56 protein-coding genes, 1 tRNA gene and 1 rRNA gene (1 of these 58 running past the window's edge) are annotated in these 57,671 nt (G+C 38.1%); 35 read left to right on the top strand and 23 right to left on the bottom strand.

Going from position 1 to position 57,671, the window contains the following annotated elements:
- Nucleotides 1-786, top strand: the 3' end of a protein-coding gene (locus tag DSM106972_RS27375) for an MBL fold metallo-hydrolase (protein ID WP_127083660.1). Its footprint begins 891 nt before the window's first position; 786 of the gene's 1,677 nt are visible here — the last part of the coding sequence; the start codon falls outside the window, past its left edge; its stop codon occupies nt 784-786.
- A gap of 130 nt (nt 787-916) precedes the next feature.
- On the opposite strand, the gene DSM106972_RS54995 is transcribed toward DSM106972_RS27375, so the two are convergent.
- The 6 genes from DSM106972_RS54995 to DSM106972_RS27355 all read right to left on the bottom strand — a co-directional run bounded on the left by DSM106972_RS54995 (nt 917) and on the right by DSM106972_RS27355 (nt 3,962).
- On the bottom strand, nt 917-1,042 hold the full coding sequence (locus DSM106972_RS54995; protein WP_267901163.1) for a hypothetical protein: 126 nt from the start codon (nt 1,040-1,042) through the stop codon (nt 917-919).
- 25 nt (nt 1,043-1,067) lie between these two features.
- Nucleotides 1,068-1,382 (bottom strand): DUF6679 family protein, encoded by a 315-nt coding sequence (locus tag DSM106972_RS27370; protein ID WP_019492311.1) that lies wholly within the window; start codon nt 1,380-1,382, stop codon nt 1,068-1,070.
- A 144-nt stretch (nt 1,383-1,526) separates the two neighbouring features.
- Nucleotides 1,527-1,700 (bottom strand): hypothetical protein, encoded by a 174-nt coding sequence (locus DSM106972_RS52275; RefSeq protein ID WP_170213605.1) that lies wholly within the window; start codon nt 1,698-1,700, stop codon nt 1,527-1,529.
- Between the two features lie 245 nt (nt 1,701-1,945).
- Nucleotides 1,946-2,155, bottom strand: a complete 210-nt coding sequence (locus DSM106972_RS27365) for a hypothetical protein (RefSeq protein WP_127083659.1) — start codon at nt 2,153-2,155, stop codon at nt 1,946-1,948.
- Nucleotides 2,156-2,424: 269 nt separating this feature from the next.
- The gene (locus tag DSM106972_RS27360) at nt 2,425-3,219 is read right to left on the bottom strand and encodes a Nif3-like dinuclear metal center hexameric protein (protein WP_127083658.1); all 795 of its coding nucleotides are present in this window, start codon (nt 3,217-3,219) and stop codon (nt 2,425-2,427) included.
- Complete coding sequence (locus tag DSM106972_RS27355; RefSeq protein WP_127083657.1) at nt 3,216-3,962, bottom strand: hypothetical protein; 747 nt, start codon at nt 3,960-3,962, stop codon at nt 3,216-3,218. Before DSM106972_RS27355 ends, DSM106972_RS27360 begins: the two co-directional genes overlap by 4 nt.
- Nucleotides 3,963-4,195: 233 nt before the next feature.
- Between DSM106972_RS27355 and miaE the strand changes: the two genes are divergently transcribed.
- The 4 genes from miaE to DSM106972_RS27335 all read left to right on the top strand — a co-directional run bounded on the left by miaE (nt 4,196) and on the right by DSM106972_RS27335 (nt 6,502).
- Complete coding sequence (gene miaE, locus DSM106972_RS27350) at nt 4,196-4,789, top strand: MiaE family protein (protein ID WP_127083656.1); 594 nt, start codon at nt 4,196-4,198, stop codon at nt 4,787-4,789.
- Between the two features lie 14 nt (nt 4,790-4,803).
- On the top strand, nt 4,804-5,295 hold the full coding sequence (locus tag DSM106972_RS27345) for a GNAT family N-acetyltransferase (protein WP_127083655.1): 492 nt from the start codon (nt 4,804-4,806) through the stop codon (nt 5,293-5,295).
- A 12-nt stretch (nt 5,296-5,307) separates the two neighbouring features.
- The gene (locus DSM106972_RS27340) at nt 5,308-5,967 is read left to right on the top strand and encodes a ComF family protein (protein ID WP_127083853.1); all 660 of its coding nucleotides are present in this window, start codon (nt 5,308-5,310) and stop codon (nt 5,965-5,967) included.
- Nucleotides 5,968-6,085: 118 nt separating this feature from the next.
- A complete protein-coding gene (locus tag DSM106972_RS27335) occupies nt 6,086-6,502 on the top strand; it encodes a PPC domain-containing protein (RefSeq protein WP_411675340.1) in 417 nt (138 codons plus the stop codon).
- Here the strand turns inward: DSM106972_RS27335 and cobS are convergent.
- Nucleotides 6,495-7,271, bottom strand: coding sequence for an adenosylcobinamide-GDP ribazoletransferase (gene cobS / locus DSM106972_RS27330; RefSeq protein ID WP_127083653.1), 777 nt, complete (start codon nt 7,269-7,271; stop codon nt 6,495-6,497). The two genes, DSM106972_RS27335 and cobS, sit on opposite strands and share 8 nt — an antisense overlap.
- A gap of 388 nt (nt 7,272-7,659) precedes the next feature.
- Between cobS and DSM106972_RS27325 the strand changes: the two genes are divergently transcribed.
- From DSM106972_RS27325 to psbM, 5 genes are all read left to right on the top strand, one after another.
- Nucleotides 7,660-8,112, top strand: a complete 453-nt coding sequence (locus DSM106972_RS27325; protein WP_127083652.1) for a hypothetical protein — start codon at nt 7,660-7,662, stop codon at nt 8,110-8,112.
- A gap of 104 nt (nt 8,113-8,216) precedes the next feature.
- Nucleotides 8,217-9,353: a tRNA guanosine(34) transglycosylase Tgt gene (tgt, locus tag DSM106972_RS27320; protein WP_127083651.1), complete on the top strand. Its 1,137-nt coding sequence runs from the start codon at nt 8,217-8,219 to the stop codon at nt 9,351-9,353.
- Between the two features lie 208 nt (nt 9,354-9,561).
- Nucleotides 9,562-9,699: a photosystem II reaction center protein K gene (locus DSM106972_RS27315; protein ID WP_019492323.1), complete on the top strand. Its 138-nt coding sequence runs from the start codon at nt 9,562-9,564 to the stop codon at nt 9,697-9,699.
- Nucleotides 9,700-9,853: 154 nt separating this feature from the next.
- On the top strand, nt 9,854-10,153 hold the full coding sequence (locus DSM106972_RS27310) for a 2Fe-2S iron-sulfur cluster-binding protein (RefSeq protein ID WP_127083650.1): 300 nt from the start codon (nt 9,854-9,856) through the stop codon (nt 10,151-10,153).
- A 97-nt stretch (nt 10,154-10,250) separates the two neighbouring features.
- Nucleotides 10,251-10,370, top strand: a complete 120-nt coding sequence (gene psbM / locus DSM106972_RS27305) for a photosystem II reaction center protein PsbM (protein ID WP_073618807.1) — start codon at nt 10,251-10,253, stop codon at nt 10,368-10,370.
- Nucleotides 10,371-10,415: 45 nt separating this feature from the next.
- Here psbM and DSM106972_RS27300 read toward each other — a convergent pair whose 3' ends face one another.
- Complete coding sequence (locus DSM106972_RS27300) at nt 10,416-11,303, bottom strand: universal stress protein (RefSeq protein WP_127083649.1); 888 nt, start codon at nt 11,301-11,303, stop codon at nt 10,416-10,418.
- Nucleotides 11,304-11,897: 594 nt separating this feature from the next.
- On the opposite strand from DSM106972_RS27300, the gene DSM106972_RS27295 reads away from it, so the two are divergent.
- On the top strand, nt 11,898-12,086 hold the full coding sequence (locus DSM106972_RS27295; protein ID WP_127083648.1) for a hypothetical protein: 189 nt from the start codon (nt 11,898-11,900) through the stop codon (nt 12,084-12,086).
- Here the strand turns inward: DSM106972_RS27295 and DSM106972_RS27290 are convergent.
- Nucleotides 12,083-14,188, bottom strand: a complete 2,106-nt coding sequence (locus DSM106972_RS27290; protein ID WP_127083647.1) for a M3 family metallopeptidase — start codon at nt 14,186-14,188, stop codon at nt 12,083-12,085. The two genes, DSM106972_RS27295 and DSM106972_RS27290, sit on opposite strands and share 4 nt — an antisense overlap.
- A 177-nt stretch (nt 14,189-14,365) precedes the next feature.
- On the opposite strand from DSM106972_RS27290, the gene DSM106972_RS27285 reads away from it, so the two are divergent.
- Nucleotides 14,366-14,626, top strand: coding sequence for a PadR family transcriptional regulator (locus DSM106972_RS27285; RefSeq protein ID WP_158632883.1), 261 nt, complete (start codon nt 14,366-14,368; stop codon nt 14,624-14,626).
- Nucleotides 14,627-14,708: 82 nt separating this feature from the next.
- Here DSM106972_RS27285 and DSM106972_RS27280 read toward each other — a convergent pair whose 3' ends face one another.
- Entirely contained in the window at nt 14,709-15,560 is an 852-nt protein-coding gene (locus DSM106972_RS27280; RefSeq protein ID WP_127083645.1) for an N-formylglutamate amidohydrolase, read from the bottom strand.
- Nucleotides 15,561-15,626: 66 nt separating this feature from the next.
- Between DSM106972_RS27280 and DSM106972_RS27275 the strand changes: the two genes are divergently transcribed.
- Nucleotides 15,627-15,839, top strand: a complete 213-nt coding sequence (locus DSM106972_RS27275; RefSeq protein ID WP_233787021.1) for a hypothetical protein — start codon at nt 15,627-15,629, stop codon at nt 15,837-15,839.
- Between the two features lie 83 nt (nt 15,840-15,922).
- Here the strand turns inward: DSM106972_RS27275 and DSM106972_RS27270 are convergent, their stop codons facing one another.
- Nucleotides 15,923-17,050 carry a CapA family protein gene (locus DSM106972_RS27270; protein ID WP_127083643.1) on the bottom strand — a complete coding sequence of 376 codons (1,128 nt, stop codon included), beginning with the start codon at nt 17,048-17,050 and terminating at the stop codon, nt 15,923-15,925.
- A 315-nt stretch (nt 17,051-17,365) separates the two neighbouring features.
- Nucleotides 17,366-18,649 (bottom strand): AAA-like domain-containing protein, encoded by a 1,284-nt coding sequence (locus DSM106972_RS27265; protein WP_127083642.1) that lies wholly within the window; start codon nt 18,647-18,649, stop codon nt 17,366-17,368.
- Nucleotides 18,650-19,038: 389 nt separating this feature from the next.
- Between DSM106972_RS27265 and DSM106972_RS52715 the strand changes: the two genes are divergently transcribed.
- From DSM106972_RS52715 to DSM106972_RS27230, 7 genes are all read left to right on the top strand, one after another.
- On the top strand, nt 19,039-19,416 hold the full coding sequence (locus tag DSM106972_RS52715; protein ID WP_233787020.1) for a hypothetical protein: 378 nt from the start codon (nt 19,039-19,041) through the stop codon (nt 19,414-19,416).
- Nucleotides 19,409-19,654, top strand: a complete 246-nt coding sequence (locus DSM106972_RS27255) for a DUF2283 domain-containing protein (RefSeq protein WP_127083641.1) — start codon at nt 19,409-19,411, stop codon at nt 19,652-19,654. Before DSM106972_RS52715 ends, DSM106972_RS27255 begins: the two co-directional genes overlap by 8 nt.
- Nucleotides 19,655-19,977: 323 nt before the next feature.
- A complete protein-coding gene (locus tag DSM106972_RS27250; RefSeq protein ID WP_127083640.1) occupies nt 19,978-23,688 on the top strand; it encodes a WD40 repeat domain-containing protein in 3,711 nt (1,236 codons plus the stop codon).
- Between the two features lie 285 nt (nt 23,689-23,973).
- Nucleotides 23,974-24,774: a Uma2 family endonuclease gene (locus tag DSM106972_RS27245; protein WP_127083639.1), complete on the top strand. Its 801-nt coding sequence runs from the start codon at nt 23,974-23,976 to the stop codon at nt 24,772-24,774.
- 378 nt (nt 24,775-25,152) lie between these two features.
- The gene (locus tag DSM106972_RS27240) at nt 25,153-27,414 is read left to right on the top strand and encodes a VIT domain-containing protein (protein ID WP_127083638.1); all 2,262 of its coding nucleotides are present in this window, start codon (nt 25,153-25,155) and stop codon (nt 27,412-27,414) included.
- A 108-nt stretch (nt 27,415-27,522) separates the two neighbouring features.
- The gene (locus DSM106972_RS27235; RefSeq protein ID WP_127083637.1) at nt 27,523-27,972 is read left to right on the top strand and encodes an SRPBCC family protein; all 450 of its coding nucleotides are present in this window, start codon (nt 27,523-27,525) and stop codon (nt 27,970-27,972) included.
- 223 nt (nt 27,973-28,195) lie between these two features.
- Nucleotides 28,196-28,909, top strand: coding sequence for a hypothetical protein (locus tag DSM106972_RS27230; RefSeq protein WP_233787019.1), 714 nt, complete (start codon nt 28,196-28,198; stop codon nt 28,907-28,909).
- A 99-nt stretch (nt 28,910-29,008) separates the two neighbouring features.
- Here DSM106972_RS27230 and DSM106972_RS27225 read toward each other — a convergent pair whose 3' ends face one another.
- Nucleotides 29,009-29,830, bottom strand: coding sequence for an SDR family NAD(P)-dependent oxidoreductase (locus tag DSM106972_RS27225; protein WP_127083636.1), 822 nt, complete (start codon nt 29,828-29,830; stop codon nt 29,009-29,011).
- Nucleotides 29,831-30,230: 400 nt separating this feature from the next.
- Between DSM106972_RS27225 and crtW the strand changes: the two genes are divergently transcribed.
- On the top strand, nt 30,231-31,130 hold the full coding sequence (gene crtW, locus DSM106972_RS27220) for a beta-carotene ketolase CrtW (RefSeq protein WP_233787920.1): 900 nt from the start codon (nt 30,231-30,233) through the stop codon (nt 31,128-31,130).
- On the opposite strand, the gene DSM106972_RS27215 is transcribed toward crtW, so the two are convergent.
- The 4 genes from DSM106972_RS27215 to DSM106972_RS27200 all read right to left on the bottom strand — a co-directional run bounded on the left by DSM106972_RS27215 (nt 31,042) and on the right by DSM106972_RS27200 (nt 34,471).
- The gene (locus tag DSM106972_RS27215) at nt 31,042-31,710 is read right to left on the bottom strand and encodes a hypothetical protein (RefSeq protein WP_127083634.1); all 669 of its coding nucleotides are present in this window, start codon (nt 31,708-31,710) and stop codon (nt 31,042-31,044) included. The two genes, crtW and DSM106972_RS27215, sit on opposite strands and share 89 nt — an antisense overlap.
- Nucleotides 31,711-31,727: 17 nt before the next feature.
- Nucleotides 31,728-32,411, bottom strand: a complete 684-nt coding sequence (locus DSM106972_RS27210; protein ID WP_127083633.1) for a DUF2834 domain-containing protein — start codon at nt 32,409-32,411, stop codon at nt 31,728-31,730.
- 85 nt (nt 32,412-32,496) lie between these two features.
- Nucleotides 32,497-33,576: a heat-inducible transcriptional repressor HrcA gene (hrcA, locus tag DSM106972_RS27205; protein ID WP_127083632.1), complete on the bottom strand. Its 1,080-nt coding sequence runs from the start codon at nt 33,574-33,576 to the stop codon at nt 32,497-32,499.
- Between the two features lie 526 nt (nt 33,577-34,102).
- On the bottom strand, nt 34,103-34,471 hold the full coding sequence (locus tag DSM106972_RS27200; protein ID WP_127083631.1) for a rhodanese-like domain-containing protein: 369 nt from the start codon (nt 34,469-34,471) through the stop codon (nt 34,103-34,105).
- A 159-nt stretch (nt 34,472-34,630) separates the two neighbouring features.
- On the opposite strand from DSM106972_RS27200, the gene DSM106972_RS27195 reads away from it, so the two are divergent.
- Nucleotides 34,631-36,256, top strand: a complete 1,626-nt coding sequence (locus DSM106972_RS27195; RefSeq protein ID WP_127083630.1) for a DUF3352 domain-containing protein — start codon at nt 34,631-34,633, stop codon at nt 36,254-36,256.
- A 163-nt stretch (nt 36,257-36,419) separates the two neighbouring features.
- On the top strand, nt 36,420-36,950 hold the full coding sequence (locus DSM106972_RS27190) for a hypothetical protein (RefSeq protein ID WP_233787018.1): 531 nt from the start codon (nt 36,420-36,422) through the stop codon (nt 36,948-36,950).
- Between the two features lie 35 nt (nt 36,951-36,985).
- Here DSM106972_RS27190 and DSM106972_RS27185 read toward each other — a convergent pair whose 3' ends face one another.
- A complete protein-coding gene (locus DSM106972_RS27185; protein ID WP_127083629.1) occupies nt 36,986-38,992 on the bottom strand; it encodes a tetratricopeptide repeat protein in 2,007 nt (668 codons plus the stop codon).
- Between the two features lie 322 nt (nt 38,993-39,314).
- Between DSM106972_RS27185 and pruA the strand changes: the two genes are divergently transcribed.
- From pruA to DSM106972_RS27170, 3 genes are all read left to right on the top strand, one after another.
- Complete coding sequence (gene pruA / locus DSM106972_RS27180) at nt 39,315-42,293, top strand: L-glutamate gamma-semialdehyde dehydrogenase (protein WP_127083628.1); 2,979 nt, start codon at nt 39,315-39,317, stop codon at nt 42,291-42,293.
- Between the two features lie 134 nt (nt 42,294-42,427).
- Complete coding sequence (locus DSM106972_RS27175) at nt 42,428-42,862, top strand: GNAT family N-acetyltransferase (RefSeq protein WP_127083627.1); 435 nt, start codon at nt 42,428-42,430, stop codon at nt 42,860-42,862.
- A gap of 44 nt (nt 42,863-42,906) precedes the next feature.
- A complete protein-coding gene (locus tag DSM106972_RS27170; RefSeq protein WP_127083626.1) occupies nt 42,907-45,447 on the top strand; it encodes a glycosyltransferase family 39 protein in 2,541 nt (846 codons plus the stop codon).
- 31 nt (nt 45,448-45,478) lie between these two features.
- On the opposite strand, the gene DSM106972_RS27165 is transcribed toward DSM106972_RS27170, so the two are convergent.
- Entirely contained in the window at nt 45,479-47,467 is a 1,989-nt protein-coding gene (locus DSM106972_RS27165; RefSeq protein ID WP_127083625.1) for a response regulator, read from the bottom strand.
- Nucleotides 47,468-47,802: 335 nt separating this feature from the next.
- Between DSM106972_RS27165 and DSM106972_RS27160 the strand changes: the two genes are divergently transcribed.
- The gene (locus DSM106972_RS27160) at nt 47,803-48,732 is read left to right on the top strand and encodes a cobalamin-binding protein (RefSeq protein ID WP_127083624.1); all 930 of its coding nucleotides are present in this window, start codon (nt 47,803-47,805) and stop codon (nt 48,730-48,732) included.
- A gap of 84 nt (nt 48,733-48,816) precedes the next feature.
- Here the strand turns inward: DSM106972_RS27160 and DSM106972_RS27155 are convergent, their stop codons facing one another.
- The 3 genes from DSM106972_RS27155 to DSM106972_RS27145 form a co-directional block, all read right to left on the bottom strand.
- On the bottom strand, nt 48,817-49,125 hold the full coding sequence (locus tag DSM106972_RS27155) for a protealysin inhibitor emfourin (protein WP_019492345.1): 309 nt from the start codon (nt 49,123-49,125) through the stop codon (nt 48,817-48,819).
- A 107-nt stretch (nt 49,126-49,232) separates the two neighbouring features.
- Nucleotides 49,233-50,324: a M4 family metallopeptidase gene (locus DSM106972_RS27150; protein WP_127083623.1), complete on the bottom strand. Its 1,092-nt coding sequence runs from the start codon at nt 50,322-50,324 to the stop codon at nt 49,233-49,235.
- A gap of 135 nt (nt 50,325-50,459) precedes the next feature.
- Nucleotides 50,460-51,941, bottom strand: a complete 1,482-nt coding sequence (locus DSM106972_RS27145) for an EAL domain-containing protein (RefSeq protein ID WP_127083622.1) — start codon at nt 51,939-51,941, stop codon at nt 50,460-50,462.
- A 277-nt stretch (nt 51,942-52,218) separates the two neighbouring features.
- Here DSM106972_RS27145 and DSM106972_RS51560 point away from each other — a divergent pair, with 277 nt between their 5' ends.
- Nucleotides 52,219-52,362 carry a hypothetical protein gene (locus DSM106972_RS51560; RefSeq protein WP_158632882.1) on the top strand — a complete coding sequence of 48 codons (144 nt, stop codon included), beginning with the start codon at nt 52,219-52,221 and terminating at the stop codon, nt 52,360-52,362.
- A gap of 365 nt (nt 52,363-52,727) precedes the next feature.
- Here DSM106972_RS51560 and DSM106972_RS27140 read toward each other — a convergent pair.
- A tRNA-Ser gene (locus DSM106972_RS27140) sits at nt 52,728-52,814 on the bottom strand.
- A 104-nt stretch (nt 52,815-52,918) separates the two neighbouring features.
- Between DSM106972_RS27140 and DSM106972_RS27135 the strand changes: the two genes are divergently transcribed.
- The 7 genes from DSM106972_RS27135 to DSM106972_RS27105 form a co-directional block, all read left to right on the top strand.
- A complete protein-coding gene (locus DSM106972_RS27135; protein ID WP_019492348.1) occupies nt 52,919-53,287 on the top strand; it encodes a 2Fe-2S iron-sulfur cluster-binding protein in 369 nt (122 codons plus the stop codon).
- Nucleotides 53,288-53,292: 5 nt separating this feature from the next.
- Nucleotides 53,293-53,817: a thermonuclease family protein gene (locus DSM106972_RS27130; RefSeq protein WP_411675338.1), complete on the top strand. Its 525-nt coding sequence runs from the start codon at nt 53,293-53,295 to the stop codon at nt 53,815-53,817.
- Between the two features lie 2 nt (nt 53,818-53,819).
- Nucleotides 53,820-54,629, top strand: coding sequence for an inositol monophosphatase family protein (locus DSM106972_RS27125; protein WP_127083621.1), 810 nt, complete (start codon nt 53,820-53,822; stop codon nt 54,627-54,629).
- 86 nt (nt 54,630-54,715) lie between these two features.
- Nucleotides 54,716-55,666 (top strand): J domain-containing protein, encoded by a 951-nt coding sequence (locus tag DSM106972_RS27120; protein ID WP_127083620.1) that lies wholly within the window; start codon nt 54,716-54,718, stop codon nt 55,664-55,666.
- 3 nt (nt 55,667-55,669) lie between these two features.
- Nucleotides 55,670-56,875 (top strand): ATP phosphoribosyltransferase regulatory subunit, encoded by a 1,206-nt coding sequence (locus tag DSM106972_RS27115; RefSeq protein WP_127083619.1) that lies wholly within the window; start codon nt 55,670-55,672, stop codon nt 56,873-56,875.
- An 86-nt stretch (nt 56,876-56,961) separates the two neighbouring features.
- Nucleotides 56,962-57,186 (top strand): ferredoxin family protein, encoded by a 225-nt coding sequence (locus DSM106972_RS27110; protein ID WP_019492353.1) that lies wholly within the window; start codon nt 56,962-56,964, stop codon nt 57,184-57,186.
- A gap of 414 nt (nt 57,187-57,600) precedes the next feature.
- A 16S ribosomal RNA gene (locus DSM106972_RS27105) occupies nt 57,601-57,671 on the top strand; the annotation flags it as partial.

Here is a 57,671-nt window from a genome sequence, read left to right as displayed (position 1 = left end):
CAACCGTTATTTTGGGATGAACGAGTTCGTCCACGAGTACGACGTTTACATCCTCAGTCACGTTCAATTGTCGGAAAATCTTCTTGTATTGTTCTAACTGATTCTCTTCAAGTTGATATTAACGAGTATTGTCAGCTTGACACAGGCCCTTGGTTAATTTTGGCGCCTGAAAAAGTTGACATAAAAATTAACTCTCTTTTATCACGATTAGTGCAGGTCGAAAGTTATCTTCTTGCTCAACACAGCGATGGACCAGGTACCACTCAATTAATTCACAACCTCCGACCGCAACACGTAATATTCGTTCATGGTTCACCCACTTATCTTGCTGATTTAACAAGTCTTGAAGAATTACAAAATCGTTATCACGTACATTCACCCGCAATTGGTGTATTAGTTGAGCTACCAATTGGTGATACCTTTTTACAGCCAGCCCCTCCAGAAACGAATTATGAAGGTGAACTTACAGAGTTAGGGCATGTCGTATCTATTACATTACCAGAGTCTATTGCCGCTGACCCACGTTGGCGCCAATTTGCTGACACAGGATTAATTGAAGCTCGTTGGCAAGGTGAAGAATTAGTATTAAGAGGATTGTCGCAACGCGAATTACTGAGTCAAAATAGTGATAAATTTATTTGGCATGACGTTGACTGTTGTGGAACTTGCCGACATCAACGAGGTGGACGCTGCTGGAACCCCACTTCTCCTTTATTTAATTTTAGAGTGACGCTCGAAGGGTACTGTCCCGCTTTTGAAAGTTTAAATAAAGAACGCTCAGATTAAAGAAACCGGGCTTCTTATCAAAATTTTCTTAGAACACGCTATTTATCTTGTAGAAGCCCGGTTTCTAAATTTTAGAATCAATAAGATAACCCCTCTTTACAATATCTTTACAAAGACACGTAAAAAGGGGTTAGCGCTGTGATTGCGAGGTTTGTGCTGCTTGCGAAAGCAAAAAACTTTTTAGAGAGAGAAGCTTCTTAACTTTTTGGGCAAATGTACTATCATGGCGCCTATGCTTTTTACGACGATAATTCATATAAAACATTTATAGGCGCCGTGAGTTATGTTTCAGGATTCGAGTCGGTGTAATTGTTGCGAATACGTTCAGCTTCGGGACAGTCTTCTGTCAAAAGTGGCTCAACATTACCGCGCGGTACAGAAGCCAATTTTTGCGTTACAGCACCAATACTTTCAAGCCGAACCATTTCTTCCCATGAACAAACTTCGTCTTCTTCGTCTGTTTCATATCGGAGAGTCACTAAATCTCCTTCAATGTCTAAAATGCGGGCACGCTCTATCCAGCGTTGCTGGTCTCGCAAGAAAACACAAACCTCACGCCCATCGCAGCACAATTGATAAATCTTGCGGTGTAGCATCTACTGCTTCTGCCTTTGTTAACGAAGTTAATTTTTTATTGAAAATTCGGGTATTAACCCCGTAGATAGCACCATTTGAAAGTCCGAATTATGACATATCAAAAGGTCTTTTACCTGACCAAAGTCTAAGTAGCTCGTTTCTCTTTAAACCGGGTCAAGAGTTAGAATATCTACCTCGTAGAAATCGTATAAGTCAGGATTTTTCCTTACCAGATTGACCATTACTGGCGAGTCCTTACTTGCGTAACGTAATATATTATACTCTAAAACAAGAGCGAGTTGCGGTTGCGTGAGTTGCCGACTGGTATTTTTTGACATCGTTGGGAACTCAGGGGACTATGCTTGAGTAAAACCCCTATGAATATGATCTTAGCTCATTAATAGGCTGTCCTGAATGATATTTGGCAACATAAATACAACAGTTATTACAGTTCGAGGTTTTTTTGTTAAAGAAGCGTGAAGAATAGGGAGTAAATATAAGCAATTAGATGAATATACCAAGATGATTATAGAAAATTCAGATATATCTGGTGTATCGGAGCGGTTTCCCGCTATCTGTACGATTATCTGTACTGGGCAATCAGTTCAAATAAAAGGTTTGAGGATGCTTCTCGCTTTACATGACCTGCCTGTAAAGCATCACATAATGTCACCAAAGCTTTTAAGTCTTCTGATTGATAGCTTCTAGTTGCTAACACCTGATGGATAAGACCTTCGGACTCAACACTTAAATATCCTGTCTGAAAAGCAGACTCAATTAAGGCGCGAATCATAATTGACACAGCACTTCGGTAGTTTGATACTTCTACTGTGGAATATTTTTAGCCGTTCTCAACTGATATGAGTCAGTTAACGCTGGTGATTCAATTAGATAATTTAGTGTGATTAAAATCACATACATTTCCGTAACGTGATATATGGCTACAAGCATTACCAATTAGTTTTTATATTGTATTACACTAACCAATTTTAAAATTTAATATGTACTAAATATAACTTCATTTTAAGTAATATTGTTTAGAAAGGTTTGGAATATTGCTCATTAATAGAACAGCCGAAAGTCCTCATCCATTTGACTCAAAAGCGATGTAACACCATTGCTACTAAACTTTTGCGCTAATTTGCTGCAAGCTGGGCGCTCGGTGGCATAATGCCCAGCGTCGATTAAAATGACTTTATAATCGCGGCTTTCTTGAAAAGCGTGAAACTTACAGTCAGAAGTTAAATAAACCTCGGCGCCACACCGTGCAACATCCTTTATATAACTGGCGCCGGAACCCCCCAAAACCGCGACCCGTTCAACAAGATACTCTAAATTAGCAGGGGAGTACATTAAATTTGGCGGTTCAAGACTAGTCCGAATCTTTCCTAATAAATCTTTCAAAGCCATATTTGGTACTAGAGTACCAACACGTCCATATCCTAAACCATTTTGAGTAGGCACTATAGGAGTAGTATCTTTCAATTCGAGAATTTGCGCCAAAACATCAGCAGTACCATCTTCAACTTGGTCAAAGTTGGTATGTGCCGAATAAATACCTATATTATTGATAAACGCTAACCGCACCATCTCACCAATTGGGTCGGAAACAGATAGAGACTTGGGTGGGTGAAAAATTAAAGGGTGGTGGGCAAATATTAAATTGATATTCGTGCCTGCATTACGAAGCGCAATAGCTTCTTGCATTACAGCTAAAGTTGGCGTCAAACACACGAGTACTGTCGCTGTTTTGTGTAACACCCCTGGTTCAACTTGCCAACCACAATTATCCCACTTTTCCTGCCAAGCTGGATTTGCCCAAGCTTCAAACCAATTGATTAATTCAGAAATTTTCATTTTTGTGTGCGATTAAATAATGTCAACGAGACCTGTTCCCGTAGCTGGTCGAATGGTTTATCCCATATAGTTGTAGCATTCCAATTCCATGCAGATACTGGTATCAGTTGATATTCAGCAAGGTACGTAAGTAATTTGTATTCGTCTTTAGGGTCGCGCGAAAAACAAAAAGGATTACGATAGCTACGTGTAGAAATGTGGTGGTAGCGTTCGTCATCTATACTAATTTTATGTAATAATTCTTTACCTTTATTATGTAAACAATCTAGAAAAGTTAAACTAAAGGGTTGAATATTAGCTCGGTTTACAGGGTCTTTTTGTACCCAGCGTGCCCAATCAAATCCATAGATAAAATCATGTAAGTATGGGAAACGTATTTCGCTTGAACATCCACACATGGACATTAACTCTACAACTTTATTGCCAAATACTTCTAAATATCTTATTGCCCCTTCTTTCGCGCTCACCGCTTGCTCGAACATACTATACACAATAAAATCATAATCCCAAAAAATATTTTCTGGGAAATTACATACTTGTGCGTGGATAATTCTTTCTACGGTAGTAAATAAACATTGTACAAGCTGAGTATCATCTGTTCTTTCTGCTATAATATTTCCGATATCTCGAAAACTCGTAATTATATTTTTATGTGGATTTAATGACAATGGTGTAATTTTATGCTGAATAATTATTTGGTCAATAGCTTGAAAGCGAGATGATACTAAAGGTAGTTTCGTCATATTTAAAACAGCATTATCAGCTTAATATTTGTACTAATTATCTGCACTTGTTTAAATAATTATCATAATGTCAAAATAAACAAAACTATATAAACATTTTTTGAAATATATTTCTAAATCTTAAGAAACCGAGAAACCGGGTTTCTACCCATTCATTGTCGCAGACAAATCTTTGCTTTTATTACAATATTGTAAAAGAAACCCGGTTTCTAACGCCAAAATAGGTTTTCATAATGATTCCATTACCAACCATCAACGCTTTAAAGCAACCAACGAGTTCAGCTTGGATAGAACAAGCTCTCGCAAACCTCGATACAATTTTGCTCGACCACTCCCACTGCGAGCGTAAAGCTGCTGGTGTGGCGTTAAATTTTATGTTCCGCTACCCATCTAATACCAAAATGGTAAGGGAGCTAACCAAAATAGCTCAAGAAGAACTTGAACACTTTGAGCTAGTCAACCAATGGCTCGAACGTCGTAATATAGCTTTGGCGCCTTTGCCACCACCACCATATGGAGCAGGTTTAAAAGCACAAGTTCGTCCCCAAGAACCACATAGATTTTTAGATTCATTACTCGTTACAGGTTTAATCGAAGCGCGTAGTCACGAGCGTTTAGGGTTATTAGCAGCACATTGCCCTGAACCTGAGTTAGCCAAGTTTTACAAAGGTTTAATGGCATCGGAAGCGCGACACTTTGGCATGTACTGGGTACTCGCCGATACTTACTTCGACCGTAAAGATGTAATGCAGCGACTAGATGAGTTAGCTGTAGTTGAGAGTGAGCTACTAGCAACTTTACACCCAGAACCAAGAATTCATAGTTAGTCATTATTGCCTACATGAACCAATATTACAAAGATTATTTAATTCGCTCCTGGGAAAAACATCATCGTATTCCCGCATCCGAAGTTATTCGGTGTGTACTTGCAGAATATGGTTTAGGTTGGGAACCAGATGGCGCCGATAAAGATGTACTACAAATTGAGGAATGTTACCTAGCTACAGGTGGGGAGTTCTGGGTTGTGGAATATCAAAACCAAGTAGTGGGTACAGGCGCCTATTATCCTATTCTTCGTGGACAAAAAGCTGTAGAAATCAGAAAAATGTATTTATTACCGCAAGTTCGCGGATTTGGCGTCGGAAAATATTTGTTACAACAGCTAGAAGAAACTATCAAAAAGCGTGGTTTCGAGCAAATTTGGATAGAAACCGCTAGCGTTCTCGTTGAAGCTGTCAGACTTTATGAAAATAATGGTTACAAAGCAGCAACAGGAGTTGAAACAGCAAGATGCGATAGAGTTTATGTAAAAAAGTTAGGAGTTAGGAGTTAGGAGTTAGGAGTGCTGATACAAAATTTTTTCAATTTATTTTTGAAATCGAATTGTCCAATTTGTCAGCGTGCGACATCAAGCGAATTATGTCCTAACTGCACGAAGCAATTATATAAATGCCAGATAAATGACGCGAGTGTTTTTTGGAAACCACCTGTAAGAGTTTTTGCTTGGGGTGCCTATGGTGGTATTCTCAAACGAGCCATTGCGGTGATGAAATATGAAAAACACCCAGAAGTTGGTCGTTTGTTCGGTCAATGGTTAGGACAACAATGGTTAGCAGACGTACCATTACAGTCGCCAGATCGAAAATTTGTAGTAGTTCCCATACCTATCCACCCTGAAAAATTAAAAAAACGCGGTTTTAACCAAGCTGCGGTAATCGCCAAAGGTTTTTGTGATGTAACTGGATATCACATTAAAGAAGATTTACTGCTAAGAGTGCAAGATACCCAAACAATGCACAGCTTATCGCTTTTCGAGCGCCAAAAAAACTTAACAGCCGCCTTCACAGTTAAAAATTTACACACTCATCCAAAGCGCGTACTGATTATAGATGATATATATACAACAGGCGCCACCGCTTCGGAAGCAGTAATAACACTGAATCAGGCTGGAATAGAAGTTATCGGTGTTGCAGCAAGCGCAATAACATTGAAGCAGAAATATTAAGCACCTAGGCAACTCAGGGTGTGAATTATTATAATTGGCCCAATATATATACTCGAAGAGTGGAAAAGGTACTGTAATGATTAGTAAAACTGTAGCGGTGTTCAGGCAATTATTAGTCATGAGTACCACATTACTAACGATTGAGATAACTGCAACCGCAAGTTTTGCTCAGGTAAATAAAGTCTATAGTCCTTTACCCTTGCCATCAACTTACGAAGTTACAGACTCGCTAACAGACAAAGACATCCCTACAGGTCAAGGTGGTTTTGCACGCGACTATACAGTGAAGTTGAACAAAGGCGAAAATTTAGCGGTTGACCTAGCTTCAGACAGTTTTGACAGCATTATTACTCTACTTGGTCCCAACGGCAGTACTGTCGCAGAAAACGACGATGGTCCTGATGGCAGCAGTAACTCATTATTGTTTACTCGAATTAGCGAAACTGGAAGCTATATAGTTCGCGTGCGTTCATTCGGAGAAACGGGAGTTGGTGCATTTAAATTAAAAGTAACGCGATTACAACCTGTCAAATAATTGTCATCGAACATAAAAATAGTGCTTCTGTCCATTCAACAACTGCACCATAAGTATCACCTGTGTGTCCACCTAATTTATAGTTGAACCAGGAGCCTGTGATGAAAGATAGAGTGATACCAGCTAGTACGGTAAATGGTACAAAAGTCAGATTTTGAGGATGTAGAAGCGCTGTTAGGGTGGTTATTGCTAAGAGTAATAGTAATCCGGGTAGTAAATCGAATGGTGAATTTATAGCTTCTTTATGAAAAGCTCCTTTCCCAGTCGGTTTTAAATAGCTGTAGCGTAAAATAGCTAATACTTGTGCCCAACGTCCCCAACCACATGCTGCAATAATCGCAAACCATCGATTTTGCGGGTTGAGGTCGGTTAGTGCTGCTGTTTTTAATAGTAATATTAATACACCTGCCATTGCCCCAAAGGCGCCTGTAGCACTATCAGCCATTACTTCTAAGCGTCGTTCTGGGTTTGTCACTGCTAATCCATCAGCAGTGTCCATTGCACCATCTAAATGCAAACCGCCTGTAATGTAAACCCAAAGCGCAACTACCAACACACTGCGTGTAAATGTTGGTACATATAATAAAGTTAAACCTATATCAATTAGTAACAGTAGCATAGCTATTACTAACCCAACTACTGGCGCCAAGCGTGCTACCCGTTTAAAATTTAATCCTTCTATGTATGGCAATGGTATTGATGTATAAAATATAATGCTAGATACAAAACTTAACCATAAGTCTTTACACCACTGGCAAATCGTTGTCATATTAGTTACATTGATAATGTCGTTAATAAATTTCAAGATATGAGTAATCAAACGTATAGTTTATACATGGGCAGCAAGACAATTTTTAAAGCTTTCGATAAGATTGTTTTGTAAAAGGAACTCAGTACTGAAAATTTTGTTATGCTTGTGCCATAAGCAAGAACAAAATTTAAAGTATAAAAAAATACTTTATAAAAAGTATGTTGAATGACACACAGTTTTATGTTACCGACTTCGGCTAATAATAAATTACAATTTATTAGGTGAATACCCTACATTTAACAAATTAATATAGATAATAATTAAAGTGCAGGGGGTCAACAAAGCTGTAACATTTTCTTTAGTTAGCATTGTTGTAAATTGTTTTTGAGCGGTCTTATTTTCTACTATGACTCATCATCTACCTGATACTAAAATACCAGCCCCGTGTATAATAGATGCGGGCGTAATTGTCAATAAATTAGATATGCGACGATTGCTAACTGATTTAGGTCGTGTTCGCTATATTTACCTTTTGGATGGTGAGGTACATACAGAAGGTGAGGGAGATGTGATGGAGGTTTTCGCGAATCCTTCTCGCTCGACCTTGGTAGCAAATCAAGCGCTTTATTTAAATGTTTGCAGCTTTGACTACCTCGAACTCAGACAAACCCCAGAAAAGCAAACTCACTTCGACTTGGTGCAAGAAGGATGGCGCCTGCGTATAATTCCTTTATCGACTCCTTTACAGGAGAGGCGTGACCGTAGTATGAATGTAAATACCATTGAGGCGATGATGGAGCAAGTACTTTCGGCGCGTTGGGATGCAGAATTTGATGATGATAGTTCTGATATGTTTTAAAGCAGATAAAAATAATTAGCTTATACATTTTTTAAAATTCTTTTAAAATAACCTCTGTGTGGATTTCTTTAGGAAGTCTGTTTTTTTATAGAGGTTGATATATTTTGAGTTTTAATTTTTCCTTCGAGTGTGTAGCAGAGTGTAAGCACACCAAAGCGCGAGCAGGTATTTTTCATACCCCACACGGTATCGTTGAGACACCAAGGTTTATGCCAGTGGGGACGTTAGCTAATGTTAAAACCATAACTCCAGCACAGCTTAAAGATACTGGAGCGCAAATGGTATTATCTAACACATATCATTTACATCTTCAACCAGGTGAAGCGATTGTAGCAGGTGGTGGTGGACTGCACAAATTCATGGGTTGGAATGGGCCGATGCTGACTGATTCGGGTGGATTTCAGGTTTTTAGCTTGAGTGAAATGCGAAAAATTACAGAAGAAGGTGTAACTTTTCGTTCACCTCACGACGGTCAAATTATTAACTTAACACCTGAAAAGTCTATCGAAATCCAAAATATTTTAGGCGCCGATGTGATAATGGCGTTTGATGAATGTCCACCATATCCAGCGACTCGTGAAGAAGTAGAGACAGCAACCGCACGAACATATCGTTGGTTAGAAAGATGTATTGCAGCACATCAACGTACTGACCAAGCATTATTCGGTATCGTTCAAGGTGGAGTATACCTAGATATGCGCTCCAGCGCGGCATCAAGTTTAGCAGCATTTGATTTACCTGGTTATGCCATAGGTGGTGTTAGCGTTGGAGAACCACCTGAATTAATTCATCAAATTGTCGAAGCAACGGCGCCGCTGTTACCCTACCATAAACCTCGTTATTTAATGGGAGTAGGGACATATCAAGAAATGGCAATTGCAATCGCATCAGGTATAGACTTATTTGATTGCGTAATTCCAACACGATGGGCACGTCACGGAACAGCAATGGTACAAGGAGAGCGTTGGAATATAAAGAATGCAAAGTTTCGTGAAGACTTTACACCCTTAGACGAAACTTGTCCTTGTTACACCTGTCAAAATTTTAGTCGCGCTTACCTATCACATTTGGTGCGTTGCCAAGAAATTCTCGCTTACACTTTACTATCCATCCACAACATCACCGAACTCATCCGCTTTACTCAAAAAATCCGCCAAAGCATTATAAACGGCACTTTTGCCACCGACTTCGCAATATGGCTCGATACAAGTAATGAGTCGAAAGTGCTGAGTGCTGAGTAGAGTTAGGAGTTAGGAGTTGGAAGTTAAGAGTTAGAAATTAGAAGTTGGGAGTTATTTTTAACTCAGCACTCAGCACTCGGCACTCAGCACTCATAACTATTCTTAACTTTTGTAAACTCAACACTCAGCACTCAGCACTCATTACTGATTGCATGTTAAGATACATCTCAAATATTAAAGCTGTGTTGGATAGGTGGATTTAATTAACATGGAACCTACATTACTGTTGGCAAAGTTGCCTGAAGCATACCAAATCTTCGACCCATTGGTAGATGTTCTGCCAATTATCCCTGTATTCTTCTTACTATTAGCCTTTGTTTGGCAAGCTGCCGTAGGTTTTCGGTAAGTTACTTTTAAATTAATTTGCACCCAGACAGGTAATAATGCCTGTCTTCTTTTTTTAATTTAAATGTTTACATAGCTTAATATTAATTAATATAAGTTAACACTTAGATATAATATTGTACGAAGTAAAATAGACCGTTTGTGAGGTAATAGGTATGGGCAATATGAATTTCGTGAAGGAGAGTAAAGAAGTCATAGCAGCAAACGGCGCCAATATGCGGCTAAGTGCGATGCAAAATGGGATAGATATATATAAAGTCTGGGGAAAAATGATGAACTGCGGTGGTTATGGACAATGCGGTACATGCATTGTGGAAATCACAGAAGGAATAGAAAATTTATCACCACGTACAGACGCAGAAAATCAGATTTTAAAGAAAAAGCCAGAAAACTACCGTCTAGCTTGTCAAACTTTAGTTAATGGGCCAGTTAGCATAATCACCAAGCCGAAATAAAACAAATCTACTATGCCGAATATATTTTTTACTTCCACATTGTAGTTAATGCTATCCTAAAATTGTTAAGTGGATAACAGAGAGAGGCTTTGCTGCTATGCAAACTAATGATTTGGGGTTTATTGCGAGCATTCTGTTCGTATTGGTTCCTGCGGTCTTTTTAATTCTTCTTTACACCGTCACCGCAAGTCGTGAAGGTGGAAGAAAAGATTCTTAATTTAGAAACCTGGTTTCTTCAAGAAACCAGGTTTCTTATTTGAAATTAAGCTGCTTCTGTACGTGCTAGTAACACAGGACATGTCGCATTAACACGAACATAGTCTGAAAGAGAGGCGCCTAACAAGCGGTCTAAATCAACAAAGCTTTTAGCAATAGAAGGACGACGGTCAGGAGAACCCATCAGTAACAGGTCTATATTATTTTCTTCTGCCAAGCGACAAATTTCTTGACCTGCTCGACCACTAGTAGTAGCAATTCCCTCTTGTCCAGAAGTACCACTACTCGAAACACAACGAACAGGTACACCATACTTTTTAGCTTCAGCAGCAGCAGCAGCTAAAACAGGGTTATCAGCTGGATTAAAGTCAGGTTTATTAGATTTGCCCATCCAGTCGGTATTAACATTGGCAAGAAACAACTCTGCTCCTTTTAAATCTTGCATTAAAAACAAAGCTAACTTTAAGCAGTGTTTAGCAGAATCAGAACTATCTATTGCCACCATGACCCGGTTAATCTTTTTAACGTATATATCATCTTTAACCAGTAACATTGGACGTGACGATAATTGGAAAACGTATTGACTAACCGAGTTCGACAAAATTGACTGTAATCGCTTTAACCCCCTAGAACCCATAATAATCAAATCCGCTTCGATTTCATCTGCCACTTGACAAACTACATCTTTAGGTTCACCTTGACGTAAAATCGAAGAAACGCGACTAGGGTCTAAGTTGAGATACTGAATTGCATTTGCTAATATTTTGCCACCTTCTTCCCACTTAGCAGTCATGGATTCCGCAGTTGTTTGACCCGGTACTACGTGTAAAACAGTTATTTTCGCGCGCTTCGCTGCGGGTAAATCAGCGAAAGTTTTGAGCATTTCTTCTGCGTGCCCCAATCCGGAGACAGCTAGTAATATTTTTTCTATCATCTTACTTGTTTACGTTCACAGTTTGGGTAGTAATCGGTTTTTTGCGTAAATAAACACTATTAATTAACAGCAAAAGCATTACTGGCTGCTTATTAATACATGTTTTGCTTATATGTTTATTTACGCAGAATTATTGTTTATTTTGTTTGGCTTAAAGCAGATAAACTACTTAAATTACAGGAGTAAATAGTGCCTTATAAATGTACTATTCACAAGCTGTTGTACTTTTATTGTTCAACTTTGAGTATACTCTATTATTTTCCACTATTCAGTTTAACAATTGTTATCTAGGTTATTAGTTTCAATCTATATTTGCCGATTTTAATTAGTCTAAATTATAATATTTGTTGCAATTTGCACTAAAATAATACCAACTAATTAACTTTTGTAAAAAATAACTATAAATTTTCTAGCTTTCTGTTACACAATTGTTAATTTTTCTATATAAGTGTTTAAACTAGTTTCATATTAAAATTAATTAACAATACGATTCGTCTTGTTTCTCTTGTAGCATAGGCATCTTGCCTGTGCAGTCAAAGTAATTATTTTTACCTTATTAGGCACAGAGGAAGGATAAATTGGCGCCTATCCTCTATGTTTAGAAATTTTGTAGGACGGGCAGGGATGCCCGTTCCACAAGATTTTACACAAGATTTTACACAAGATTTTACACAAGATTTTACACAAGATTTTGCACAAGATTTTACACAAGATTTTGCACAAGATTTTACACAAGATTTTGCACAAGATTTTACACAAGATTTTGTGCTTTTAGGTTTTTAGGCTGCTTGTGGCGCCAATCCGTTATGACGAAGTAAAGGTTCGGTGCTTGGTTCGCGTCCTCTAAAGTTTTTGAAGACTTCCATTGGGTGTTTGCTTCCACCTAATGCGAGTACGGTTTCGCGGTAGCGTTTTCCTGTATCTTTTACTGCTGCTTCGTTTTCTAAGCCTGCTTCTTCAAATGCGGCGAAAGCATCGGCACTTAATACTTCTGCCCATTTATAGCTGTAGTAACCTGATGCATATCCACCTGCAAAGATATGACCGAAGGCACATAAAAATGCATCTTCTGGTAAGGGTGGAATAACGGTGGTTGTTTTGGCAAGACGCGCGCGCAGGTCTTTGGCTTTTTCTTCACCACCTGGTTGATAGCTGTTGTGAAGTTCTAAGTCTACTAAGCTAAAGTGGACTTGGCGAAGTGTTGCTGTACCGCTCATGTAGTTCTTGGCGGCGAGCAGTTTTTGGTAGTAATGTTCGGGTAATGTTTCACCTGTTTCGTAGTGTTTTGCCATGCCGAACAATGTTGGACGCTCGTAACACCAGTTTTCCATAAATTGGCTAGGTAATTCGACGGCATCCCATTCAACGTTGTTGATACCTGCTGCACTTACATAATCTACTTTAGTAAGCATGTGGTGCAAACCGTGTCCAAACTCGTGGAATAAAGTTTCAACTTCGTTGAATGTCATTAAGCTGGTTTTACCATCAATTGGTGGAGTTTGGTTACATACCAAATACGCTACAGGTAAACGAGTTGTGCTTGTACCATTTTGGGTTATCTTTGCCCGGTTAATACAAGTATCCATCCAGGCGCCACCACGTTTTTCAGCAGGACGACTATATGGGTCAAGATAGAAGTAAGCAATAGGGGAACCTGTATCATCAGCTATTTGGAAGTAGCGAACATCAGGATGCCAAACGGGTGCTTGTCCCGAAGCTGGAGTAACAGTTACACCAAATAATCTTTGTACTAACCCAAACAAACCATCAAGAACTTGAGGTAGTGGGAAGTAAGGACGCAATTCTTCTGCTGTAAAATCAAATTTAGCTTCGCGCTGACGTTCTGCCCAAAAAGCAATATCCCAGTGTTTAAAGTCTGATGCTTCAGGGGCGCCTTTTGACGCTGCAAATTCTTTTAATTCTTCTAATTCTTTGACTGCTGCATCATAAGAAGCTGCGCGTAGTTCTTCGAGTAACTTTTGTACAGCTTCAACGCTTGGCGCCATTTTGCTCTTTAAGCTAACCTCGGCATAATTCTTATAACCCAGTAAATGTGCAAGTTCAGTACGTAATTCTAAAATACGCTCAATCAGAGGATTATTATCTAACTCACCCGAAGACGCGCGTGTTAAAAACGCTTTATATACTTTTGAGCGTAAATCACGACGAGTACTATGCTGTAAAAACGGGCCATAGCTAGGAAAATCAAGCGTAATTACCCAAGGACCCGAATCTGGGGTAGCATTTTCTTCACCCGTAGCACGCGCAGCTTGGGCAGCAAGACTTACTAAACTTGGTGGTAAACCTTGTATTTCGTCTTTGCTTGTCAACTTCAAACTAAAAGCTTTAGTTGCATCAAGCACATGATTAGAGAACTTCGTCGAAAGTTCCGCTAACTCCATTTGAATAGCATTGAAACGTTCGCGTGCTTGCGAGTCTAAACCAATACCCGATAGTTCAGCGTCACGAATAGCGGAGTCAATAATACGCTTTTGAGCAGGTTCAAGCGTTGCCCATGTATCACTATTACGTAGAGATTTAAAAGCGTTGTAAACAGGTTGACTTTGACTAAGTTTATTAGAAAACTGTACTACTTTCGGTTGAACTGTCTCATAAGCTTCGCGCAACTCATTACTATTTTTTACACCCATAAGGTGACTTACGGCGCCCCAAGTCCAGTACAGACGTTCAGAAATTTTTTCCAATGGTTCAACTAAACCACTCCAAGTTGGCTGTACGTTACTTTCTAGCTTAGTAAGTTCCGCATCGAGTTCGGTTATCAACTCTGTCACCGCTGGTACTACATGCTCTGGTTTAATTTCTGAGAAGGGGGGTAAACCGGAACCTTTCAATAAAGGATTATTTGATATAGTCGCTGTACTCATAGAATCTGTGTGAGACGAAGCCTGTAAAAATTGATTATCCTTATAATGTAGCGATTATGGCTGAATTTTTAACTACCAGATAGCCGAACCTGGCAACGGATACAACGGATGTAACGGATGGTTGTAGCACCTCTGTCCTCAGCTGTGCAGTGATATATGTATTTTTACCACAGACTAATGAGTAAGAAACTAAACAAAATAGACATGCTTCTATTAAAATCTTTAGCTGAAAAGCCGCTTTATGGACTAAAGATTGAAGAAGAATTTAACAAACTTTATAATTCTGATTTAAGCATTAACAGCCTTTATCCTAACCTTGAGTGGTTAGAGAAAAACGAGTTTATTTCCTCCTGGTGGGTGGAGGAAGAATTTCAGGGAGGAAAAAGGCGCCGATGTTATGAATTGACTCCTAAAGGCAAGCAAGCTTTGGAAAAGTAGCGAGTGGTGCCGATATAAATAATATTTTTGTACCATAATAAGTTGTATAAAGCACTTAATTACTTTAAGTGCTTTACATTCACTATCTGAAGAATTTAGTGTATGTTTCTTCCATTGCTTTCTCAAAAGCTAGGCGTAGTTTTTGCATTGCTTCATAGTTAGGACAAAGGTGTTGTTGAGAATGAGTAATGATTGTGCTGTACTCAACTTGAAATGACTCAACTGGACGTTTTTTACTGATACCAGGATTATAATGAGTGTTATAATTACTGGCGATATAGCCACACTCATTGTTTGGCTTATCATCATATGTGTTTAAAGTAGCTTTACCTTCCAATTTTTGTTCTCGTAGTGCTGAATTAAGGTTATTTGCTAGTTCTACGATAAAGTCTGGGTTACACGTTGTTTTAACTTGTGGATTAGTTGAATTACCTTTGTTCCTATCTCCATTATTACAAAGTATAAAATAATCCATTATTCGTGCGGTACCATCCGGGTTTTTCCCTATTTCATAATGGGCTGTATTATCCCAAGCAACTACAACTATAGGTTTATTTGATTCAGTGTCGTAATCCTCAAGATTTTTTATAGTCTGTAATAATTGTTGGTGATAAGGTTCGTAAATCGTCTCACGAATAAATTTTCTTTCCTCATCAGTAGGTTCAAATCCAGAAAGCCATATATTATTTTTATTGGGTTTACCAAAATCTTGCTTCGGAAATAAGGTTGGACTATCCGGCGCCCGATTTAAGTCAACAAGGCCACGCGAATAATTACTTATGGAATAATGAGTATGTTTTGGTACAGTGTCGTCAGTGCCATAGTCTGAATATTTCACGCATTGTTCTAGAGTTAATGCACACCGACTTGTAAACTTACCGAAATTGTGACTTGCGTGGTGCGCGCTATAAACGATAGGAAGTATCTTAGACATGAATAATTACCTGGTTTTAATGACAACATATTATTAGAGTTTAGATAAATTATAGTTAGAGAAGAAGTGGCGCCTCGTCATAATACTATTTCTCGAAAACATCTGATAAATAGTTTACTCACAGGTTTACTAATAGGTACATTAATAGGGGCACCAATAGGTTGGTTCGTGCATCGCTTTTACTCTCAGCAAAAGTTAGCACAGTATTTACTCTGTCGCGAACGAAATCTTAATCAACCAGCAGCAGTTATTGATAATCTTTGCGGAACTTTATACTAGTAGTTTGGTTCAATAGTTTATATTCCCGTCTTCCTGAATTAAGGAGCCGGGAATTTTGCATTTTTACTCTGTATTCCCCTCTGTTAATTTAATTTTTTCTTGCGAGCAACGTCTTGTCCAGAAAAACTAATTTCTCCTTTCTGGCTAATGCTTATTTTAGTATTAGGGAAACTACGTTTTGTCAAAGACCTGACTAATTCAATAGTTTGCCCGTACTTATCTGCTTGGGGAATTCCAGTTTTATCTAATTGAATTGAATCAATCTTACCAGATACAAAATTACCGTCTTGGTTTATTTTGGCTTCGAGAATTAGAGAATCTCCTTTTTCGGCAGTGGTAGAAAATGTTTTATATCCAAGGAAGTTTCCTAATGAGTATGCGATAAGTTTACCTTTGTATACTTCCATTGCGCGTGGAACGTGTGGACCGTGACCCAAAATTAAATCGGCGCCTGCATCTACCATACTACGAGCGAATAATATAGAATTACCTCGGTTTTCTCCATAAAAATATTCGGTTGCGTTACGAACGTGGAGTGCATTACTACCTTCGGCGCCAACGTGCATTGATATAATAACTATCTTGGCTTTTTGCCTTGCTTGATTAACGAGTGCTTTGGCTTTTTGAATATCTTGAACTGTATTACAGTACTCGTAAAAACAAAATCCTATCCAAGCAACAGGAATATTCTTGACTTTAGTGTAAAGAATCTGATTTTTGGCGCCTACTGTTTTTACCCCAGCAGCATTTAAATTATTAACGGTATCAGAAAACCCTTTTCTACCAAAGTCCATTGCGTGGTTATTGGCAACACTCATTACATCAAAGCCAACTTGCGAAAACAAACTTGCATATTCTGGTGGAGAACGGAAAGCAAACACCGCTCCTTTTGTTGTATCTTTGGTAGTGTAAGGATGGTTTGTTAAAGTACTTTCGTAATTACCAAATAGAATATCTGAATTTTTCAGCTTATCTCTAACTGGTTTGGGAAAAAGCTGGTTAGGATTTCTAGGAAGACGGTAATCAGGAAAATTTGTTCCTGCTACAATATCTCCCACAGCTTTGATTGTTATGTACTTATCTTCAACCTTTTCTAATGGTTTTTTGTTGTTTATGTTAGAACTATTAGAGACGCTAAATGATGAAGTTAGCAGTGAAATAACAGCTAAACCTGTCAAGTAAATAAAATAATTTTGTTTAAAAAAAGTCATAAATATACACAGTTATAGTCAAGCTTCCCAATAGTCTGTAATTATTAAAACACCCGTAATTCGTTATTTTCCGGAATAATGAACAACTGCTTGTGGAATGGGCATCCTTACTTGTGGAATGGGCATCCTTGCCCGTTCCTATATTTAGGCAGGCAAGGATGCCTACCCCACAATAAAATTTTGGAAACTTTTTTGTTTAAAAGTTCCCGAAATATTAAACTGAGCTTTGTTAAAATTGTATTTATTTAATTTGCAATACAGTTGAGTGAAGATACGTATTTTATTAACTATTATCAGAGAATATATATAATATTTTTACGCAACAGTTGAAAAATATAAACGGTGTAGTTGACACCTTGGTGCCACTTCCGAGTCTAGCATTTGTACTAAACCAAGACTATGCAATTTGAATTTGATTAAACTTGGTAACTTTACGTAGCTAGACGCGGTTGCGACTTGTTTCATCGCTGCTAATAACTCTGGTTGCTCAGTGAGAATAAGTAACTGGCGCCGTAAATAATCTTTATAAATTCCTGTATCTGTTGCGGCTGTTTGCAAAACTTGCTGTAAGTCAACATCACCACAGGCTATATAATAAAGGGCAAGGCGAACTAAAAACGGATGTCCCCCTATCATAGACATTAACTGTTCTATCTCAGTATCACCCCATTGAAGTTGATGGCGCCGTGTTAGCTCTAATATTTGTTCATGGGTAAATTCTGGTAACTCAATTGGTAAACCAACATTAAAAGGAGATTGGTTAATGTCCAAAGGTACGTAAACTTCGGTTGAGTGAACTATTATCAACCGTAACTTTTTCCAAATATCTCGACGTTTAGCTTCTTCATGCAGCGCACGTAACAGTCCAAAAAAATCTCTATATATATCTGGATATTCAAAAACTCTATCAACTTCATCTAAACCCAAAGTCAACGGTTTATCCAAACTTGGAAGCAAATACTCTTCAAAATAAGCCTTGCAAGCCATATTACTACCCAAGATACCAGCTAAATCCCAATAATTATCTAACTGGTTTTGGATATTTACACTTTTAGCAACGCTTGCACAGAACCAACGCAAGAATTTATCAGCACTAGTAAAAATTTGCTGTGAAGCAAGTTGAAAGTCTAACGTTACAGCATAACTACCATGAGATTGGGATTCATTAAGAATTCTTGCCATTAAAGACGTTTTACCCATTTGTCTAGGCGCCTTAATCCGAATTAAAGAACCGAGCTTTTTAATTTCCTCATAGCAGCGTGTTTCTATTGGAGGACGGTTAATATAAAAAGAAGAAGTTAACTCAACTTGTCCCTCTGGAAGCTCTAATTGATGGGGTACATTTTGCTGTGAGGGTAAAACAACAGATTCGTTTTCATTTGAAAAATTTGCGACATCCTGCCATTCGAGTTCAAGCGCGCGGCAAATTTCAGTGAAGTTCAAAAAATCTACAGGTCTACCATTGAGAAAACTACTGACTGTAGATTGAGAGATTTGTAAACTTTCCGCTAAATCACTTTGACGAACATAACCATTACGCGGTAATGCTGATTTTACCTGTGATATACACTCTGGACGTACTCGAATTGAACGTGGCATTCTTGGCGCCTGGGTTTATTTACTTAAGTTACATGCTCAAAAAGTATCATTATAACTTAATTAAATCCCCCCTAACAGAGCGCGAATTCGGGGGGGAAAAGGTATTTAAAGCCCCCCAAATCATCGCTCTGTTGGGGGGATCAACTCTTATAAGTCAATACAAAGTCAATAGCAACTCGATATTCTCCACCCTAAACTCAGGCGCCACCAAGTTCTAATATAGGTAATGGGAAAAGGAAATTTCAAGCATCTTAGAAGAGTTTAATTTTCAATCGCCAATTATTAAAGCAATGCCAGAAACACTGGTAGGAATTCCCTTATACTACGAAACGCTGATTCAGCAGTAGAAAGCGAGAGTTGCAAATTACCCTGATGGACTCGCACAAACGATGGTAAAGCATTATCTTAGGTTTGTTGCAATTTGGGGAATGCAGTCCAAGCTTGCTAAACGGGATACAACGCTTTGGTATTACCAAATCTTAGTTGAATCAGCCCAAAATATACTTGGTGTGTTGTCTGGCTTGAACCGTGCAACCCAAAGAGGTTTTGATCTTGATCTAATTGAAAATATCTTACGCTTCTCTAGCGAACGATATTATGATGTAGAAACAGATCGGGCAGTTGTAGTTGGAAAGCATGGTGAACAGCTAGTTTTAATTCCCTACGAACAGGGTGAAAACACAATTACACCGATTACAATTCACGCCATAACTCGACAACAAATTCGATTTCGTCTAAAAACTGGACGGTTTATCACAAATGTCTGACTTCAAGCAACAATTGCCACAAATGAACTACTTCAAAGAAGAGGATATTCTTCACTTGCTAATCTCCGAAGAGCCAGAATCAGCAAGTATTGAAATTAGTCCAAATGTCACCGCTGAACTGAATGCAACCGGAGAGTTGATTGGCGTAGAAATTCTCAATGCCAGTAATTACATCCGAGATTTTATTTTGGAATCTGTTCAGGGTAAGCTGTTGAACTTGGTCAAGAGCGAAGTATAATACTATCAGCGTGTGGCGCCTCGATAACTTAGACACCTTACTCACACTCTTGTTGCGACTGGTTGCAAGATTATCTCGCTAATCATCCGACTGCGCGCGAAAGATTAAAAATGTGTAACACCAAGATGTAAAGTGTTGGTTAAAGATACAAATTAACTATAAATCTTGTGGTATGGGCATCCTTGCCCGTCCCTTAATATTTTTTATAATTAAATCTTATCTGTATAAATTTTTCCTACAACTCGATACCAACTCAATAATCTCCACCTCCAACTCAGGCGCCGCTGCACTTTAATGTATATAGTTCACCAAAAGAACCGCATATGGTTAGTGACTATATATATAAAGTTGGCGGTAGTTTATCAGAAGAGGCGCCTAGTTATGTAGTGCGTCAAGCAGATAATGACTTGTATGAGGGACTTAAGCGAGGAGAGTTTTGCTATGTTTTCAACTCTCGGCAAATGGGAAAAACTAGCTTACTGCTGCGTGCGATGCGAAAGCTGGAAGCTAGTGGTGTTTCTTGTACAACAATAGATGTGTCAGGACGGGGTAGTTTAGATATTCAACCAGAGCAATGGTACGCGGGTATTGTTTACACTTTGGTTGCTAATTTTGGAATTGCCAGTTCAAGTGAGTTTATGCGTACTTGGTGGAAAGAGCGTTCAGTCATACCACCTGTACAGCGTTTTGGTGAGTTTATCGAATCTGTACTGCTAACTCAAGTCAAGAACAACATAGTTATATTTATTGATGAGATAGACAGTATTCTGAGTCTGCAATTTAAAAGCGATGATTTTTTTGCTTTAATTAGAAGCTGCTATGAGAAACGAAGTTTTAACTCTGAGTATAAGCGTTTAACTTTTGCTTTAGTTGGTGTTGCAACTCCAAGTGATTTAATTGCCGATAAAACACGTACACCTTTTAATATTGGTCGAGCTATCCAGCTTAGTGGTTTTAAAATTAATGAAGTTGAACCTTTAGCAAAAGGGTTGTCAGATACATTTTATAATCCTCAAGAAGTGCTTGCTGCTGTATTGGAGTGGACAGGGGGACAACCTTTTTTAACGCAAAAGGTTTGTAATTTGCTTGCATCGGCGCCTACACAAACAGCTTCATCTATATATATAGAAAGTTTAATTCAAGAGCAAATAATTACTAACTGGGAATCATCTGACGAACCACCGCATCTCAAAACGATTAGAGATAGAATAACTTCTCGCGAACAGCGTAGTGGATTATTACTAGGATTATATCAAAGTATTTTACGTAATGGCGCCGTGCCAATTGATGATAGTCCAGAACAAATCGAATTGCGTTTATCTGGGTTAGTTGTAGAAGAGTCTGGATATTTAAAGGTTTACAACAAAATTTACGCTTCAATATTTAACTTACATTGGGTAGAAAAAATGCTAAATAACTTACGTCCATATTCCGAAGTATTTACAGCATGGGTAGCTTCAAATTATCAAGATGAATCACGTTTACTACGAGGTAAAGCTTTGCAAGATGGACTTTTATGGGCAAATTGTAAAAACTTAAGTAACGATGACTATAGATTTTTATCGGCAAGTCAAGAACAAGAAAAACAAGAATTTGAAAATGCACTAGCTGTTAAAGAAGAAGAAAGTCGAATATTAGCCGAAGCAAATGATACGTTATATACAGCACAGCGTAAAGCGAGAAAACAAATACGAGTAGGCGCCTCAGTACTAACTATATCATTGATTGGCACAGCAATAGCCAGCTTCATGTCATTCAAAGCTACCCAAAATACACAATATGTTCAAGAAGTTAATAAATTAGAACAAACAGGTGTAGCGACATTACGTCAATTGGAAAATAAACAAATTGAACCCTTAATATCAGCAATGGTAACGGGGCAAAAGCTTAAACAACTAGTTAAAAACCATAATTTAAGCAATTATCCTACAACTACTCCAGTTCTCGCTTTACAAACAATAGTTGATAAAATTACCGAACGTACTCAATTAACAGGACATAAAAACAATATTACTGATGTTAACTGGACTAGAGACGGTAAATATATAGTAACTGCTTCTACTGACAAAACTGTTCGTATTTGGGATATATCAGGTAAATTGGTTAGAGAGCTTAAAGCACATGATGATATAGTGCAAAGCGCTAGCTTTAGTCCAGATGGAAAGTATATTGTTACTACCTCTGAAGACAAAATAGCCAAAATTTGGAGTTTTGAAGGTAAGTTAATAGCAGCAATACCCCATAAAGGAAATTATATTGTAGCTAGATGGAGTCCCGATGGGCAAAGTTTACTTACATTTTCTTATGATAGAAACTTGAATTTTAGAGACAAAAGCGCGCGCGTTTGGGATACATCTGGAAAATTATTAATGACTTTATCTCATAATCATGATGTGATAAACGCTAACTTTAGTCCTGATGGTAAATTTATTTCTACTGTTACTATTGAGAACAAAGTATATATTTGGAATAGTTCAGGTAAATTATTACAAGCATTTAGCTCACTTGCAGTGATTGGAAGTGCAACCTGGAGTCCTAATAACAAATACTTTATTATTGCATCTGGTGGAGTTATTAAAGTATTGAATACAGAATGGAAAGAAGTTACACAAATAAAATTTGATAAGAATACAGATTTGTATAGAGTAACTTTTAGCCCAGATAGCCAATTAATTTTAATAGAATTTCTTCAAAATGGCAAATATAATACAGAGATATGGAGATCAGGGAAGAATATAGCAACCATAAATAAATCTAGCATTTCAGAACCAGCTTTTAGTCCAGATGGTAAATATATCGCAACAACTAATCGGGGTGGTATAAGCATATGGAATACTTCTGGTGAATTACAAGCGGAATTAAATAATTATCAAGGGGATTTTGGTAGTATTCGTTGGAACCCTAATGGTAAATATATAATCAGCACAAATTTGAGAGTTGCACAAATTTGGGACTTATCAAATCAATCTACAAATATTAAAACTCAAAATATGTTACCTGAAGTTGATTGGAGTCCAGATAGTAATCTTATGTATCTTGCCAAGAATGGCAAAAATATTCAAATATTAGATGGTACAGGTAAAATTATAACAATATTAAAAGGACATACGGAACTTGTTAGCAGTGCAAAATTTAGTGGAGACGGAGAAATGATAGTTTCTACTTCACTTGATAAAACTACTCGAATATGGGATACATCAGGTAAAAGTATAGCTGTATTACAAAATTTCAATACTCCATCTTTCGTTCAAATTAGTACAGATAAAAAGTATATTGTTACTCATCCAGATGATAATAGTAACATATTTTACTTATGGGATGGCAATGGTAAGTTGATTTCTAAAATACCAAAAGGAAATTTTAATGTATCATTATCTGGTAAGTATATAATTAAAAAACCTTTCAATGGGGGTGACAACATTGCTCGTATTTTAAATTTAAAAGGTCAACAAATAGCCCAACTCGAAGGACATACACAACCAATTTTTAATATACGTATAAGTCCAGATGGTCAACGTTTTATTACAGCTTCATTCGACAATACTGCCCGTCTTTGGGATTTAACAGGAAAACAATTAGCTAAACTTGAAGGACATCAAGATTATGTAACAGACGCCCAATTTAGCCCCGACGGAAAACTTATTGTTACCGCTTCTGCTGATACCACAGCGCGCGCTTGGGATATTTCAGGTAAATTTTTATTTGAACTGCCAAACCAAGACTCTGTTTCAAGTGCCCAATTTACCAAAGACGGAAAACATATTATTACTGGTGCTGGAAATAAAGTTCGAGTTTGGGACTTATCTAGCAGACAAATAGCAGAATATGAACACGAAACAGGTCTCGCAGGAGTAGAACCTAGTCCTGACGGCAAAAAAATTATGACGATAACTGCAATTAATAATCGTGTTCGTGTTTGGCGCCTTGATAACTTAGACATATTACTTACAAGAGGTTGCGACTGGTTGCAAGATTATCTCGCTACCCATCCTACTGCACGCCAAAGATTAAAAGTGTGTAATACAAAAATCTAAAGTACAACTGCAAAATATATTAACTCTTGTAATAACTCTTGTGGGATGGGCATCCTTGCCCGTCTCTTAATAATTGTTTATACAATTGCGGGCAGGGATGCCCGCTCCACAAGAGAGAGGATACAATAAGCAGCTTGGAAATCATTTGAGTATGCTTGTAATAGAGGTGAAAGTATTACCAACGTTCATGTTAATAATTTTGAACTATACAGTAAAAAACGTGACAATTGAAGCTTTTGCGAGATAATAACAAACATATGTACTCCGAAGGAGGCAGGTAAACAAATGTCACCAGAAACCGCTGTAACTGAACAAACTGTAGAGGTTTTGCAAGAATCTGTGGACTGGCAACCACCGATGCCACCCACGGATTTGATATTTGACGACGGGGAACCCTTGGAAAGTAATCGCCATCGCATCGCCATGAACACCCTAATCCGGTCATTGTTGCAGCTTTGGGCTGACCGCAATGATTTTTTCGCAGGGGGTAATATGTTTGTTTATTACAGCAACACACAAGCAATGAACAAAGATTTTAGAGGCCCTGATTTCTTTGTGACGCTTGATATTGACGGAACTAAAGAGCGTCAAGGTTGGGTAGTTTGGCAAGAAAACGGACGTTATCCGGATGTAATTGTTGAGTTGCTATCGGAAAGCACAGCAAAAGTAGATAAAGGTGTAAAGAAAGAACTTTACGAAAAAGTTTTTCGTACACGTAACTACTATATTTATGACCCGTTTGAGACAAACTCACTTCAAGGATGGCGTTTGAATGCTTCTCTGAAATACGAATCAGTTACACCTGATAGTCGAGGTTGGCTATGGAGTGAAGCTTTAGGACTATGGCTCGGTACGCACCAAGGTACTATCGACCGAGAAACTGCCAACTGGCTACGCTTTTATGATGAAACTGGTAATTTAGTGCTTTTACCAGAAGAAGCGGAAAAACAGCGTGCCGATAGCGAAGCTCAAAAAGCAGATGCTGAAACTCAAAGGGCTGAGGCTGAAGCTCAAAGAGCTGAGGCTGAACGCCAACGTGCGGAACGTCTTGCTGCAAGATTACGAGAGCTTGGAGAAGAAGTTTAGATTTATAACTTAATCAAAGTCCCCTCAACAGAGCGCTCTATTGGGGGATTTAATTTTTACGTTATTTACTGATGACGTTTACATACAAACATTTACACAATCAGTATAAAAAATTATTTTATAATCTCATTATGTTCAAAAACTTCAAAAATAGAATATTACTTCAGCAGCGAATTCAAAGTATTGAGGCTTTCACATTTCGCTTATTATTAAATCATAATTAAATTTGTTTTGTATACTACATCATAATACAATAAAAGCTACAATAGATTGTAGTTGCTTTAAGGTGGTATCCATACCATTAATTTTAAGCACTAAAGTGCTTAGTACGAGTACGAATTACGAATTATAAATATTTAATGTTCGGAGATTGAGCAAATGTCTCGTAATACAGTAAATCCTGGACTTTTTGCAAAAGATACTAAAGAATTATTTCCACTCAAACATACAGAAGTAGGCGCCAAAATTTCTGGAAACATTGCGCGTTTAGAAGTTACACAAAGTTTTGAAAACCCTTTTACAACACCGTTAGAAGCTATTTATGTATTTCCATTACCTGATGAGTCAGCGGTGGATGAAATGGAGATTAGAATTGGGGATAAGATAATTAAGGGAAGTATAAAAAAACGAGAGGAAGCACAGCAAATTTATGATAAGGCGAAGAAAGAAGGACGTACTGCGGGGTTATTAGAGCAAGAACGAGATAATATTTTTACTCAGTCTTTGGCTAATATTCTGCCAGGTGAACAAATTGATGTGACGATTCGTTACACAGATAGTTTAAAGTATGATGCGGGAAGTTATGAGTTTGTTTTCCCTATGGTAGTTGGACCAAGGTATATTCCAGGAGAATTAATTCCCTCAACTACTGATACTGATTTAGTGCCTGATGCTTCGCGTATCACTCCACCTGTAATTCCACCTGGAATGCGTGCTGGGCATGATATAAATGTGACTGTGGAAATTAATGCAGGTGTGGTTGTTACTGAGATTAAATCACCTTCGCATAAGTTAGAAACAGAATATGTTGGTGAAGTTGTACGGGTGAAGCTGGGTGTTGAAGATACTATTCCCAATAAGGATTTTATTTTACGGTACCAAGTTGCTCAAAGTGAAACGCAATCGACTGTGTTAACTCAAGTTGATGAGCGTGGTGGGCATTTTGCTATTTATCTAATTCCAGCTTTGGAATATCAACCAAGTCAAATCGTTCCTAAAGATGTTGTATTTTTAGTTGATACTTCTGGTTCACAGTCTGGCGCCCCTTTGCTACAATGTCAGGAGTTAATGCGACGTTTCATTAGTGGCTTAAACCCTGATGACACTTTTGCTATTCTTGATTTTTCTGACAAGGTTAGGCAATTATCAAAGGCGCCGTTAAACAATACTCCCGAAAATCGTAATTTAGCTATTAACTATATAAATAAGTTACGAGCAAGTGGCGGCACGGAAATGCTTACTGGCATTACTGCTGCTATTAATTTCCCGGCGCCTATTGGGCGATTGCGAACAATAGTACTGTTGAGCGACGGCTATATCGGTAACGAGAATGATATTTTGGCGGAAGTGCAAAATAACCTCAAACCAGGAAATCGTTTATATAGCTTTGGTGCGGGTAGTTCTGTTAATCGCTTTTTACTCAACCGCATCGCAGAAATTGGGCGGGGTGTTTCATATATTATTCGCCATGATGAAAAAACTGACGAAGTTACAGAAAAGTTCTTTCGCCAAGTTAGTAATCCAGTACTGATGAATATTGAGATTAATTGCGAAGGTGAAGGTGAAACTGCCGTTATTTATCCTGCACAGGCGCCTGATTTATTTGCCGAACAGCCTTTGGTTGTGTTTGGGCGCAAAAAAGATGGCAATTCTGTAAATCTTAGTATTAGTGGAACTACTGCGAACTGCGAAACATATAAAAAGGTGTTTGATATTAATTTTGATGCAGATGGAAATCCTGCTATTGCCCAGTTATGGGGACGTGCTTGTATCAAAGCATTGACAAACGAAATGTTTGCATACGAAACAACCGCAAAAACTCAAGCTGTGACAGATGTTGCTTTAACTTATAAATTATTGTCGAAGTACACTGCTTTTGTCGCAGTTAGCGAGGATGTAAGAGTTAATGCTGATAGTGGTGAGCTAGTTACAGTTGAAGTACCTGTAGAAATGCCTGAAGGTGTTGAATACGATGGTATTTTTGGTGGTTTTGCAGAAGCTGGGTCTGCTGAGTTTGCTCGTGGAGCAGGTATATTCTACCTTGCATCCCCGGCGCCTGCTTCTTATGAACAACCAGAGTTTCTAAGAAGAAAACGCAGTAATTCTACTAATTTACCTCCTCAACCAGCAACACCAATAAATCCTCAACTAGAAGTTATTAGTATTACTGGTTTAGAACCGTCGATAGCTACTGTGTTGACTAATTATTTACAAAGCAAAGAGTTACCCACTAGTTTTAATGGCAAAGTTGTTGTACAAATTCAACTTAGTAAGGGACGTGTTCAACAAGTAAGTTTCGATGAAGATGCTTCAACTTTAAATTCTGCCAAAATTTTAGTTGCTATTAGGCGCCTGCTTATATCTTGGCAATCACCTGGTATTACAGCAACAGCACACCTTATTTTACAAATAAATTCTTAAATCCCTCTTGTGGAACAGGCATCCGAAGCTGTTATGACATCTAGGGCGGGTTTACATATATCCTGATAAATAGTACAAAATTTAGGTTAACCCGCCCGTACTAGGCAGATGTTGCAATTTAAATATTCTTCGTTAATTGAGGCGCCTGTTGAAGTTGTTTGGCAATTCCATGAGCGCGCGGATGCATTAAAATTACTTACTCCACCTTGGCAACCTATTCAAGTTGTGCGTCGCGAAGGTGGTTTAGGTATTGGTGCAATTACGGAGTTCCGAATGTTTTTAGGACTACTACCTTTAACTTGGTTGGCACGACATACTGAGTATGAACAGTACCGTTGTTTTACTGATGAACAGCTTTCGGGGCCATTTGAGTTTTGGCAACACCGACATTTGTTTGATAGTGAGCGTAATAAAACTAGATTAACTGATGCTATCTCGTTTTCTATGCCTGGTGGTGAAACTGTTGAATTTATGAGTGGTTGGATAGTACAAGCTCAACTTGAAGCTACGTTTCGCTATCGTCATGAAATAACTAGGCGAGAATGCGAATCTAAGTGAGTATAAAGTGCTGAGTGTTGAGTACTTAATCGAAAAATTATATTTTATTTCCTTTTATTAAAGAATATATAAACGTCTGGGGTATTTAGTTGCTTTAGACGCTTTTTTTTACGATACTAACTCAATCATTACAACAGTAAAAACACTTATAAAACCCTGAAGTTGTTCAATCTTGATTTAAATTAGTTCCGTAACATTACTTAGATAAATTTTAAAAATTAATATGTTGTTAAGTAAATTCGCTTGGCGCCTCGGATTCAATCTGACTTATGCTGGTATATTGGCTTCGCAGTTTTTTCCTGTGACTCAAACTATGGCACAGTCGTCTATGCTACAGTTCAGTGGAGCAACGGGAATTTGCCCTATTCAGAACTCGTTTCCTAAGCGCAGCTTTGAAACTTCAAAATATAAGCTTTATATCTGTTTAGGAGATACTAAAAATCCTTTAGGTTATTACGTGCGCGTCACAAAGAGCGATGATATTAAAATTACACTGCCCATTGTCCGTAAAAATGGTGAGACTTATATTGCGAAACTAGGGGAAATTAGTCACATAGTTTCACCTTATGAGTTTATGGTAAATAAATTGGGGCGTATTTTAAACAGGGAAAGAGTAACTAGCGCAATTTCAGGTGATGGGCAACTTCTTGTCAGCGCTTGTCCACAAGGGGAAAATGTTCTTATTGAGGCTGTGACTAAAAGCTTTATTGTATATATATGTGGCAACGATAAATCCGGAAGTTATGTTGGTGTAGCAAGAATAGGTAATGAAAAAATCACTATTCCTTTACAGAATCTCAAACCTGATGGCGCCTTTGAAAAGCAAAACTATTTGGCAGTTAAGGGTAATACTCGCTTTCTCTTAACTCGTGAGAGTTTGGAAATTATGGTAGGTGATGCCACCATTGTTAAAGAAAAAGTAATTCGATGGCAATAAAAATCTTCTTGTGGAATGGGCGTCCCCGCCCGTTCAAACACGTTCAAACATTAAGGCGGGCACGGATGCCCGCTCCACAAGATTGTGAATTAAATTATTTTATGCATCTTTGTTTTTGAGGGCTTGTCGCGAAGCCCATTGCACGAAACCTGGCAAAAGACGATACAATCCTTGTGAGACGTTTGCAGAACCTACCATCACCTCTGATTTTTGATTGCTTACTGCATCCCAAATTGCATTTGCTACATCTTTGGGTTTCTCTACGACTGGAACATTTGTAATTTGACCTAATTGTTCACGACGTTTCCGCATGTCTTCTTCATCTTTACCGCGAAAGATTGCTCGCTCCAAAAGACTACTGGCTATTAAGTTTGGATAAATACCACAAACCTGAATACCTTTTGGTTTCAGTTCTGCTTGCAGTGCTTCAGTTAATCCTGTTACAGCAAATTTACTAGTACAGTATGCTGCCATATAAGGTGTAGGCACTTTCCCACCTATCGAACTCAGATTAACTATTGTTCCTTTTCCACGTTCGAGGAAATGCGGTAGTAGTGCGTTTATTGTATGGATATACCCCCACAAATTGGTATCAATGATTTGATGCCAATCATCTAATGAAAAATCCTCTACTGTTCCTGTCGCGAATATACCAGCATTATTTACTAGTACATCAATAGTGCCAAAATGCGCTAATGCTTTGTTTACTAGCGTTTTAACTTGCTCAGGGTCACGAACATCACAACTAACAGTCAAAACATCGTTGTTGTAACCAAGGTTTTTTACTTCTTGCGCTGCTGCTTCCAGTACTTCAGGTCTGCGTGCAGCTAGTACTAAGTTATATCCTTTGCGTGCGAACAAAAGTGCAGTCTGTTTACCTATTCCTTGCGAGGCACCTGTTATTAGTATTGTTGGACTCATAATGATTTTTCTAAAAGTACATCTTTTATAAGTTTGGTGAACTAGCTGATAGAAACCTTCTCACTAAAGTTAGAAAAAATCTTAGAAACCGGGTTTCTTCCCTGAAACTTGTAATAAAAATAAAGATTTGTCTGCGACAATGAATGCGTAGAAACCCGGTTTCTTAGTTAAAGTTTTGCGGAGTTTCGCGAAGCATTATATATTTATGTTAAATATATTTGATATTTTGAATACTTATCAAATTTGTACTATATAGCTCCCATCAGCTTTAAGAATGACAAAACAGTATCCAAAAGTTACAAATATGTGAGTTTTTTTAAGATAAATCTTGAAACTAGAGACAGAGAGTTAAATTCTGATAAATACTTAGTATTAGAGTAAATGTTGCTTGTTTTTTACAGTGGGTTATACAAAATACTTAGCCCTTAACCAAAACGATGTTAACATTTTGACTCTTGTACTCAATAACTACTGGACATCAATGCTACAAAAATCAATTGTATACCCATCACAAATTCCTTTTGAAAATAGTATACATCCTTACCGAGGGATAACTACAGCTATTGCTATTATAGGAATATGGGCGGTTAGTTTAATTTTATTAATGAACGTAAATGTTCAAGAAACTAATATAATCGCTTTAGTTGCTGGTGTGTTATACCAAACTTTTTGTTACACAGGACTTTTTATTACGGCACATGACGCAATGCATGGAGCAGTTAGCTCTTATAATATTAAATTAAATCATTTTATCGGTTCACTATGTCTCTTTTTATACGGTGCATTATCGTATAAAACACTGCTAAAAAAACACTGGCAACACCATCAACATCCTGGTACCTTAAATGACCCCGATTTCCACGATGGAAAACACCACAATCTAATTGCATGGTATTTACATTTCATGAAGGGATATTGGAGTTGGAAGCAAATTATTACAATAACGATTGTTTATAACTCACTTGCTTACCTTGCCCATGTACCACAAATAAATCTTATTTTATTTTGGGTAACACCTTCATTACTAAGTTCATTACAATTATTTTATTTTGGTACTTTTGAACCTCATAGTGAACCAATTACTGGATATACAGATTCTTCTCATACCCGTACAATTTCTCGTCCTGCGTGGTTATCTTTCTTAACTTGCTATCATTTCGGATACCACCTAGAACATCATCAATACCCAAATGTGCCTTGGTGGCAGTTATCTAAAGTTCATCAACAAATTGACTTGCTACAACTTTTGGACGTAGACAAAGATAAGCAAGAGGTCCAAACAACGGTGCCAGTGCAATAAATAGATATAATTGTCCCATCTGCTGTTTATTCCAGTTACGACGAGTTATATCATCATCAAGAATACTCGTTGGAAACAATAGATAAAATAAGCAGAAAGCAAGACTCATTCCATGAATAAATTTATCTTGCATGAACTGGTCGATAAAACCATCCCAGTTGCCAAAGATAAAAGCGTAAATAAATAAACCAAGAGTTGTAACCGTTAGGGAGTAAGCAAAAAAGCGCGAGTCGAGAAAGTTTAAAAATTTATCTTTCTCACCACTAAAGCTTTGATTCGATTCGCGTAACGCCAAATATGGTATTAAACCTATAACACCCGATGCTATCGAAGCAATGGCAAAAGGATAAAATCGTATCGATTGCATTCGACCATCAAAAAATAACAGACTACTATATATAAGTAGCCAAATCCCTACAAGAGAAAATAATGATAAAATAACGGGGTTTACCTGCGTCCATTGAAGCGTAAGAATATTAACTAGCAGTTTTATAGTCGCTTCTAGATGCAGTGGTGGGGCAAGAAAAACTACATAAACAATAAATCCTGCCCATAATAACCACAATGCACTCCTATTCATAAGATTTTATATTTATTTTATGTTGTAGCTGGTTTTTGTTGACTTTGATTAATGCTCCTACCGACTTCGGGTAAAGGTCTTCTTATACATAAGTATATCAAGGCGCCGAATAACGGAACTAATGCGGTTAACCAAAATAATCCTTTATTATCTGTCATTCCCCGACGTGCCATATCGTCTTCAACTAAACTAGAGAACAACAAACACAGCAAGCAAAAGTCTAAACTCATAACATGAATAAACCGACTTGTTTGCCATTGCTGTACAAAGTTACCCCAGTTACCTTGGCTAATTCCATAAAAAACTAGAATAATTGCACCAACAGATAGTAAAATTGCTGTGATACGAGAGTCTAATATTTTAATCAAAGCATTTTTCTGACCGATAAATTCGGGGTTTGGTGTACGCAAACCAAGGTAGGGTAGTAATGCAAAGGCGCCGACTCCAAATGAAAACGTTGCAAATGGCCAAGCTGCGACTTTTTGTCCTCTACCATCAATAAATACCAAACACGCATAAATCATGGGCCATACTCCCATGATGTTGAATAAAGCAATTACCAAAGGATTGATTCCTTCCCATTGACCAGTCGATAGATTTTTGATTAACTCAAATGTGTCGGGTTGGTCAGGAGGTGCGAATATAAAGGCGTAGGTGGTAAATCCTAGCCAGATTAACCAAAATGTTATTTTTCTTAGCATATTATAGATAATACTTGTTGGTTACAACAGCTTATCTATCTTAGGTGATATTTTTATTGGTATGGTGGGCACTGCCCACCCTACACTAACTAATCGCTTCGCTGAGATATTCTGAGGCAGCAGTTACTACCGCAATTGCATTTTCGTAATCTAATCTTGTGGGACCAAGTACTCCTATACTTCCAACTGGTACAGAACCGCGTCGGTAGGTAGATGATATTAATGTACACCCACGTATTGGTTCTAATGGATTTTCGGCGCCAATGCGAATTGTAATTTTTGGTTTACCTGGTTCTTCTAATCCGTCGGTTTCTTCAAAAATTAGGCGCCAAAGTTGCTCTTGTTCTTCTTCTAAAAGCTGAATAATCGTTTGTACTTGCTGTAACTGCGAAAATTCAGGTTGACGCAATACCTCAGAAACTCCACGCACCATAATTTGTGTACGTTCAGAGGCAACTTTACGATGGTTTAATTCTGAGAGCGATGTTTTTAAGTATTCTCCGTAATGATGAAATTCGCGGTCGAGTTGTGTCCAGTCGAGGTTTGCTAACTCAAGCGTACTTTTTCCACGCAAATGACTATTCAAGAAATTAGAAACTATCTGCAACTCACGGTCTATTAACTCCGCATCACGCTTGCTTCCATCTGGTGCTGGTGGTATGTCTAATAAAGTGGAGTGCGTCTCATACCCCTCTGTCACCACTATTAACATTACTTTCCCAGCTTCAATTTGCACCAGCTGCAAATGACGCAACACGGTGCCGCCATTTTGTGGCATCGTAATTAATGTTATGCAACCGCTCAAAGTCGAAAGAATTTGCGCTGCACCATGCAATAGCGCTTCTAAACTCCAATCTTCCCACTTCAAACGTGTTTGCAGCGCTTGCTCAACTTGCAAAGTTATCGCTTCACTTGGCGCCGTTAAATTGTTTACATAAATTCGATATCCTGAATCTGAAGGGACTCTACCCGCTGAGGTATGTGGTTGATACAGTAACCCAGCTTTCTCAAGCACCCCCATCACATTCCGAATTGTCGCAGAGCTAACACCAAGATTAAACTCTTCTAGCAAGGCTTTTGAACCAACTGGCTCGGCTGTGGCAATATAGTGTCGCACCGTTGCCCAAAGTATATGCTGTTGTCGATTTGTTAATTGAACTGGCATAGGATGTGTTTACTGAAGGCAAATCTTAATTAAAAAGTTTTAAAGCTTAAATCTATCTGACAATATTCGGGTACGTAGAATCTAAAATACTAATCCCAAGATTAATATTTTATTAAGAAAGATACCAAATCTATCCCCGATTTTTAAGAAAAGTTAAATAAAGTTACATTTGTATATAGTAATTTAGTTTTTACTACAATATCATGTATACTGTAATACCATGCCACTGGGTTATTTATCAGTACTAGTAGATGCAGCAGCTTTACTAGCCCCTAAGTTTAATCTACATATATAGATGAATAAATGACCATCTACTGAAAGTAAGGTCTTTTTACTTACTGCTATTTAATTGTGCTAATTGAGACTTTATTCGTTGATATACTATATATAATTTCATAAGTAGTTACAAAACGCTGTATTGTTAAATACTAAAATACACGTCTGTTTATGCTTGCTGCCTCAGTAATAATGCTGGGTATAACCGTCTAAAGGTAAATATTACATAAGTATAACGTCGATAAAATCATTAGTATTGAGGAATAGAGGGGTCAACTAAGCTGGAATAAGCTGCTATCCCACCTGTAATATTTTTTACATTGGTAAAACCTTGATTTACAAGCCATTGGCACATTTGAGCGGAACGAACACCATGATGGCACAGCACAAGGGTTTCCGATTCGCAATCAAATTGTGTATGAATTTGCTCTCCCCAAGCTGCAAATTCACTCAAAGGTAAGTTGACAAAACCCTCAATTCGAGCGATATCTATTTCTTGAGGTTCACGAACATCAATCAGCTGAATCTTGTCGGCGCCTGATAACAAGCGTTCTTGTAATTGTTCGACGCTAACTTGAGGTTGTTTACTAGAAAGGGGTGAGTCTGGATATTGCGCCATCTTGTTACTTAACTTTTTATTAACCACTATATTTCTTATTTTTACACAAAGAGCTTTGTTATTTCGTATCTTCCCCCTACATTTTCTGCTTTAAATACCCCTTTCCCCTTTTTCCTTTCCCCTTTAACCTAAAGTTGTTGGCATTGAGTAATAGAATATATGACGAAATCATTCCTTCGTCTTTTTGCAGTAAGTTTGATTGTGCTGCTTTTGAATGTGACATGCTGTGCTTCTGTATTGGCAGCAAGTCCATTTGGTAAAGCAAGTGTAACAGAAGCATCCGCAGCAATATTCGTATCAAAGCAGGCGCCTGTAATGATATCTATATTGAATCCAGAAAAGTTACAGTCGTTAGATAAAGGTGACAACTCGTTTTTAAAAAGCGATTTTTTCAAAAATTCTGGCATTGATTTTCGTAAAGATGTTCAACCTTGGTTAGGAAACGAAGTTACACTTGCTGTCACTAGCTTAGATTTTGACCGTGACCCCGATAACGGTAAGTCACCTGGATATTTGCTCGCAATGGCAACTAAATCACCAGAAAAAAGCCGCGAGTTTGTGCAGTTATTTTTCTCGAAACGAGTTTTAGCTGGCGCCGACTTAAGTGTGGAAGAGTTTGCAGGTATAAAAGTTATCTCTGATGCTTCAAAAGGTAAGGGAACGTTAGCGGGTGCGGTAGTTGGTGACAAATATGTTTTGTTTGCGAACGACCCCAAAGTGCTGCGTGAAGCGATAAATAATGCTCAAGCACCCGATTTAAGTTTAACTTCGTCAAAGAAATATCAAGATATTAGTCAAATATCAGCAAAATCTTATGGTGCAGCATTTTTAAATCTTCCAATTGTGGCAGAATGGCTTGGTTTGAAGTTACCTATACAAAACTTTGATGAACAACTTGTAACGTTGGCGCCAGTTTCTAAAGGTTTGCTTGCTCAAACAGTAGCACTACCAACTCAAGAATTGAAGGCGCCGTTAGAGTTATTGTCAAAACCTGTAAATGCGCTCAAATATATTCCAGCAAACGTTGGTATTGCTGTTGGCAGTAAAAACTTAAGCACTTTACCCGAAAGTAATTTGGCTTTATTTTGGCAACAACTAAGAAGTGCGTTAGAAATTAAGCTTAATAATATCAACGATATTGTACAACAAGACTTCAAAGTTGAAAAGCGTTGGGGAATAGACTTACCGAAAGATATCTTTGATTGGGTACAAGGTGAATATGCTATTGGCTTGATATCATCACCTCAACAATCACCTGAATGGGTTTTTGTTACCGAAAAGGCGCCTTCTACACAAGAGGGTATCGCAAAACTCGATGCAATAGCAACTAAAAACGGGTTAAGCGTTACAGAGTTCAACCTACTTGACCAACATATTGTTGCTTGGACACAGTTAAAAGCTGCCAACTCCAGTAAAAATGGTACTAAACCATCTTTTAGTATCGAAGCAAAAGCTTACGGAGTACATACAACTTTAGATAACTATGAAATTTTCACTTCATCCTTAGAGACTATGTACGAAGTTCTCTCAATCAAGGATAATACATTATTAGAAAACCGCAATTTTAAGAATTGTATCGCTGCGCTTGCTGAAACAAACGCTGGCTATGTATACATTGATTGGGCAGCGAGTCAGGGTATCTTAGAGCGTCAGCTACCTGTACTCAAACTGCTCAAAGTAGTCGCAAAACCTTTCTTCAACAATTTGCATTCATTAACCATCACTAACTACGGTGATGATGCTAACTCACTCAAAGGTGATATATTTTTTCAACTTGAAGAATAAATGTAGAGACACGGTAGAGACGCGATTATTCCCTGCGGGACACTACGTGAACGCGTCTCTACATTGTGACAGATTAATATCTGACACAACCCTTAAGTTCTTCAAGGTGTCTTCTAGTTATGATATGTATATAACTTTACTCATACACCGTTGAAGGGCTGCTATGAACAAACGTCAATATCGACTATTGTCAGCCTCGCGAATCAAGCAATTCCTGCCTAGGAATGCTTGGTCAAAAGGCGGATGGTTTTTGGGTATACTTACGGTCATTAGCTCACTTCCAGTAATGGCTGATACGGCAAACTTTGGTACAATTAGTTTGGCGCCAGGTTTTGATAGCACCACTGCTTCATTATCAGGGTATACAGGTGGTTCTTATTCGCTATCTGCAATAACCAACCGCGATGCCAACAACAAAGCTTGTATTGGGTTTGCCGACCCAACACCCGACCATATAGTAGTTTTACAAAAAGATTTTTCTAATTTAAGAATTTCTGTAGATAGTGATGGTTCAGATACCACACTTTTAGTTCAGGCGCCAGACGGTAAAATTTACTGCGGTGACGACACTGGTAGACGTAAAGATGCCAGCGTTGCATTAAACCAATTGAAACAAGGAAGTTACAAAGTATGGGTGGGTACTTTTAACCCAGGCGCCAAACTAAATTATACCTTAACTGTAAAACAACCTTAATTATATTGTGGGATGGGCATCCTTGCCCGTCCCTATCAAACACCCAATTCTTTCAATCTAGCTTTTGCATCATTATAACTACCCTTCTCACCTTTATCTTGAAATAACTGTGCAGCCTTATTAAAATCAGTGATAGCCTTAGCAACCTTTCCCAAATCAGTAAACACTAATCCTCGATTATAATAAGCCAAAGCATACTCAGAATTTATACTAATAGCTTTTGTATAATCTTTAATCGCATCTTGCCAAAAACCACGTTCAAGATTCGCGTTTCCTCGGTAACTATAAGCTGATGCATTATCTGATTCTAATGCAATAGCTTTGTTAAAATCAGCAAAGGCGCCTGTGACATCATTATTTTTCAAGCGAAAGTTACCCCAATGAATATAGGTATCAGGATATTTATGATTGAGTGACAATGCTTGACTATAATCGTTATAAGCTTTTTCAGGGTCGGCTAAATCACTATATACATCACCTCGTGCTAAATATGCTTTGATGTACTTAGCATCTATTTCAATAGCTTTGGTAAAATCTTTCTTAGCTGCTTGTTTTTGATTTAGCTCGTAGTAATTTAAACCACGTTCATAATATAATTCCGCATTTTCTGATTGTAGTGCTACTGCTTGGTCAAAATCTTTACCAGCATCAAGCTTATTACCCTGTTTACGAAACATTTTTGCACGCTCGACATACGCTACAACAAGTTCAGGGTTGAGCGAAATAGCTTTATTCATATCCTCGAACGCACGCTGCCTGTCTTTGATTTTATTACGTGCAAGTCCACGCGCATAATAAAATTCGCTATTTTTTGCATCAAGTTTAATCGCTTGATTATAATCGGTAATGGCGCCGATATAATCACCTAACGAATAAAGACTAAAACCACGGTCGTAGTAAGAGTTTGCGTCTTTAGGGTTAAGTTGAATTGCTGCACTAGAATCTACTACAGACTTATTATAATCACCTAAGCGGTAATATGAATCTCCGCGTCGATTATATGCTGCTGCATAATTGGAGTTTATATCAATTGCTTCGTTAAAGTTTGTAATTGCAGCTTGATAATTTTGAGCCTCGTATTGATTTATACCTTGTTTGTAAAATTCTTCAGCTTGACCAATATCTCTAGGTTGGATAAGAATCCAGCTAATTATTCCTACAATTATAAAGCTTGCGGCGCCTACAAGTAAAATTAAATGAATTTGTGCTTTACGTTCTTCTTTAATACTAAAATACTTATCTTGTAACGGTCTAATATCAATCAAAGCATCAAGAGCAGATTGATAACGACGTCGATAATCGAGCTTAACCATTTTATTGATAACATGCGCTAATCTACGGTTAACTTTAGGACTGCGATGGCGCCAGCGGATTTCACCTGTGATAAAATTTCTAGGACTATTAATTCCCGTAATTTCACTTGCTGGTAAATTAGTTAACATCGAAATAGCAATTATACCTAGAGAGTAAATATCGCTATTAAATTGTGTACTGCCATGATACTGTTCCATTGGCATATACTCAGAAATACCAAGGTTATAATTAATAGCTGCTTCATTACTACCAAAATCAATTAATACATACTCCTTATCTAACTCGCGTTGAATAATGTTACTTGGTTTAATATTACGGTGAATTATCCCTTGACCATGTACATATACTAAAATCTTTAGTAAACTCAAAAAAATATTTACTATCTCTTCTTCAGTTGAGTGTATTTGCTGCTCTATTTTGTGACTAAGAGAATTACCTCGAATAAACTCTTTTAACAAACAAACTTCTTTACTTTCTATCCAATAAGTGAATATTTGCTGAATTCTATCATGTTTCCGTGCGATTTCCTGCAAAGTCTGGATTTCTTTATTCAGCGAACTCATTACATCATTTAATTCTTGCTCGCTTGAATTATGTATGAATATCTTTTTAAATATATAATAGGTGGAATTTTTCTCGTCTATATCAGCGACAATATAGTTTTCACCCACTTTATCTTGACTCAATACTTGGATAATTCGGTAGCGCAAACCTAAGAGTTGAGACATTGGTAATATCTATATAGTTACTTCCTTTCTTATTTTAAGAAACTCTAATAGAATCAAATTATTGGAGTGTGTTTTAATGAACATTTGATTTAATAATTTAGAAAGTATAAAATCCCCCCTAACCCCCCTTATTAAGGGAGGTTAGGGGGGATTAAGTCTTTATTTACACAATGTCAATAGAGTTTTTACTTAAAGGACATGAGAAAAACAGTAAGATTATTTTTCTTGAACAACCGTGGTGGGAAATCGATGAAGAAGCCAAAATAGAAGAACAAGCTTTAATATACAAAGTCTTAGCCCAAATACAGGAGTCTGTACAAAAGTGGTTTTACAAGCACAAACAAGCAATTACGAGATTAAAACTCAAGAAATTGCTCTTTCGCTTCTCGCAGCTACCCAAGAAAATCGTTCATTTTTGGCAAATCTCCGCGACCAGATGCGTTGGGATGATAAATTGCTAGCTTGGGCAATGAGTAATCCCGGTTTACGGGTGCAGCTATTTCGTTTTATTGATACTCTACCTGCTTTACACGATAAATCTGAAATTGCCGCGCATTTACAGGAATATCTTGGTGATGAGTCGGTAGAACTACCTGCTGCGCTCAAAGGGATGTTAAACTTTGCTAATCCTAATTCGGCGCCAGGTCAGTTAGCAGCAACTACAGTTATTACAGCTACCGAAACATTAGCGCACAAGTATATTTCTGGTGAAAACACCAAGCAGGTGTTGAAAACGATTGAACGCTTACGTAAAGATAAAATGGCGTTCACTGTAGATTTACTCGGTGAAGCAGTTATTACCGAAACCGAAGCTCAATCGTATCTTGAGCGTTACATCGACTTGATGCAGCAGTTAACCCAAGCGTCTAAGAGTTGGAATAAAGTTCCATTAATTGACGAAGCTGATGGAGTCTCAATACCCCAGGTACAAGTATCGGTAAAATTAACCGCGTTTTACTCGCAGTTTGACCCGTTGGATGCTACGGGTAGCGAAGAAAAAGTTAGTGAGCGTATACGTATTTTACTACGACGTGCAGCAGAATTCGGCGCCTCTGTTCACTTTGATATGGAACAGTACGCTTATAAGGATATTACTTTTAGTATCCTCAAGAAGATTTTGATGGAAGATGAGTTTCGTACCCGAACTGATGTGGGGATGACGCTTCAAGCTTACCTTCGTGACAGTGAGCAAGATGCACGTGATTTAATCGCTTGGGCAAAACAGCGAGGATATCCGGTTACAATTCGTTTAGTTAAAGGCGCTTATTGGGATCAAGAAACGATAAAGTCGATGCAAAAGCATTGGCAGCAACCAGTTTACAACGATAAAGCCGCAACCGATGCCAATTTTGAGGCTATAACTCAGTTGTTGCTAGAAAATCATCAATATATATATGCTGCTATCGGTAGTCATAACGTTCGCTCGCAAGCACGCGCGATAGCTATTGCCGAAAGCTTGGGTGTGAAGAAACGCAGCTTTGAAATGCAGGTTCTTTACGGGATGGGGGATAAAATCGCAAAATCCCTCGTTGATAAAGGTTATAGAGTCAGAGTTTATTGCCCTTATGGAGAGCTACTCCCAGGAATGGCGTATTTAATTCGTAGATTATTAGAAAACACTGCGAATAGTTCGTTTCTACGCCAAAACATGGAAAACCGTCCAGCATCCGAATTACTTGCACCTCCTAAAGTTAACCCAGAGAAAGACACTTTACATAACGTCAATACAAACGGATTTGTTGGCGCCGCAGATACAGACTATTCTCTTGTAGATACGAGAACACGCGCGTCATCAGATTTAACTAAAGTTAAGAACAACTTAGGAAAAACTTATTTACCTTTAATTAACGGTGAGTACGTGCAAACCGACGAAGTTGTTGACTCGGTAAACCCATCTAACAAGAGTGAAGTTGTTGGTAAAATTGGACTTGCCAGCGTTGAACAAGCTGAAGCAGCAATGAAAGCTGCCGCAAATGCATTTAAAGTGTGGCGAAAAACACCCGTAAGTGAGCGTGCAGCAATATTGCGGAAAGCAGCAGATTTAATGGAAAATCGGCGCCCAGAATTATCAGCATGGATAGTCTTAGAAGTCGGTAAACCTGTTCGAGAAGCTGACGGTGAGGTTTCAGAAGCAATTGATTTCTGCCGCTATTACGCGCTAGAAATGGAGCGGTTAGATAAAGGTGTTAATTATGACATTGCAGGTGAAACAAATAAATATATATACCAACCACGTGGGATTGCAGTAGTTATTTCACCGTGGAATTTTCCACTTGCCATAGCAGCAGGAATGACATTAGCTGCATTAGTAGCAGGAAATTCAACCATACTCAAACCAGCAGAAACATCTTCGGTAATAGCTGCTAAATTCGCCGAAATTATGGTTGAAGCAGGAATACCCAAAGGTGTATTTCAATATTTACCTGGTAAAGGTTCTAAAGTTGGCGCCTATTTAGTCAATCATATAGGTACACACATCATTGCTTTTACTGGTTCACAAGAAGTAGGGTGTCGTATATACGCAGACGCTGCAATTGTAAAACCTGGGCAAAAGCACATGAAGCGTGTTATTGCTGAAATGGGAGGTAAAAACGCCATTATTGTCGATGAAAGTGCCGACTTAGACGCAGCCGTCGTTGGTGTTGTACAATCAGCATTTGGTTATAGTGGACAAAAGTGTTCTGCATGTTCACGAGTTATAGTCCTAGAACCTGTATACGAAACCTTTGTACAGCGATTTGTTGAAGCCACAAAATCATTAAACATCGGCGCTGCAGAATTGCCAAGTACCCAAGTTGGCCCAGTCATCGACGCAAATGCTCAAGCGCGTATCCTAGAATATATCGAAAAAGGTAAAACCGAATCGAGCATCGCACTAGAAATGACGGCGCCGGATAATGGATACTACATAGGTCCCGTCATCTTTAAAGACGTACCAGCTAATGGTATCATCGCCCAACAAGAAATATTTGGCCCAGTAGTAGCAGTAATCAAAGCCAAAGATTTCCAAAAAGCATTACAAATAGCCAACGGTACCGACTATGCTTTAACAGGTGGAATATACTCCCGTACACCTTCACATATCGAACAAGCACAAACCGACTTTGAAGTAGGAAACTTATATATCAACCGCACCATCACAGGAGCAATAGTAGCAAGACAACCCTTCGGAGGATTCAAACTTTCTGGAGTTGGTTCCAAAGCAGGAGGTCCCGATTACCTGTTACAATTCCTAGAACCAAAAACCGTAACCGAAAACATTCAACGTCAAGGTTTCGCACCAATAGAAGGAGCAGATTAACAAACATCCCCATTACCGTAGGGGCGGGTTAACTCATACCCTCCAATAAATACTAACATCCCCCAAACCCGCCCCCCAAACCCGCCCCCATCACAAGGCGGGTTTACAAACATTTAACATCCCCTTCAGCACAAATGACCAACATCATCATCAAACAAGCAAATTCCCCCCAAGAATTTGAAGCAATTCGCCAAATTAGAGAAATAGTGTTTCAAAAAGAACAAGGGGTTGACGCCAAATTAGATTTCGACGGTAAAGACGAAACTTCCGACCGATTAATTGCGTCATTAAACGAAACATTTATCGGTACTGTTAGAATTCGATATTTAGGCACCAATCTTGCTAAAATCGAAAGATTAGCAGTGTTAGAAACAGCACGAGGATACGGAATTGGAAAGAAACTAATGTTACACGCTTTAGACATTATTAAGAGTAAAAATATACCTGAAGTTGTAATTCACGCGCAAGAATATATTAAAAATTTGCATGAACAAATCGGATTTCAAATTGAAGGTGATGTCTTTGAAGAAGCGGGCATTCGTCATGTAAAAATGAGAAAATTTATTTAATAGTGCTGAGTGCTGAGTGCTGAGTGAAAGTTAAAAGGTACAAAGTGATTAAACGTTTTGTGATTCCTAGAAATGCCTTAATATTGGTAATTATTTGGGGTTTAGGCGCCATTTGTGACCGAGTATGGTTATCATTAGACACCTCAATTCCAGGATGGGACCAATGTGAATATTTGACGGGAACGTTAAATTATTTGCGCGCATTACAAAATATTGATTTGGACAATAGTGAATGGTGGCAAAGCTTCTGGCTACTATCTTCAAAAATTCCACCGCTCACTTATATTATTACAGGCTTCACACAAATCATTTTCGGCGCCGGACAAGACCAAGCTATGTTAGTAATGCTGCTGTTCAGCGCAGTATTAATTGTTTCTGTATACAGTTTAGGTAAAGTATTATTTGATGCCACTATTGGACTTTGGGCTGCTGCTTTATGTCAACTTTTACCTGGACTATATAGACTCAGACTTCAATTTCTTTTAGATTACCCTGTTGCTGCGGCTGTTACTTTTTGTTTCTTTTGCTTGACTTGGTGGAATCATCCATCAAAATCGGAGAAAGTAACTATTTTATCGCTTGCTAAAAGCTGGTGTAAAGTCGTTTTATTTGGCGCCTCACTCGGATTCGCATTATTAATCAAACAAACTACGCTATTATTTCTAATTGTTCCAATTATATGGATAGCAATTGGCGCCTTACGTAAGCATCAGTGGCGTAAATTAATCGAATTAGCTGGTGGAATCTGGGTATCTAGCTTGATATTTGCTGGTTGGTACCGTACTAACTGGTTGATAATTTTGACAGCAGGGAAACGTGCAACTATTGACTCAGCAATTGCAGAAGGAGACCCACCGTTAAATACGCTCCAAGCTTGGATTTTTTACTGGCAGCAATTACCATATCAAATATCATTACCTTTATTACTAGTACCCATATTCTGTTTATTACTTTACTGGGCAAGATTTGCAGAAAAAAGTATTAAAGACTCAGAGAGGCAGAAAATAGGCTATTCGTTACGTTGGTTAAGTATATTTATAGTAGCTGGATATTTGCTGACTTCTTTAAATGTCAATAAAGATGAACGCTATATAGTACCGTATTTACCTGTACTATCTATATTATTGGCATATGGGTTGACGAGAACTCAAAGTATTTTGGGAAAGCGTATTCGTTGGGGAACTTTGGGTTTAGCAGTTTTACTAATGTTGTGTAATTTGTTTCCTGTTGGCAGTACTGAAGTACTGATTACGATTTTGAGTCCAAACGGTAAATATCGTCCTGACTCGCAACATCCATTACCCCATAAAGAAGTAATTGCAGAAATTATCCGTAGTGAACCATATTTACGTTCAACCTTGGGAGTGTTGCCTTCGACATCGAAAATAAACCAACATAATCTTAATTATTATGGCGCCTTAGCGAAATTTCAAGTATACGGGCGCCAAGTAGGAGTAAGAAAAAGACAAATAGAGCAAGATACTCGTTCGTTGACATGGTTTATTACAAAAACAGGTGAACAAGGTTCTGTACCGTCATCACAAAAAGATATTGTTCAGGCAGTAGAAACATCACCTGACTTTGAACTGCACTCACAATGGCAGTTGAGTGACGGTAGTTTGAGACTATATCATCGAAAATCTCCATCCGTCGAAGTCATATCACGACCGCTTGAATATTCATCGCTAGATATATACCGCGAAAAAAGTGTTGCTCCAGTTCCCGTAACTTTAACGAATGTAACGCTTCCTAAAACTGCTCCTGCTGGAGTGAGTATACCAGTTACCTACAAATGGTCAGGTTCTTGGGACGAATTCAAAAACGGATTAGTACTACTGACTTGGCACAAGCAAGATAAAACCATCAATACAAATACAAGCTTTTCACATGACCATGCATTAGGTATGGGAAATTTATATACAGCAGTGAAAAAACCAGAAGGTACTTTCCAAGTAATTGAGCGTACAGCAATGTTGCCACCAGCTGGTATTGAACCAGGTAATTACGTTCTCCAAGCGACCTTCTTAAATAGAATTTCTGGAGAAACTTATCCAATTTACACACCAGGTATTAATTTTAATATTGACCCCAACTCTCAAAGTACACAGACGCCTGAATTAGATTTAGTAACACAATTAAACAATTTGTCAGCAAATTTGCCTAAAGGTATAGAAGCAGTGGAAAAAATATTTGCCGAAGTTGCACGTATCAATCAATATGACCCCATACAAGATTACTTGTCGCAAGCACGACTTGCTGCTGAGTATCGATTAGAGCATATAGGCGCCAATTCTGACTTAGCGTATTCAGTTGCGCTTGCGGACGTGCTACAAAGAAGGGTAAAAGGCGCCATATCATCTTTAGAAAGAGTAACTCAAATCGACGCACAAAATCCATTCGCATGGGCATATCTAGCATTTGTACGTCTATATAATTGGCAACCGAAACAAGCAGAAGCAGCATTGAAACCAGCATTAGAAATGAATCCCAACCAACGCGAATTTAAAGCATTAGCAGGAGTAGCAGCACTTATGCGACTCAACATCATCAAAGCTTGGCAAAACTTAAAAGACTTAGTTGTTTAACTCAGCACTCAGCACTCAGCACTCAGCATTTTTAACTTAAATACTTAACCAGGACTGACTCTAATTGAAAAATACCGATAGGTTTGCTTAAACAGTCCATAGCACCTGCTTGTAAAAATCTTTCCCTATCCCCCATTCCCATTGGTGTCATTACAACTACAGGAATTTCTTGTAAACCTTTTTGTCGCTTTAAACTTATTAGCAAATCAAGTCCGGTTACATCTCCAGGTAAATGCACATCAAGTAAAATTAAATTGGGTTTAAATATATGAACTCGTGTAATAAATCTTTCTGCTGTCAGCATCAATTCGACTTCATAGCCTATTGTTTGTAAATAATCTTGCATTAATATAGCTGTATGCTCATCGTCTTCTACTAACAAAATGCGTTTAACAGCTTGTCCTGAAGATGTATTTGGGTAAACGTAATCTTCATCTAATGAATCTGATTCCAATGTTACATTAGGAACTGAGTCATTTTGCACATTGCTTTGTTGTGTTTGTGCTGGTAGTAACAAAGTAAACCTACTTCCTACACCTAAAGTTGATTCTACCGTCAAATCCCCACCATGTAAACGCGCCAGCTTTCGTGTTAATGCTAATCCTAAACCAGTACCTTCATACTGCCTGTTAAGTTGATTATCAAGTTGCCTAAATGGTTCAAACAATGATTGAAAATTGCTAGGTTCTATGCCTATACCAGTATCAGTAACAATAAATGCAATTCCATGCTCTACTTGTTTGACTTCTAATAATACTGCACCTTCTGGAGTAAACTTAATTGCATTTGTTAATAAGTTTAACAGCATTTGCTTGAGGCGCCGTTCATCTGCAATACAAGTTTCTAAACCTGCTTCTATATTATCGACAATTTGTAATTTTTTGATATTAGCACTCTCTAACACTGTTGAAATAACGTTTCTGACAATATCGGATATAGATAAAGAAATCAACATCAATTCTTCTCTACCCGCTTCGACTTTTGACAAATCTAAGATATCATTAATTAATGCAAGCAAATGTTCACCGCTTGTGTATATACAATTAATATACTCATGTTGTTTTTCACTTAAAGTACCTACAACTTCTTGCTGAAGTAATTGTGATAACCCCATAATTGCATTTAAAGGAGTTCGTAGTTCATGACTCATAGTAGCTAAAAAAGCACTTTTTGCCTTACTACCAGCTTCAGCAGCTTCTTTACTTTCTCTAAGCTTTAATTCAGTTCTCTTGCGTTCTGTAACATCTTCAACCATTGCCAGAAAAAAACTTGCCTCGTTTGTTGTAGTGTTAACTAAAGAAACATTGAGATGTGCCCAAACTAAGCGACCATCCTTATGTAAAAACTGCCGCTCCATTTCAAAGCGCTCTTGACTATTTGTAAACAATTGATAATTCAGTCTAGTTTCTGCCGTAATTTCTTCTTCACAAATAAAATCTACTAACTGTTTAGAGCAAATTTCTTCGTACTTATACCCTAATATATGACAAAGCGCAGGATTTACATCAATTATCCGTGCGTTCATATCTAATAAACCTATTCCAATCGAAGAACGCTCAAAAATAGCTCTTAACTGCGCTTCATTTTTAGATAAAAACTTTGATGATTTTGAAGAGCGTTGTTCAACAGCACGTAATAAACTTCGTCGCAAAGACTTTGGAGTTATCTCACTTGTAATTAAATAATCATCTGCTCCTGCTGCAATTGCTGCTTGTAACAGGTTATCATCATCTTTATCACTTATAACAATAATTCCTTTGTTTTTATCAAAAGCATTTATTTGACTTATATAATTTAAATCAGAAATATTGTTAAAATATAAATCTAATATAACAGCATCAACATTTAAATGCCTATTTTCTAATGTTGATAAAATGTTACTAAAATTCTCGTATTTGTCTATTATCTCTATGTAATTATTGGCGCCTGCTTGTTTTAGAATATCTTCCAATACATTAGATTGGATGCGAGAATCTTCAACGCAAGCAAACAATATTATCTTTATTGGTTGATACACCATGCTTTTCACCAATGGAACAATAGTATAAAGCAGTTTAGAAGTTGTATTAATAATTCTTCATTAAAATAATTTGTTAACGAACAGATAGTATAAATAATTACATTAAAACTATACTGTATAAAAAGCCATAATAGTATGTAGTACAAAAAAATTTTATAGTAAATTAGTAACATAAAATAAATTAAAACTGACTTAAAAAACCCGATTTCTAGGATTTTGATAGTATTCCGGCGCCACAGGTTGATATTTTTGAAGTAACATGCCTGAAGAAAGATATACAAGAGATATAATTTTGCCACAATTAAATAATCAATAGCTGTCGTGGAGGTGTTGCAATGAAGGAAAGTGTTAGAATCGTATCGCTAATTCCTAGTGGTACGGAAATACTAGCTTCGCTCGGACTTACAGATAAAATTGTTGGCAGATCCCACGAGTGTGACTATCCAGAAGAAGTGCAAAACCTTCCTGTTTGCACCCAAGCACGACTAAATACAAATGCTCAGAGTCAAGAGATTCATTCCGAAGTCAATAATTTGCTACAAAATGCTCTGAGTATTTACCAAATTAAAACAGATATTTTAGAGAAATTACAGCCTACCCACATTGTGACTCAAGACCAATGTGATGTCTGTGCTGTCAGTTTGAACGATGTAGAGAAAGCAGTTGCAAATTTAACCAATAGTCCACCAAAAATTATTTCGCTACAACCCAGTGTTCTTAAAGATATTTGGACTGATCTTGAAAATGTAGGACATGTGTTCGATGTTGATTCGCTCAAAGTTATTGAAAATTTAGAAGCGCGCGTTAAAATAGTTCAACAACGTACCAAAGGTCTTTCTGCGACTGAAATGTTACCAAGTGTGGCATGTATTGAATGGACAGACCCACTAATGGTAGCTGCAAACTGGATTCCTGAATTAGTTGAATTAGCTGGTGGAAAACCCTTGTTTGGTGTAACGGGTCAAGACTCTACTCAACTAAAGTGGGAGAATTTGATAGGAAGTAATCCAGATATAGTTATTTTCATGCCTTGTGGATTTGATTTGAATCGAACTCGAACGGAAGCCCAGCTACTTACAAGTCGTCCCGAATGGCAAAAATTACATTGTGCCAAATCTGGAAGGGTATATATTACAGATGGAAATGCTTACTTCAACCGTCCTGGTCCAAGGTTAGTTGAGTCGTTGGAAATTCTAGGTGAAATATTACACCCAGAAATATTTCAATATGGCTATAAAGGAAAAGCTTGGGATATATTATCCTAGACGTAGCTAAACCCGCCCATTCTGTACGGGCGGATTCACCTAAATTTTCGCTATTTCACCAGCATATAGCTAAACCCGCCCCTCCTAGCTCAAATTTTGACTTACTGCCGCAGTATTAACCCATTCAATTAAAGGCTTTAAGTTATTCGGAACAGCGGATTCACCGACACTTACAGTGTGAGTTTCTCCGTTGTTTTCTACTGTTAAACGATAAAAAAAACTATCTGGTTTAGGGGAAGATGAATCGATATAATCAGGCAAGTTGTAGAAATCTGAGTCTTGCAGTAGTTGTGGAAGTTGCTTTGCTGTTTCTTGGGGAATAGCTGTTGTATCAACTTTTGTGGTTTTTGACATACCAGCGAAGCCACCAGTACGCTCTAAATAAACTCGCATATTATATTATGACGGTGTTTTATGATAAAAAACTGGGAAGATAGCTTCATTATCTCCCAGCTAAATAACACAAAGCAAACACAATAATAAAATTTAGCAATTCCGATTTATTTTAAAGATACGCCTACTTGTTCCCATGCATTTTGTACAGCTTTTTGTTCGTTGCTGCCTTCTCCATAAAGTTCTCCTGCAACTTGCGATATTATAAGTGCTGCACTTTTAAAATCTGAACTTGAACGAAGACGGTCACGCAAAGCAATATACCAAATTTTTCCTGCTTTTTCCCAAGCATAACCACCAATAGCTGTTGCAGCTAAATAAAATGCTTTGTTGGGGATTCCAGAATTAATATGTACTCCACCATTATCTTTGACACCAGAGTAAAGGTCTTTGTAGTGGGCAGGTTGAGGGTCTTTGCCTAAAACTGGGTCATCATAAGCTGTTCCAGGGTCTTTCATTGAGCGAATGCCAACACCCTTAACTTTTTCGGTAAATAAACCCTCACCAATAATCCAATCTGCTTGGTCTGCGGTTTGTTTTTTCACCCATTGTTTAACTAAGGCGCCAAAAACATCTGACATTGACTCATTCAAGGCGCCTGATTCACCAAAATACTTGAGACTAGCTTCATATTGCGTTACACCATGTGTTAACTCATGAGCTATAACATCTATACATTTAGTAAAACGCTGAAATATTTCGCCATCACCATCACCATACACCATTTGGTCGCCATTCCAAAAAGCGTTATCGTACTTGACGCCATAGTGTACCGTTGAATCAAGGCGTAAACCTCTATCATCAATCGAGTTACGTTCTAATACCTCGTAGAAAAAATCATAAGTCGAACCTGCTGAATCATACGCTTCGTTTACAGCTTCATCGTTACTTGGTGGGTCTCCTTCGGAACGTACCAGCTTACCTGGAAGTTGTTGACCCGTTTCAGCATCAAATATAGTGCGACGTTTTTCTCCTGGTGATACTGCAAAATTAACGTTACCAACAACTCGGCGCCGTCCACGAAATTCTGATGATAAATTTAATGTATGAAATGCCCAGTCACGCATTTGCTCACTACCGTTAACTGCTAAATTTTCCAGCATGTGTGGTGGAACAACACAGTATATAGAGCAATATGTATTATTTTTATGCTTTTGGCACCCAATCCAACCAAATCCTAATTTCTTACTTTTAGCCATTTGATTAAATTCTCCTTATAATCCAAATTAAATTAACAGCCTGATTTTACGCACAGGTGTCGCCTAATACCAAGCTTCGGTTAGAAAACGTAATTATAAACTTGACCTCAACTAGACGCTTGGGGGTCAGACCCATCAGTGTAAAAGTCTTTTCCTCAAATCATCATATTTATCTTGACTAAGACGATATACCTCTGGTTGAGGTTTTCCAACTAAATGCCCTTGAATATAACTAACACCAACTTCTCTAAGTGAGCGTAAACTAATTGGTGTCTTTTCATCAATTCCTTCGACAATAACTTTAGCAGGGTTTAAATTATTTGCTCCAACTAAATCGTGAACAAAGCGGATAATAATATCGCTGGAATGATTATAAAGAAGTTCACGGTCTATTTTAACATGGGATGGATTTAAACCTGCTAATCTGGATACAGAAGCATAACCAACACCAAAATCATCGATTGCAAAGCGAATTTTGAGTTTGCTTACATATTCTAGTAATTGTTTTTTAAAATTTTGAAGTGGATTTTTTAATCTTATTCCATCAGCAAATTGTGGTAAATCTGTTTTTTCAGAAATTTCTAAAACTAAATTTCTTGGAGATATTACTTTATCTTTAATGATTTTTCTTACGGTTTCAAAATATTCCATTCGCATTAACGACTCTGGGTAAACATTTACTGATAAGGGAACAACATCACCTGCACGTCTTTGCACTGATTCTCGAGCATGACGATAACGTTCACAAGCAACATCTAGAAAGTACTTGTCAAGCGTAACGGTAAAATTAGAACCCCATAACTCTGCTGCTGTAAACAAATCTGAAGGTGCCGTATGATTAATTGGGTTGCGTGCTAAAGCTTCCCAACCGCTTATAAATAAATCCTCTGGTTCAATATGTAAAACTGGCTCAAAATACATCACCATTTGTTTTAATCGCTGACTAAATAAGTCAAATCTTTTGTGATACAATGATGATGATACAAAGCCATAATGAAACTTTAAGCTATCTAAGATACTTGCTTCAAGAAGTTCGACTTCCTTATATAATAAACTAGCTTGATAAAAACTAGAAATAATTTTACCGAATACTTCTGTTAAATATTCAGACACAACTAATCCACAAACTACCATTATCTCAGCTTTCGGTACTGTTTTTATAGGTAATGCTATAAATACTTTTGAGGCGCCTTGATTATCATTATACCTACTATATATACCAAATTGGGCTGGATTAAAAATATACTCGTCATTAATTATAGGTAAGATGCTATGGATTACAACATCTTCACAATCTTCTGCTTTTATCTCAGTATAATCACTTTGTGACTTAACACCCCAAGTTGATTGATGATTTTGAAGTATAAAACAATTGGAGGCGCCGGAAGCAGCAACAATCGCATTAAGGGCTGTAATTGATGCACTCGAATGGGGATTAGATTTAAATTTAACAATCAGTTTATCAATAAAGTCTTCGTAATACTCTAGATGGCTATGTAAATATTTAGCTTGCTGGTTAAAAATACTTACCTTTTCTGATTCGTCAAGAAAGTCTAATTTTATATTACCCAAATATTGTTTACTTGTAGGCTGTTGAGAATGTTGCAATTGATTCATAACTTTTATAAATGCTAGCACTATTTTATACTATCCCTCTTAATTAACACAGGAAACTTAAAGGGTAAAGTACAACTAGTAAGAAGCTACTTGACAAAAAATCGAACCTATTACCATCTAACATACTTGGTTCCAATAATATCTTGGCTTATTAAATAGTGATTTAAATTCGACTAACATTATTTGCAAAAATGCAATCATATGCAATCTTATTTGAATCAAAAAAATAAAAATGAGTTTATAATCTCAATTACGGTTTATTCCATATTTTAACTTTATGTACAGACAAGATACAAAAGAACAAATTACTATCACAACTCATCAAGGTTTAATTGGTTTGTTACTACCCGAACAATGGAATAACGGTAAACAAGTAACGTTAGATTTAAGTTTGCCTGATACTCCATCCGGGCGCCGTTAAGCTCAGTTAATATTTCAACAAATAGAGTTAGATTATGCTAAGGGGCAGTTGAAAGAGTGGGAACATTACCAAAAAGGTAATAATAAGCCACAAGTAATTTTATTTACAAATTCTGCAATTATGCTCATACCCGCCTGGTGCGTTTGGGCGCCAGTGAGAGGCTTATCTTGCACGTCTAAGTAAAAACTATATAAAAAATAATGTAGAGTAACAAAAATAACAAAATTATTAAAGTCCTCTTCAAGAGAACTTTTGCTATTAGCATAGGGGTTTACAACCTATGCGGGTGAGAACGCAGCGAATAATTAACGGCACAGGCAGGATGCCTGTGCTACAGCGTTTCAAGATATATTGTATAAATAATACGGAGAGAGAGGGATTCGAACCCTCGTTAAAGTTTCCCCTAAACAACATTTCCAGTGTTGCGCCTTCAACCACTCGGCCATCTCTCCAGATGTCACAAGTTATTACTATACAATTAAAATTAAAAAACTGCAATAATATTTTGACTGAAATACAAAAATTCCCTAAGAATCGCTTAAAACCTAAGATAACAATGTCGCAAAAACACACCATTACGGTACATGACCGCCAAAAAGGCGTTACTCATACCTTTCAGGTTCCCGATGACCGTTATATTCTTCACACTGCTGAACACCAAGGTAACTCACTGCCGTTTTCTTGCCGTAACGGCGCCTGTACAACTTGTGCAGTACGTGTATTATCAGGAGATATTCATCAGCCAGAGGCAATAGGCTTATCGCCGGAGCTACAAAACAAAGGTTATGCTTTGTTATGTGTTAGCTATGCACGTTCTGATTTGGAAGTTGAAACTCAAGATGAGGATGAGGTATATGAGCTTCAATTTGGACGCTTTTTTGCCAAAGGTAAAGTACGTGCAGGTTTACCTTTAGATGAAGACTAGTACGCATGACTATTATTAAAAGATTACTTTTAGTTTGCCTTTTGCTTTTGGTTGTAGGGTGTCAGCCAGAGAAAAAAGCTGAAAGTACACCAATACAGGTTAGAGTTGTACGGGTGGTTAGCGGGCAAACTTTTGAAGTATTGGGAATGGGGGAACAGCCGAATTTGATTTCTCAAGTTCGTTTGATAGGTATTGATGCTCCCGACTTGCGTCAGCGTCCTTGGGGAAGTAATGCTAAGGAACATTTTGAAGCGTTGATTGGTGAGGCACCTGTCAATTTAGAATTTGATATTGAAGCGCGCGATAAGATTGGTCGTGTTCTTGCTTATGTATGGAAGGATAAAATCTTGCTGAACGAGCAAATGATTAAAGATGGTCATGCTTTATATGCTCCGCGCTTCCCAAACCATAAATATGACTTAAAACTCGAACGCGCTCAACAATGGTCACGATTAATGGGACTTGGCATTTGGAACCCCGAAAAGCCTCTGCGTACTTCTCCATATGAATTTAGGCGTGCTAATAGATAATTATGAAAGATTTACAGACTTTTCTTGATATTGCTACAGAAGCGGCACTCTCTGCTGGCGCCGTTTTACAATCTTTTCTAGGTAAAATTGAGGATTCAGTTGTTGAAAAAGGGCGCCCAGGTGATTTAGTTACTGCTGCTGATAAAGCTGCTGAAGATGTAATACTGGCTCATTTTCAGCGTCATCTTCCCGAACATGGGATTCTTTCAGAAGAGTCTGGGGAATTGGGAAATCAAAAGGATAAGTACCTTTGGGCAATTGACCCGCTTGATGGTACAACTAATTTCGCTCATCAATATCCCATGTTTGCTGTTTCAATTGGGCTTTTGGTTGATGGTGTACCTGAAGTTGGCGTAATTTATGACCCGTGGCATAATGAACTGTTTCGTGCGGGTACTGGTTTAGGAGCAACGCGCAACCGTCATCCAATTCGGGTTTCTAACACCTCGGAATTGAGTAAAAGTTTATTAGTAACTGGTTTTGCTTATGACCGTCGTGAAACTACTGATAATAATTACGCAGAGTTTTGTCACTTTACTCACTTGACTCAGGGCGTTAGACGTAGTGGCGCCGCTTCAATTGATTTAGCATACGTAGCCTGCGGACGTGTTGACGGTTACTGGGAACGTGGTCTGTCACCTTGGGATATGGTGGCAGGTGTGGTTATACTGCGTGAGGCTGGAGGAAAGGTTACAGCGTATGATGGTTCGGAGTTCAAAGTCCAGTCTGGAAGGATTCTCGCCACTAACGGGCGTGTACATGATGCAATGAGTGATTCGCTTCAGAAGGCGCCTGCTTTATCCGCATGGTAGCTATAAACCCTGTCAAATTTATAGCCATTTTGGAGAAGGGAAGTAAACTAGAAAGATTAATGTAAACTTTTTTCTTATGGCGCTATATGTCTATAAAAATAGAACGTGGTTTATTTAAATTTGACTCTATAGACTACCATGCTGTGTTATGTGTTCCGGTTGATGCGGATGTTAAAGAGATTCGCAAACGATACTTAAACATTGCACGACGGTTGCACCCAGATAGCTGTGCATCTGCTAGTGCTGAAGAAAAGCAACTGGCAGGTGAGTTATTGTCGAAGCTGGTAAATCCTGCTTACGAAAAGTTATCGCAAGAACGAACTCGGACTGAGTACATGGTTGTGTTATCGCAAATAGGTAAGCGTTTAGTGCAAGAGTCTGCTTCTGTTGATTTGAGTAGCGACCCAGCACGTCAACTTGCAGGTTCTCCTAACGTTGAGCAACTGTATAGAACAATGATATTAAAAATCGCTGAAACTCAATATGATTCATTAACTAAAGCTGTACAGATTATTGGTTATGTCAGCGAACTAAATTTAGTATATTTGATGCGGACTGCAGGTAAAAAATTTGATAAGGCGCCACCGACTCCAGCGTCAATTAAAGTAACAAGTAAGAATAGTGAAAATACTGATACAACAATTTTACAGACTGCTGCGAATAAAGAAGACACAAGCATTAGTAATTATTTGCGTCGTGCCCAAGAGTTAATGAAGAAGAATCAATTCGCACAAGCAAGGGTAGAACTTCAAGACGCAATTAAACTTGCTCCAAATAATAGTCGCTGTCATAGCTTGATCGGAGTGGTCTATTTAAAGCAAAATCAAACAACAATGGCGAAAGTCCATTTTGACCGTGCCTTGCAGTTAGACCCGAATGACCAAATGGCATCTGAGGGTAAACGCAAAATCGAACAAGTTATGGGGCAGAAGTCTGGGACAGCGGTAAAAACAGCGCCGCCAACTCAGGCTTCTAAGCAACCAGAAAAGTCCGGGGGCGGTTTGTTTGGTGGTTTGTTTGGTGGGAAGAAAAAATAATTTATGGTTTACCAACCAGCAGCGGGAGCTAGGGATTTACTCCCCCTTGATGTAGCTCAAAAACGCTGGATTGAAGATAGGTTACAGCAGGTTTTTCACCGTTGGGGCTATCACCAAATTATCACTTCGACGCTGGAGCGTATGGATACGCTGATGGCTGGAGGTGCGATTGGGCGCCGCGCGGTGCTGAAACTCCAAAATGATGAACAGGAAGAGTTAGGGTTACGGCCGGAATTAACTGCTTCGATTGCTCGCACTGCCGTAACACGTATGGCAGGTGCGGTATATCCGCAGCGTTTGTATTACAATGCAAATGTATTTCAGCGACGAGAATCGAAACATAATCGGCAGCAAGAGTTTTACCAATCGGGCGTTGAGTTACTTGGCAGCAGGGGATTACTGGCAAATGCGGAAATACTATTACTAGTATCAGAAAGCCTTGCTGCGTTGAGTTTAAACAATTGGCATTTAGTTTTGGGTGAAGCGGGGATTACACGCTCTTTACTCGAAGCATTTCCTGCTAAGTTGCTCGATAGTGTTCGTAATGCTATTGCAAATCTTGACCGAGTAGCGCTTGATGAACTGCCTTTAACTGATGAACTGCACGAGCGCGCGCGGTTGATGCTTGATTTACGTGGGCGCCCAGAGGTAGTGTTTGCTCGGATGGCAAATTTAGTATTAGAACCAGCGCAACTTGAAGCGGTCAATGGGTTGAAATCTTTAGTTGAGTTGCTTGAATCGAGTGGGAATTTTTCGATTATTCTTGATTTAAGTTTGATTCAGACTTTTGATTATTACACGGGTATTGTGTTTGAAGTTGTTACAAATGCAGACGGTCAATCTATTTCGATTGGTCGGGGTGGTCGCTATGACAATCTTTTAGGGCTTTATCATCCGCAAGCAGAAAACATTCCTGGTATTGGTTTTGTTTTTTTACTAGATGGTCTATATCAGATATTATCAGTGTCGCAACAGTTGCCACAGACAACACCAGCGACGAACTGGTTGGTAGTGGCTTTAAGTCCACAAGCGTATAATACAGCTTTTGCTTATAGTGCCAAACTTCGTAACTCCACGCATTTGGTACGAGTTGAGATGGACTTGGGGGAACGAGATGAAAAAGCAATTAGAGAGTATGCGGTACGTCGAGGTATTGGGCAGATTGCTTGGATAAAAGCTGATGCTCCACCCGTTATTGAGTCGGTGTAAAACATGAACAAGATTTTACATAATCTTGCTAGTGTATAAAAGCTTTAGTACAGCTTTATCGCCTAAATAGTTCGGAGAGGAACATTATGCCGCATACAATTGTTACAAATGTCTGTGAAGGTGTTGCTGACTGCGTAAATGCTTGTCCAGTTGCTTGTATTCATGATGGCCCTGGAAAAAATACCAAAGGTACTGATTGGTACTGGATTGATTTTGCTACCTGTATCGACTGCGGTATTTGTCTACAGGTTTGTCCAGTTGAAGGCGCTATTCTTCCTGAAGAGCGTCCAGAACTACAAAAAACACCATAACCTCTAACATGATAGCCGTTAATCAATTTCAAGTTCACTCTTGACTATTGATTAGCGGTTATTTATAGATTGGTGTCTTTTTCAGCTTTGTGTAAAGGTTTAAATGGCGCATGCAAGCAGTATTTACAGCGTGAAAAAAAAAATTGGAATTTTTTTCCAAAAACGCTTGACATTCTCTTGTGGACTCGTTATCTTATATAAGTCGGCGGCGAGAAAGAAACCGCAAACAACCGAACCGAGAAAAAGTAATAGTTTGAAAGCCAAGTAACAAGTCAATCCTCGTCAAAGCAATGCATTAAATGAGTTTTGCTTCGGCAAAACAAGATGAGGATTCTTCAAAGAATTTTCACAAAAGAGCTAAACAAACAAATGCCTAGTAATAAGTAATTCATTACTTTCTAAGGTATTAAATCCAAAACGGAGAGTTTGATCCTGGCTCAGGATGAACGCTGGCGGTATGCTTAACACATGCAAGTCGAACGGTC

The organism is Dulcicalothrix desertica PCC 7102 (assembly GCF_003991905.1).
Taxonomy (GTDB): Bacteria; Cyanobacteriota; Cyanobacteriia; order Cyanobacteriales; family Nostocaceae; genus Dulcicalothrix; species Dulcicalothrix desertica.
This window is presented reverse-complemented; position numbering and strand designations above follow the sequence as displayed.

What these genes read in the sequence shown, in the direction of transcription:
- DSM106972_RS54995 (WP_267901163.1), bottom strand. Translation starts at nt 1,042, where the DNA reads ATGAATTATCGTCGTAAAAAGCATAGGCGCCATGATAGTACATTTGCC.
- DSM106972_RS27370 (WP_019492311.1), bottom strand. Translation starts at nt 1,382, where the DNA reads ATGCTACACCGCAAGATTTATCAATTGTGCTGCGATGGGCGTGAGGTT.
- DSM106972_RS52275 (WP_170213605.1), bottom strand. Translation starts at nt 1,700, where the DNA reads ATGTCAAAAAATACCAGTCGGCAACTCACGCAACCGCAACTCGCTCTT.
- DSM106972_RS27365 (WP_127083659.1), bottom strand. Translation starts at nt 2,155, where the DNA reads ATGATTCGCGCCTTAATTGAGTCTGCTTTTCAGACAGGATATTTAAGT.
- DSM106972_RS27360 (WP_127083658.1), bottom strand. Translation starts at nt 3,219, where the DNA reads ATGAAAATTTCTGAATTAATCAATTGGTTTGAAGCTTGGGCAAATCCA.
- DSM106972_RS27355 (WP_127083657.1), bottom strand. Translation starts at nt 3,962, where the DNA reads ATGACGAAACTACCTTTAGTATCATCTCGCTTTCAAGCTATTGACCAA.
- miaE (WP_127083656.1), top strand. Translation starts at nt 4,196, where the DNA reads ATGATTCCATTACCAACCATCAACGCTTTAAAGCAACCAACGAGTTCA.
- DSM106972_RS27345 (WP_127083655.1), top strand. Translation starts at nt 4,804, where the DNA reads ATGAACCAATATTACAAAGATTATTTAATTCGCTCCTGGGAAAAACAT.
- DSM106972_RS27335 (WP_411675340.1), top strand. Translation starts at nt 6,086, where the DNA reads ATGAGTACCACATTACTAACGATTGAGATAACTGCAACCGCAAGTTTT.
- cobS (WP_127083653.1), bottom strand. Translation starts at nt 7,271, where the DNA reads ATGACAACGATTTGCCAGTGGTGTAAAGACTTATGGTTAAGTTTTGTA.
- DSM106972_RS27325 (WP_127083652.1), top strand. Translation starts at nt 7,660, where the DNA reads ATGACTCATCATCTACCTGATACTAAAATACCAGCCCCGTGTATAATA.
- DSM106972_RS27315 (WP_019492323.1), top strand. Translation starts at nt 9,562, where the DNA reads ATGGAACCTACATTACTGTTGGCAAAGTTGCCTGAAGCATACCAAATC.
- DSM106972_RS27310 (WP_127083650.1), top strand. Translation starts at nt 9,854, where the DNA reads ATGGGCAATATGAATTTCGTGAAGGAGAGTAAAGAAGTCATAGCAGCA.
- psbM (WP_073618807.1), top strand. Translation starts at nt 10,251, where the DNA reads ATGCAAACTAATGATTTGGGGTTTATTGCGAGCATTCTGTTCGTATTG.
- DSM106972_RS27300 (WP_127083649.1), bottom strand. Translation starts at nt 11,303, where the DNA reads ATGATAGAAAAAATATTACTAGCTGTCTCCGGATTGGGGCACGCAGAA.
- DSM106972_RS27295 (WP_127083648.1), top strand. Translation starts at nt 11,898, where the DNA reads ATGTTTAGAAATTTTGTAGGACGGGCAGGGATGCCCGTTCCACAAGAT.
- DSM106972_RS27290 (WP_127083647.1), bottom strand. Translation starts at nt 14,188, where the DNA reads ATGAGTACAGCGACTATATCAAATAATCCTTTATTGAAAGGTTCCGGT.
- DSM106972_RS27285 (WP_158632883.1), top strand. Translation starts at nt 14,366, where the DNA reads ATGAGTAAGAAACTAAACAAAATAGACATGCTTCTATTAAAATCTTTA.
- DSM106972_RS27280 (WP_127083645.1), bottom strand. Translation starts at nt 15,560, where the DNA reads ATGTCTAAGATACTTCCTATCGTTTATAGCGCGCACCACGCAAGTCAC.
- DSM106972_RS27270 (WP_127083643.1), bottom strand. Translation starts at nt 17,050, where the DNA reads ATGACTTTTTTTAAACAAAATTATTTTATTTACTTGACAGGTTTAGCT.
- DSM106972_RS27265 (WP_127083642.1), bottom strand. Translation starts at nt 18,649, where the DNA reads ATGCCACGTTCAATTCGAGTACGTCCAGAGTGTATATCACAGGTAAAA.
- DSM106972_RS52715 (WP_233787020.1), top strand. Translation starts at nt 19,039, where the DNA reads ATGGTAAAGCATTATCTTAGGTTTGTTGCAATTTGGGGAATGCAGTCC.
- DSM106972_RS27255 (WP_127083641.1), top strand. Translation starts at nt 19,409, where the DNA reads ATGTCTGACTTCAAGCAACAATTGCCACAAATGAACTACTTCAAAGAA.
- DSM106972_RS27250 (WP_127083640.1), top strand. Translation starts at nt 19,978, where the DNA reads ATGGTTAGTGACTATATATATAAAGTTGGCGGTAGTTTATCAGAAGAG.
- DSM106972_RS27245 (WP_127083639.1), top strand. Translation starts at nt 23,974, where the DNA reads ATGTCACCAGAAACCGCTGTAACTGAACAAACTGTAGAGGTTTTGCAA.
- DSM106972_RS27240 (WP_127083638.1), top strand. Translation starts at nt 25,153, where the DNA reads ATGTCTCGTAATACAGTAAATCCTGGACTTTTTGCAAAAGATACTAAA.
- DSM106972_RS27235 (WP_127083637.1), top strand. Translation starts at nt 27,523, where the DNA reads ATGTTGCAATTTAAATATTCTTCGTTAATTGAGGCGCCTGTTGAAGTT.
- DSM106972_RS27230 (WP_233787019.1), top strand. Translation starts at nt 28,196, where the DNA reads ATGTTGTTAAGTAAATTCGCTTGGCGCCTCGGATTCAATCTGACTTAT.
- DSM106972_RS27225 (WP_127083636.1), bottom strand. Translation starts at nt 29,830, where the DNA reads ATGAGTCCAACAATACTAATAACAGGTGCCTCGCAAGGAATAGGTAAA.
- DSM106972_RS27215 (WP_127083634.1), bottom strand. Translation starts at nt 31,710, where the DNA reads ATGAATAGGAGTGCATTGTGGTTATTATGGGCAGGATTTATTGTTTAT.
- DSM106972_RS27210 (WP_127083633.1), bottom strand. Translation starts at nt 32,411, where the DNA reads ATGCTAAGAAAAATAACATTTTGGTTAATCTGGCTAGGATTTACCACC.
- hrcA (WP_127083632.1), bottom strand. Translation starts at nt 33,576, where the DNA reads ATGCCAGTTCAATTAACAAATCGACAACAGCATATACTTTGGGCAACG.
- DSM106972_RS27200 (WP_127083631.1), bottom strand. Translation starts at nt 34,471, where the DNA reads ATGGCGCAATATCCAGACTCACCCCTTTCTAGTAAACAACCTCAAGTT.
- DSM106972_RS27195 (WP_127083630.1), top strand. Translation starts at nt 34,631, where the DNA reads ATGACGAAATCATTCCTTCGTCTTTTTGCAGTAAGTTTGATTGTGCTG.
- DSM106972_RS27190 (WP_233787018.1), top strand. Translation starts at nt 36,420, where the DNA reads ATGAACAAACGTCAATATCGACTATTGTCAGCCTCGCGAATCAAGCAA.
- DSM106972_RS27185 (WP_127083629.1), bottom strand. Translation starts at nt 38,992, where the DNA reads ATGTCTCAACTCTTAGGTTTGCGCTACCGAATTATCCAAGTATTGAGT.
- DSM106972_RS27175 (WP_127083627.1), top strand. Translation starts at nt 42,428, where the DNA reads ATGACCAACATCATCATCAAACAAGCAAATTCCCCCCAAGAATTTGAA.
- DSM106972_RS27165 (WP_127083625.1), bottom strand. Translation starts at nt 47,467, where the DNA reads ATGGTGTATCAACCAATAAAGATAATATTGTTTGCTTGCGTTGAAGAT.
- DSM106972_RS27160 (WP_127083624.1), top strand. Translation starts at nt 47,803, where the DNA reads ATGAAGGAAAGTGTTAGAATCGTATCGCTAATTCCTAGTGGTACGGAA.
- DSM106972_RS27155 (WP_019492345.1), bottom strand. Translation starts at nt 49,125, where the DNA reads ATGCGAGTTTATTTAGAGCGTACTGGTGGCTTCGCTGGTATGTCAAAA.
- DSM106972_RS27150 (WP_127083623.1), bottom strand. Translation starts at nt 50,324, where the DNA reads ATGGCTAAAAGTAAGAAATTAGGATTTGGTTGGATTGGGTGCCAAAAG.
- DSM106972_RS27145 (WP_127083622.1), bottom strand. Translation starts at nt 51,941, where the DNA reads ATGAATCAATTGCAACATTCTCAACAGCCTACAAGTAAACAATATTTG.
- DSM106972_RS51560 (WP_158632882.1), top strand. Translation starts at nt 52,219, where the DNA reads ATGTACAGACAAGATACAAAAGAACAAATTACTATCACAACTCATCAA.
- DSM106972_RS27135 (WP_019492348.1), top strand. Translation starts at nt 52,919, where the DNA reads ATGTCGCAAAAACACACCATTACGGTACATGACCGCCAAAAAGGCGTT.
- DSM106972_RS27130 (WP_411675338.1), top strand. Translation starts at nt 53,293, where the DNA reads ATGACTATTATTAAAAGATTACTTTTAGTTTGCCTTTTGCTTTTGGTT.
- DSM106972_RS27125 (WP_127083621.1), top strand. Translation starts at nt 53,820, where the DNA reads ATGAAAGATTTACAGACTTTTCTTGATATTGCTACAGAAGCGGCACTC.
- DSM106972_RS27120 (WP_127083620.1), top strand. Translation starts at nt 54,716, where the DNA reads ATGTCTATAAAAATAGAACGTGGTTTATTTAAATTTGACTCTATAGAC.
- DSM106972_RS27115 (WP_127083619.1), top strand. Translation starts at nt 55,670, where the DNA reads ATGGTTTACCAACCAGCAGCGGGAGCTAGGGATTTACTCCCCCTTGAT.
- DSM106972_RS27110 (WP_019492353.1), top strand. Translation starts at nt 56,962, where the DNA reads ATGCCGCATACAATTGTTACAAATGTCTGTGAAGGTGTTGCTGACTGC.